General features: G+C 36.9%; 55 protein-coding genes, 1 tRNA gene and 1 other annotated feature (1 of these 57 running past the window's edge). Of the genes, 11 read left to right on the plus strand and 45 right to left on the minus strand.

The features are described from left to right. From GA0061074_RS09070 to GA0061074_RS03880, 8 genes are all read right to left on the minus strand, one after another. Nucleotides 1-746 (minus strand): LysM peptidoglycan-binding domain-containing protein (locus GA0061074_RS09070; RefSeq protein WP_143699430.1); only part of this gene is annotated, 746 nt, incomplete at its 3' end. Nucleotides 747-1,015: 269 nt separating this feature from the next. After that, entirely contained in the window at nucleotides 1,016-3,097 is a 2,082-nt protein-coding gene (locus GA0061074_RS03850) for an ATP-dependent Clp protease ATP-binding subunit (RefSeq protein ID WP_174855266.1), read from the minus strand. Nucleotides 3,098-3,310: 213 nt separating this feature from the next. After that, entirely contained in the window at nucleotides 3,311-4,318 is a 1,008-nt protein-coding gene (locus GA0061074_RS03855) for a zinc-binding alcohol dehydrogenase family protein (RefSeq protein ID WP_092462034.1), read from the minus strand. A gap of 114 nt (nucleotides 4,319-4,432) precedes the next feature. Then, nucleotides 4,433-5,149, minus strand: a complete 717-nt coding sequence (budA, locus tag GA0061074_RS03860) for an acetolactate decarboxylase (RefSeq protein ID WP_042491704.1) — start codon at nucleotides 5,147-5,149, stop codon at nucleotides 4,433-4,435. 57 nt (nucleotides 5,150-5,206) lie between these two features. Next, on the minus strand, nucleotides 5,207-6,892 hold the full coding sequence (alsS, locus tag GA0061074_RS03865) for an acetolactate synthase AlsS (protein WP_092462036.1): 1,686 nt from the start codon (nucleotides 6,890-6,892) through the stop codon (nucleotides 5,207-5,209). Nucleotides 6,893-7,134: 242 nt separating this feature from the next. Further along, nucleotides 7,135-7,206, minus strand: a tRNA-Gln gene (locus GA0061074_RS03870). Nucleotides 7,207-7,308: 102 nt separating this feature from the next. Beyond that, nucleotides 7,309-7,737, minus strand: coding sequence for a MarR family winged helix-turn-helix transcriptional regulator (locus GA0061074_RS03875; protein ID WP_092462038.1), 429 nt, complete (start codon nucleotides 7,735-7,737; stop codon nucleotides 7,309-7,311). 113 nt (nucleotides 7,738-7,850) lie between these two features. After that, nucleotides 7,851-8,288 carry a universal stress protein gene (locus GA0061074_RS03880; RefSeq protein ID WP_092462039.1) on the minus strand — a complete coding sequence of 146 codons (438 nt, stop codon included), beginning with the start codon at nucleotides 8,286-8,288 and terminating at the stop codon, nucleotides 7,851-7,853. 381 nt (nucleotides 8,289-8,669) lie between these two features. Here GA0061074_RS03880 and rpmF point away from each other — a divergent pair, with 381 nt between their 5' ends. Beyond that, a complete protein-coding gene (gene rpmF, locus GA0061074_RS03885; protein ID WP_092462040.1) occupies nucleotides 8,670-8,843 on the plus strand; it encodes a 50S ribosomal protein L32 in 174 nt (57 codons plus the stop codon). Between the two features lie 156 nt (nucleotides 8,844-8,999). Here the strand turns inward: rpmF and GA0061074_RS03890 are convergent, their stop codons facing one another. The 8 genes from GA0061074_RS03890 to uvrA all read right to left on the minus strand — a co-directional run bounded on the left by GA0061074_RS03890 (nucleotide 9,000) and on the right by uvrA (nucleotide 18,375). Beyond that, entirely contained in the window at nucleotides 9,000-10,148 is a 1,149-nt protein-coding gene (locus GA0061074_RS03890) for a PTS sugar transporter subunit IIC (RefSeq protein WP_092462041.1), read from the minus strand. 91 nt (nucleotides 10,149-10,239) lie between these two features. Beyond that, complete coding sequence (locus GA0061074_RS03895; RefSeq protein ID WP_092462043.1) at nucleotides 10,240-11,235, minus strand: D-2-hydroxyacid dehydrogenase; 996 nt, start codon at nucleotides 11,233-11,235, stop codon at nucleotides 10,240-10,242. Nucleotides 11,236-11,605: 370 nt separating this feature from the next. Further along, the gene (locus tag GA0061074_RS03900) at nucleotides 11,606-12,199 is read right to left on the minus strand and encodes an ATP-dependent Clp protease proteolytic subunit (RefSeq protein ID WP_074426887.1); all 594 of its coding nucleotides are present in this window, start codon (nucleotides 12,197-12,199) and stop codon (nucleotides 11,606-11,608) included. Nucleotides 12,200-12,288: 89 nt separating this feature from the next. Continuing rightward, nucleotides 12,289-13,251 carry a DNA-binding protein WhiA gene (gene whiA, locus GA0061074_RS03905; RefSeq protein WP_092462045.1) on the minus strand — a complete coding sequence of 321 codons (963 nt, stop codon included), beginning with the start codon at nucleotides 13,249-13,251 and terminating at the stop codon, nucleotides 12,289-12,291. Between the two features lie 27 nt (nucleotides 13,252-13,278). Then, entirely contained in the window at nucleotides 13,279-14,277 is a 999-nt protein-coding gene (locus GA0061074_RS03910; RefSeq protein ID WP_092462047.1) for a gluconeogenesis factor YvcK family protein, read from the minus strand. Then, nucleotides 14,274-15,167 carry an RNase adapter RapZ gene (rapZ, locus tag GA0061074_RS03915; RefSeq protein ID WP_092462049.1) on the minus strand — a complete coding sequence of 298 codons (894 nt, stop codon included), beginning with the start codon at nucleotides 15,165-15,167 and terminating at the stop codon, nucleotides 14,274-14,276. Before rapZ ends, GA0061074_RS03910 begins: the two co-directional genes overlap by 4 nt. Nucleotides 15,168-15,331: 164 nt before the next feature. Continuing rightward, entirely contained in the window at nucleotides 15,332-15,451 is a 120-nt protein-coding gene (locus GA0061074_RS03920) for a putative metal homeostasis protein (RefSeq protein ID WP_092462050.1), read from the minus strand. A gap of 77 nt (nucleotides 15,452-15,528) precedes the next feature. Then, nucleotides 15,529-18,375 (minus strand): excinuclease ABC subunit UvrA, encoded by a 2,847-nt coding sequence (gene uvrA / locus GA0061074_RS03925; RefSeq protein ID WP_092462052.1) that lies wholly within the window; start codon nucleotides 18,373-18,375, stop codon nucleotides 15,529-15,531. A 206-nt stretch (nucleotides 18,376-18,581) separates the two neighbouring features. Here uvrA and GA0061074_RS03930 point away from each other — a divergent pair, with 206 nt between their 5' ends. Beyond that, nucleotides 18,582-18,875, plus strand: a complete 294-nt coding sequence (locus GA0061074_RS03930; RefSeq protein ID WP_092462054.1) for a hypothetical protein — start codon at nucleotides 18,582-18,584, stop codon at nucleotides 18,873-18,875. 171 nt (nucleotides 18,876-19,046) lie between these two features. Here GA0061074_RS03930 and GA0061074_RS03935 read toward each other — a convergent pair whose 3' ends face one another. Further along, complete coding sequence (locus tag GA0061074_RS03935; RefSeq protein ID WP_092462056.1) at nucleotides 19,047-20,234, minus strand: ATP-binding protein; 1,188 nt, start codon at nucleotides 20,232-20,234, stop codon at nucleotides 19,047-19,049. A 21-nt stretch (nucleotides 20,235-20,255) separates the two neighbouring features. Then, nucleotides 20,256-20,498 (minus strand): hypothetical protein, encoded by a 243-nt coding sequence (locus tag GA0061074_RS03940; protein ID WP_092462058.1) that lies wholly within the window; start codon nucleotides 20,496-20,498, stop codon nucleotides 20,256-20,258. A 130-nt stretch (nucleotides 20,499-20,628) separates the two neighbouring features. On the opposite strand from GA0061074_RS03940, the gene GA0061074_RS03945 reads away from it, so the two are divergent. Then, on the plus strand, nucleotides 20,629-21,468 hold the full coding sequence (locus tag GA0061074_RS03945; RefSeq protein WP_092462060.1) for an aldo/keto reductase: 840 nt from the start codon (nucleotides 20,629-20,631) through the stop codon (nucleotides 21,466-21,468). 348 nt (nucleotides 21,469-21,816) lie between these two features. Here the strand turns inward: GA0061074_RS03945 and GA0061074_RS03955 are convergent, their stop codons facing one another. After that, the gene (locus GA0061074_RS03955; protein ID WP_092462064.1) at nucleotides 21,817-22,398 is read right to left on the minus strand and encodes a uracil-DNA glycosylase family protein; all 582 of its coding nucleotides are present in this window, start codon (nucleotides 22,396-22,398) and stop codon (nucleotides 21,817-21,819) included. A 1-nt stretch (nucleotide 22,399) separates the two neighbouring features. Next, nucleotides 22,400-24,091 (minus strand): alpha-glucosidase, encoded by a 1,692-nt coding sequence (locus GA0061074_RS03960; protein ID WP_092462066.1) that lies wholly within the window; start codon nucleotides 24,089-24,091, stop codon nucleotides 22,400-22,402. A 211-nt stretch (nucleotides 24,092-24,302) separates the two neighbouring features. Between GA0061074_RS03960 and GA0061074_RS03965 the strand changes: the two genes are divergently transcribed. The 6 genes from GA0061074_RS03965 to trpA all read left to right on the plus strand — a co-directional run bounded on the left by GA0061074_RS03965 (nucleotide 24,303) and on the right by trpA (nucleotide 29,853). Further along, nucleotides 24,303-24,800 (plus strand): cupin domain-containing protein, encoded by a 498-nt coding sequence (locus GA0061074_RS03965; protein ID WP_092462068.1) that lies wholly within the window; start codon nucleotides 24,303-24,305, stop codon nucleotides 24,798-24,800. Nucleotides 24,801-25,062: 262 nt separating this feature from the next. Continuing rightward, nucleotides 25,063-25,339, plus strand: a binding site (T-box leader). Between the two features lie 140 nt (nucleotides 25,340-25,479). Beyond that, complete coding sequence (gene trpD / locus GA0061074_RS03970; protein ID WP_092462070.1) at nucleotides 25,480-26,505, plus strand: anthranilate phosphoribosyltransferase; 1,026 nt, start codon at nucleotides 25,480-25,482, stop codon at nucleotides 26,503-26,505. Beyond that, nucleotides 26,502-27,287: an indole-3-glycerol phosphate synthase TrpC gene (gene trpC / locus GA0061074_RS03975; protein WP_092462072.1), complete on the plus strand. Its 786-nt coding sequence runs from the start codon at nucleotides 26,502-26,504 to the stop codon at nucleotides 27,285-27,287. The genes trpD and trpC overlap by 4 nt, the downstream gene beginning before the upstream one ends. Beyond that, nucleotides 27,284-27,886 (plus strand): phosphoribosylanthranilate isomerase, encoded by a 603-nt coding sequence (locus GA0061074_RS03980; RefSeq protein ID WP_092462074.1) that lies wholly within the window; start codon nucleotides 27,284-27,286, stop codon nucleotides 27,884-27,886. Before trpC ends, GA0061074_RS03980 begins: the two co-directional genes overlap by 4 nt. Then, complete coding sequence (gene trpB, locus GA0061074_RS03985) at nucleotides 27,867-29,078, plus strand: tryptophan synthase subunit beta (RefSeq protein ID WP_167550163.1); 1,212 nt, start codon at nucleotides 27,867-27,869, stop codon at nucleotides 29,076-29,078. The genes GA0061074_RS03980 and trpB overlap by 20 nt, the downstream gene beginning before the upstream one ends. Then, the gene (gene trpA / locus GA0061074_RS03990; protein WP_092462247.1) at nucleotides 29,071-29,853 is read left to right on the plus strand and encodes a tryptophan synthase subunit alpha; all 783 of its coding nucleotides are present in this window, start codon (nucleotides 29,071-29,073) and stop codon (nucleotides 29,851-29,853) included. The genes trpB and trpA overlap by 8 nt, the downstream gene beginning before the upstream one ends. 100 nt (nucleotides 29,854-29,953) lie before the next feature. On the opposite strand, the gene GA0061074_RS03995 is transcribed toward trpA, so the two are convergent. From GA0061074_RS03995 to GA0061074_RS04015, 5 genes are read right to left on the minus strand one after another with little or no spacing between them, the layout of a single operon-like run. Continuing rightward, nucleotides 29,954-30,241, minus strand: a complete 288-nt coding sequence (locus GA0061074_RS03995; protein WP_092462078.1) for a PTS sugar transporter subunit IIB — start codon at nucleotides 30,239-30,241, stop codon at nucleotides 29,954-29,956. Nucleotides 30,242-30,279: 38 nt separating this feature from the next. Next, nucleotides 30,280-31,617, minus strand: a complete 1,338-nt coding sequence (locus GA0061074_RS04000) for a PTS galactitol transporter subunit IIC (protein ID WP_092462080.1) — start codon at nucleotides 31,615-31,617, stop codon at nucleotides 30,280-30,282. Between the two features lie 13 nt (nucleotides 31,618-31,630). Then, the gene (locus GA0061074_RS04005) at nucleotides 31,631-32,080 is read right to left on the minus strand and encodes a PTS sugar transporter subunit IIA (RefSeq protein ID WP_092462082.1); all 450 of its coding nucleotides are present in this window, start codon (nucleotides 32,078-32,080) and stop codon (nucleotides 31,631-31,633) included. After that, complete coding sequence (locus GA0061074_RS04010) at nucleotides 32,067-32,456, minus strand: PTS sugar transporter subunit IIA (RefSeq protein ID WP_159426650.1); 390 nt, start codon at nucleotides 32,454-32,456, stop codon at nucleotides 32,067-32,069. The genes GA0061074_RS04005 and GA0061074_RS04010 overlap by 14 nt, the downstream gene beginning before the upstream one ends. Continuing rightward, nucleotides 32,449-33,843, minus strand: coding sequence for a BglG family transcription antiterminator (locus GA0061074_RS04015; protein WP_092462086.1), 1,395 nt, complete (start codon nucleotides 33,841-33,843; stop codon nucleotides 32,449-32,451). Before GA0061074_RS04015 ends, GA0061074_RS04010 begins: the two co-directional genes overlap by 8 nt. Nucleotides 33,844-34,010: 167 nt before the next feature. On the opposite strand from GA0061074_RS04015, the gene GA0061074_RS04020 reads away from it, so the two are divergent. Then, the gene (locus tag GA0061074_RS04020) at nucleotides 34,011-34,469 is read left to right on the plus strand and encodes a PASTA domain-containing protein (RefSeq protein WP_092462088.1); all 459 of its coding nucleotides are present in this window, start codon (nucleotides 34,011-34,013) and stop codon (nucleotides 34,467-34,469) included. 93 nt (nucleotides 34,470-34,562) lie between these two features. Here the strand turns inward: GA0061074_RS04020 and GA0061074_RS04025 are convergent, their stop codons facing one another. The 6 genes from GA0061074_RS04025 to GA0061074_RS04050 all read right to left on the minus strand — a co-directional run bounded on the left by GA0061074_RS04025 (nucleotide 34,563) and on the right by GA0061074_RS04050 (nucleotide 38,974). Further along, on the minus strand, nucleotides 34,563-35,453 hold the full coding sequence (locus GA0061074_RS04025; RefSeq protein ID WP_092462090.1) for an aldo/keto reductase: 891 nt from the start codon (nucleotides 35,451-35,453) through the stop codon (nucleotides 34,563-34,565). A 102-nt stretch (nucleotides 35,454-35,555) separates the two neighbouring features. Further along, complete coding sequence (locus tag GA0061074_RS04030) at nucleotides 35,556-36,059, minus strand: methylated-DNA--[protein]-cysteine S-methyltransferase (RefSeq protein WP_092462092.1); 504 nt, start codon at nucleotides 36,057-36,059, stop codon at nucleotides 35,556-35,558. 23 nt (nucleotides 36,060-36,082) lie between these two features. Next, on the minus strand, nucleotides 36,083-36,790 hold the full coding sequence (locus tag GA0061074_RS04035; protein ID WP_092462094.1) for a competence protein ComK: 708 nt from the start codon (nucleotides 36,788-36,790) through the stop codon (nucleotides 36,083-36,085). A 23-nt stretch (nucleotides 36,791-36,813) separates the two neighbouring features. Then, nucleotides 36,814-37,311, minus strand: coding sequence for a hypothetical protein (locus GA0061074_RS04040; protein ID WP_092462096.1), 498 nt, complete (start codon nucleotides 37,309-37,311; stop codon nucleotides 36,814-36,816). 231 nt (nucleotides 37,312-37,542) lie between these two features. Continuing rightward, nucleotides 37,543-37,971 carry an OsmC family protein gene (locus GA0061074_RS04045; protein ID WP_092462098.1) on the minus strand — a complete coding sequence of 143 codons (429 nt, stop codon included), beginning with the start codon at nucleotides 37,969-37,971 and terminating at the stop codon, nucleotides 37,543-37,545. A gap of 130 nt (nucleotides 37,972-38,101) precedes the next feature. Next, complete coding sequence (locus GA0061074_RS04050) at nucleotides 38,102-38,974, minus strand: phosphate ABC transporter substrate-binding protein PstS family protein (protein ID WP_092462100.1); 873 nt, start codon at nucleotides 38,972-38,974, stop codon at nucleotides 38,102-38,104. A gap of 268 nt (nucleotides 38,975-39,242) precedes the next feature. Here GA0061074_RS04050 and GA0061074_RS04055 point away from each other — a divergent pair, with 268 nt between their 5' ends. Then, nucleotides 39,243-39,785 (plus strand): nucleoside 2-deoxyribosyltransferase, encoded by a 543-nt coding sequence (locus tag GA0061074_RS04055; RefSeq protein ID WP_092462102.1) that lies wholly within the window; start codon nucleotides 39,243-39,245, stop codon nucleotides 39,783-39,785. Nucleotides 39,786-39,828: 43 nt separating this feature from the next. On the opposite strand, the gene GA0061074_RS04060 is transcribed toward GA0061074_RS04055, so the two are convergent. The 14 genes from GA0061074_RS04060 to GA0061074_RS04125 all read right to left on the minus strand — a co-directional run. Further along, nucleotides 39,829-40,563: a GntR family transcriptional regulator gene (locus GA0061074_RS04060; protein WP_092462104.1), complete on the minus strand. Its 735-nt coding sequence runs from the start codon at nucleotides 40,561-40,563 to the stop codon at nucleotides 39,829-39,831. 85 nt (nucleotides 40,564-40,648) lie between these two features. Then, on the minus strand, nucleotides 40,649-42,082 hold the full coding sequence (locus tag GA0061074_RS04065) for a 6-phospho-beta-glucosidase (protein WP_092462106.1): 1,434 nt from the start codon (nucleotides 42,080-42,082) through the stop codon (nucleotides 40,649-40,651). A 19-nt stretch (nucleotides 42,083-42,101) separates the two neighbouring features. Continuing rightward, the gene (gene celB / locus GA0061074_RS04070) at nucleotides 42,102-43,454 is read right to left on the minus strand and encodes a PTS cellobiose transporter subunit IIC (protein WP_092462108.1); all 1,353 of its coding nucleotides are present in this window, start codon (nucleotides 43,452-43,454) and stop codon (nucleotides 42,102-42,104) included. 18 nt (nucleotides 43,455-43,472) lie between these two features. Further along, on the minus strand, nucleotides 43,473-43,964 hold the full coding sequence (locus GA0061074_RS04075; RefSeq protein ID WP_092462110.1) for a hypothetical protein: 492 nt from the start codon (nucleotides 43,962-43,964) through the stop codon (nucleotides 43,473-43,475). Between the two features lie 276 nt (nucleotides 43,965-44,240). Continuing rightward, nucleotides 44,241-45,578: a glycoside-pentoside-hexuronide (GPH):cation symporter gene (locus GA0061074_RS04080; protein ID WP_092462112.1), complete on the minus strand. Its 1,338-nt coding sequence runs from the start codon at nucleotides 45,576-45,578 to the stop codon at nucleotides 44,241-44,243. A gap of 24 nt (nucleotides 45,579-45,602) precedes the next feature. Next, on the minus strand, nucleotides 45,603-46,466 hold the full coding sequence (locus GA0061074_RS04085) for an AraC family transcriptional regulator (RefSeq protein ID WP_092462114.1): 864 nt from the start codon (nucleotides 46,464-46,466) through the stop codon (nucleotides 45,603-45,605). A gap of 35 nt (nucleotides 46,467-46,501) precedes the next feature. Continuing rightward, nucleotides 46,502-48,859, minus strand: coding sequence for a hypothetical protein (locus GA0061074_RS04090; RefSeq protein ID WP_092462116.1), 2,358 nt, complete (start codon nucleotides 48,857-48,859; stop codon nucleotides 46,502-46,504). A gap of 190 nt (nucleotides 48,860-49,049) precedes the next feature. Then, nucleotides 49,050-49,742 (minus strand): MIP/aquaporin family protein, encoded by a 693-nt coding sequence (locus GA0061074_RS04095; RefSeq protein ID WP_092462118.1) that lies wholly within the window; start codon nucleotides 49,740-49,742, stop codon nucleotides 49,050-49,052. 11 nt (nucleotides 49,743-49,753) lie between these two features. Beyond that, on the minus strand, nucleotides 49,754-50,521 hold the full coding sequence (tpiA, locus tag GA0061074_RS04100) for a triose-phosphate isomerase (RefSeq protein ID WP_092462120.1): 768 nt from the start codon (nucleotides 50,519-50,521) through the stop codon (nucleotides 49,754-49,756). Next, nucleotides 50,521-52,335, minus strand: coding sequence for an FAD-dependent oxidoreductase (locus GA0061074_RS04105; RefSeq protein ID WP_092462122.1), 1,815 nt, complete (start codon nucleotides 52,333-52,335; stop codon nucleotides 50,521-50,523). The genes tpiA and GA0061074_RS04105 overlap by 1 nt, the downstream gene beginning before the upstream one ends. Beyond that, nucleotides 52,335-53,849 carry a glycerol kinase GlpK gene (gene glpK, locus GA0061074_RS04110; RefSeq protein WP_167550164.1) on the minus strand — a complete coding sequence of 505 codons (1,515 nt, stop codon included), beginning with the start codon at nucleotides 53,847-53,849 and terminating at the stop codon, nucleotides 52,335-52,337. The genes GA0061074_RS04105 and glpK overlap by 1 nt, the downstream gene beginning before the upstream one ends. Before the next feature lie 550 nt (nucleotides 53,850-54,399). Continuing rightward, nucleotides 54,400-55,827 (minus strand): aldehyde dehydrogenase, encoded by a 1,428-nt coding sequence (gene aldA, locus GA0061074_RS04115; RefSeq protein ID WP_092462128.1) that lies wholly within the window; start codon nucleotides 55,825-55,827, stop codon nucleotides 54,400-54,402. Between the two features lie 485 nt (nucleotides 55,828-56,312). Beyond that, nucleotides 56,313-56,957: a YczE/YyaS/YitT family protein gene (locus GA0061074_RS04120; protein WP_092462130.1), complete on the minus strand. Its 645-nt coding sequence runs from the start codon at nucleotides 56,955-56,957 to the stop codon at nucleotides 56,313-56,315. A gap of 133 nt (nucleotides 56,958-57,090) precedes the next feature. After that, on the minus strand, nucleotides 57,091-57,671 hold the 3' portion of the coding sequence (locus GA0061074_RS04125; RefSeq protein ID WP_092462132.1) for a M42 family metallopeptidase. The gene runs 499 nt beyond the window's last position; the window shows 581 of its 1,080 coding nt (coding positions 500-1,080); its start codon lies off the right edge, out of view — the gene reads right to left on this strand; it ends in the stop codon at nucleotides 57,091-57,093.

Here is a 57,671-nt window from a genome sequence, read left to right on the forward strand (position 1 = left end):
TTAGCGTTTGCTTCTGATGTTGCTGCTGATTGTGCGGCTGCTGATTGTGCAGCGGCCTTAGCGTTTGCTTCTGACGTTGCTGCTGATTGTGCGGCAACAGTCTTAGCATTTTCTGCTGCAACAGCAGCTGATGATGCGGCTACGGCCTTAGCATTTGCTTCTGATGTTGCTGCTGATTGTGCAGCGGCTGCCTTAGCGTTTGCTTCTGATGCAGCTGCTGATGATGCAGCTGCTGATGATGCGGCTGCTGATTGTGCTACTGTAGTATCAGCTTGTGATGCTGCAGGCTTAACCGTAGCAGTTGACTTAACAGCTGACTTTGAAAGGTTAACTTGAGAACCAACATAGATAATTGATGATGCTTGCAAATCAGGGTTAGCATCCAATAGCTCAGACAAAGTCATACCATTTGCGTTAGCAATTGCCCATAATGAATCTCCTGCCTTAACAGTGTATGAACCGTTGTTTGAAACTTGCTTAGTTTCTTGCTTTGCAGGTGCAGCTGATTGTGCGGCTGATGAACCTGACAATTCAATTTTTTGACCAACATGAATCAAATTAGCGTCAGCAATTTTATTAGCTGATACTAGATCATCAACAGATACGTGGTTGGCTGCTGCCAAAGCATATAGTGTATCACCCGACTTAACAGTAATTGAATCAGCTGAAGCTACAACTGAGCTCCCTGCCAATGCTGCAGCCGCCCCAGCAGTTGCTAATAACGTATTTTTTACAGATGCGTGCATATTTTTACCCCTTAAATCCAAAATTAGTTACTTAAAATTATTTTAAATAAAAAACATCTAAACTGATATTTCTTAAGATTTTCTTGATTTTTACTACAAGCTACATTGTACGGTAGAGACTTTTCAAAAGAGTTCAAAAAACATTTCATTTGTGTTACATTCATCAAACATTTGATTCAGTACGGTTATACCCCATAAAAATCTTTTCCTTTAAATCATGGACACAAAAAAAACGGTGACATAAGCCACCGTTCCCTTAAGCATTTCTATTAATTAGTTTGCTTCTCAGAACTCTTTTGTTCTGCTATAACAATATTGCCATCAACCATTTCTGCCAACAAATCCTTAACATCTGGATTATCAAGATAGAAATCAGCAATTTGATCTTCTAGATGTTCTTGGATAACTCGACGCAATGGACGTGCACCCATTTCCGGGTTATATCCTAAGTTAACAATTTCTTGCTTAACATCATCTGTCATAGCAAGATGTAGACCCTTTTCAGATATAGCATCATTCATCTCACCAAGCATTAAATCTACAATATGCAACAAGTTTTCCTTTGATAGTGCATTAAATTCAATAATCCCATCAAAACGATTCAAAAATTCTGGCTTAAAGTATGGTGCTAATCGTTCAAGCAACTTTGAAGTTGTTTGTTCATCGTCTGGATCAAAGCCAACCTTTGTGTCCTTAACACCTGTACCAGCATTTGAAGTCATGATAATAATCGTGTCCTTGAATGAAACGACATGACCTTGCGCATCAGTCAAACGACCATCATCCAAAATTTGTAAGAACATATTCATTACATCTGGATGAGCCTTCTCAACCTCATCTAACAAAATCAATGAGTATGGATGACGACGGACTGCCTCAGTTAGTTGACCAGCCTCTTCATATCCAACATAACCTGCTGGCGCACCAATCAACTTTGAAACAGAATGCTTCTCCATATACTCTGACATATCAAATCGAATCATGCTATCTGTTGTACCAAACAACTCTTTAGCAAGCTGTTTTGCAGTCTCAGTCTTTCCAACTCCAGTTGGACCAACAAACAAGAAACTTCCAATTGGACGTCCCGTTTTATTGAATCCAACACGATTACGACGGATTGCTCGTGCAATTTTTTGTGTTGCTTCATCTTGACCAATAACATGTTCAGCCAAATTATCACCTAGATGACGTAATTGGTCTTGTTCAGATGCTGCCAACTCACCAACAGGAATACCTGTCTTTTCTTCAACAATCTTTTGAATATCCGCAACTGTTACAGTTTGTGCTGCCTCATTTTGCGGTGCTTGTTGCTTAACAGCTTCTAATTGTAATTCTAAGTTGTTGACCTGATCACGTAAGTGGCTAGCCTTTTCGTAATCTTCACGTTCAATAGCTGATTGCTTTTGAGCTTCAGTTGAATGTATCTTATTTTCCAATTCCTTAGGATCAGCAATTTTAACTGACAGATTCTTCTTTGAACCAGCCTCGTCAATTAAATCAATTGCCTTGTCTGGTAAGAAACGATCAGCAATGTAACGGTTTGATAAGTTAACAGCTGCGGCTAAAGCATCATCAGAATACTTTACCTTATGATAATCTTCATAACGTGAACGAATTCCTTGAATGATTTGCAAAGCTTCTTCAGTAGTTGGTTCATCTACCTGGACCGTCTGGAAACGACGAGCAATCGCAGCATCCTTCTCAATCTGACGGTACTCATTTAGTGTTGTTGCACCAATCAATTGGAATTCACCACGTGCCAAAGCAGGTTTCAAGATATTACCTGCATCCATTGAACCTTCACCAGCAGTTCCGGCACCCATGATTTCATGAATCTCATCAATGAACAAAATAACATCATCACGCTTTGAAACTTCATCCATTAACTTTTGCATTCGCTCTTCGAATTGACCACGAACCCCAGTACCTTGCACTAAGGATACAACGTCCAAACGAATAACTTCTTTACCTTGTAACTTACCTGGCACCTTTGCATTAACAATTGCTTGTGCCAATCCTTCAACAACCGCTGTTTTTCCAACTCCAGCTTCACCAATTAAAACTGGATTGTTCTTAGTACGACGGTTAAGAACCTCTATTACACGTGCGATTTCATCATCACGCCCAATAACTGGGTCAAACTTACCTTGTCGTGCTAGTTCAGTTAAATTAATACCATATTGATCAAGTAATCCGTTACCTTGACCATTATCACCACCACCGCGGCTCATTTGTGCGCGTTGTGCTTGTTGCGCACGTTGTTGTGCTTGCTGTGAACGTGCAACACTATCATTATTCATCATGCGAAAAATATCATCAAAACTTGAAAAACCAAATGGATCTTGTACCATAATACGGCCTCCTTATATTCATTTTTATATTCATTACTCCCCATAGAGATCAACGTCATTCATTTATTTGACCTTCATTGACCTTATCTACATTTTCTATATTAGCACTCTCCACCATAGAGTGCAAGTGAAAATATTTATTTTTTTACAACAAAAAAAGATTGATTAATCACTTTGGTAATAAATCAATCTTTTTTAAAAATTCAATTTAAATTAGTACTTAATTACTAACTTACCAAGCATGCTTCCTTGGCTAACTTCTTTTTGCGCATCAGCAATTGTCTGAGCAGATAAACCATCTACCGTTTGTGTCACTGTCGATTTTACAAAACCGTCATTAACTAGTCCTGTCAACAATTCTAGTGCCGTTCCCTGACTAGCAATGTTTTGTCCTGCATTAGTTTTAGCAAACATAAACTCCCAATCTAGTGAGGCTGCCTGATTTTTAATCAATCCTACTGGTAATGGATTCATAGATTGTACTATCGCCCCAATATGACCAAACGTACCAATCAAAGCCGCTGCTGATTCAAAATGTTGTTCCAATGAATGTAGCACTGCAATATAAGGCACCTCGTCATAACCTAGACTTTTAATAGCTTCAACATAATTTTCTCGATGATTAACAACTTCATCTGCACCCATGTCGTTAACCCATGCAATCGTTTCGTCACGGGAAGCTGTTGCAATTACTGTCATACCTAACCACTTTGCTAGTTGAATCATAATTGATCCTACTCCACCAGCACCATTTATGATTAACAACGTCTTTCCTTTAGCGCCATCAGCTACCATCTGAATACCAAACTTATCAGCCAGCATTTCATAGGCTGTTAAAAATGTTAACGGCAACGCAGCGGCTTCGATATCAGATAACGTAGTTGGTGCTTTGGCAATCAACGCCTCATTGACTGCTTCAAACTCTGCATTAGAACCAGTACGTCCTAACTCACCAGCAAAAAATACACGATCACCAATTTGATAATCAGTAACATCAGCACCAATTGCTACGATTTCACCAACTGCGTCAAATCCTAAAACACGCTCCTGTTGTGTTGCTTGCGCCACCTCTAATTGTTTAACATCAACCGGGTTCATTGAGGATGCAGCTATCTTCACCAATACATCATGACCATTCACTTCAGGTCGTGCAATTTCCTTATCAATTAACGGTGTTTGTTTATCAGTTGTTGTCACAACTGCTTTCATTAAATTTCCCATTTTTTATTCCTCTATATACTAAGTAAAAAAGTTATCTTTCAAGTACATCATACTATGGTGATAAAAAAATAGCGATTACAACCTATTAAATAGTAGTAATCGCTATTTGTTCAATTAATCTTGTGAACCTTCAGCCGCCGCAACGCCTTCTTTTAGTCCATCCATATCAACATGGTGCTCACGGAATTCTTTATCATGAATTGGTAAATGTAATTCATAATTATCAAAAATAGTTAAATCCCCTGTTAATTCATTAGCATCAAAGCCCAATACATGACCACCAAAAGTACGATCATCACTCAAAAAGTGAACGTGCCAACCGGCAGCAACTGTTCCTTGATACAATTCTGGAGAATAGTAACCAATCAACACACCATCAACATCATCTTTTTCAAATTCACGTTGCGTATGCGTGATTTCTGATAATGAAGGAAATGGACGCTCAGACTTAGGAGCTGAACGAACTTTCATATGATTAAAGCTACCACGCAAAACTACACCTGAAAAAGTATTTTCTAATTGACGATCACTAATTAGGGAAACCATTTCTTTCATATTACCAGCACTAAAAGAAACCTTTTGTTTCTCATCACTAGTATGATGAACTGTTGCAAATGGTACTGTCTTCTCCATATCTGTTACATGATGAATTTGACCTTCACCATCCATATAGTAGACTTCACCATCCACCATAATCATTTCACCATCTAAACCGTCAAACGTTCCAATACCAGCATCCCCATGTTGCTTTAATTCAGCCAAGGTTGCCGAACCGCCTAAAACTTTTCCCATCAAAGCGGCTAAGGTACTGTGTTGATATACTGTTGCCATATTTATACACTCCTTTAATTTGATAAAAAGCGCCCAGAAACCTGGACGCTTTTCTATTTATTCTGCATCAATCAATTGAGACATCAATTCATAGTTGTGTGAGTAATCTACTGGGATTTCGACAACAACTGGACCTTCAGTTGCAAATGCTTCATCCAAGACCGCATCCAATTGGTCTGGTGAATCAACACGCAATCCCTTAGCCCCTGTTGATTCAGCATACTTTACAATGTCAATCTTTGAGAAGTTAACTCCGGCTGATTCACCATTGTACTTAACTTCTTCTTGGAACTTAACCATATCGTAATGGTAATTATCTTGCCATACAATGTGAACAGTATTCAAGTTAAGTTGCACTGCTGTTGCTAGTTCCATTCCTGAGAAGAAGAATCCACCATCACCAGAAACAGAAACTGCCTTAGAATTAGGACGAACCAAAGCAGCTGCCATCGCCCAAGGTAGACCAACTCCCAAAGTTTGCATACCATTTGAGAACAACAAGTGACGAGGAACGTATGACTTAAAGTAACGTCCAAGCCATAGGTAATGTGAACCAATATCAGAAGTCAAAGTCATATCATCAGTCATATGTGCTTGTAATGACTTAATAATGCTCAAAGGATGATTCAAGTTCTCTTGTGCCGGCGTAAAGGTTGGCTTTGCAGCTTCCTTCAAAGCCTCCTTGAACTCAGCTAACTTAGCTTGTGATGCTGCTGGTAATTCATATCCTGCAATTTGTGACTTCAAATCGATCAACGTATCAGCCAAAGTTCCCACAAGCTGACGTGCTGGTGTAAAGTTGTTATCAATTTGAACAGCTTGTGTGTCAATTGCAACAATGTGTAAGTCAGCATTCTTATTCCAATTACGTGGCTCATATTCGATAGCGTCATAACCAACCGTAATAACCAAATCTGATTGTGCCAATAATTGGTCACCAACTTGATTACGGAAGAAACCAACACGACCAAAGAAGGTTGATTCTTCTAATTCGCGAGAAATAACACCTGCACCTTGGTATGTCTCAACAACCGGCAAAGTAGTTTGCTCTAACAAAGCATGCAAAGCGGCGGTTGTATCATCATCAGAACCACGTGCACCCACTAGCAATACAGGCAACTTAGCTGCCTTAATTTGCTCAGCAAGCCAAGCAGTGTCTTCTGCGGCTGCTGCACCATAGCGAGCAGGCTTAACTGCAGGCAAAGCACTTGTGGTAACTTCTGCTTCATCAACATCTTGTGGTAATGAAACAAATGCTGCACCCGGCTTAGGGCCATTAGCAGCTGCAATAGCATTAGAGATTAGTTCTGAAATGTTATTTGGATCTTGAATTTCAACTGAGTAATTAGTGATTGGGGCAAACAATGTTGCAGATGGTGTGCTTTGATGTGTCAAACGGTACAAATCCTTACGTTGTACTTGACCACCAATTGCCAAAACTGGATCATTTTCAGCCGTTGCTGTCATTAAGCCTGAAGCCAAGTTTCCAACACCTGGTCCTGACGTTACAACAACAACTCCAGTTTTACCAGTGATACGTGCAAATGCTTGCGCCATAAATACAGCATTTTGTTCATGGCGTGTCACAATCAACTTAGGTGCTTTTTCACCTGCTTTAGGATGATCTAACTTTTCAAACAAACGGTCGATTTTAGCCCCTGGAATACCAAAAGCTAAATCAACACCGTGATTGTTCAAACTGTCGACAACTAAGTCAGCACCTGTTTTCTTCTCTTCAGACATGTACTTCTACCTCTTTAAAATATATTATATTTCCAATAAGCGTCATTAGTTACATTGTAGCGCTTTATAACAATATTTTGTAGCCATACACACTACCTATTCACAAAATCTTCTAACTCTAATTTTCTTAAAAGCGTTAGCTGAAAACCTTTATAACGCTTACAAAAAATATTTTAATTTTATGTATTTTACCAAAACAAAAAGCGCTAGTCATACGACTAACGCTTCCCGCATCTGTAAAACTGGGCATACTGGATTCGAACCAGTGCATGATGGCACCAGAAACCATTGCCTTACCGCTTGGCTAATGCCCAAAAACAACTATTCAATCATACAACATACACCAAATAAATTCAAGTCTATAAATATAAAAAGTATGATTAAGATACAGTTAGCATCATAAACAACAATTACTGTTAACCATTCGTTTGAATTTTATCATCAAAACGTGTCATAAATTGCAAAACATCAACAGAACGTTCTTCGCCAAGTGCCGCCAGCCAACCTTCAAAACGCATTTCAATGCGACTAGTTAATAGCGTTTCTATTTGTTGCCCATGCTGAGTTAAATGTAATAACTGGCGACGGCGGTCCATTGCATCTGGTTCTTGCCATATATATTGTTTACGCAACAACATTTTTATCTGTCGTGAAACAGCTGCTCGTGTTACTTGACGCTTAGCAACAATATCCGTTAACGTTAGTCCGTCATGTTGCGCTACACTATGCATAATTAAATATTGTTCAAAAGATAGATCATACGTTGCTGCCGGTTCAGCTACCGTATCGTTCAAATATTTCAGTGTCGATAGATAGGCATTAATATATTTTTTTACCAGTGTCATTGATTTTCTCCACGAGTTTTTATAATAATTATTCTATCCAAAAAACGCTTACTTGATAAACAAATTTTTTAAAAAAAGAGAGACTAGTTCGTTAACCAGTCTCTCTTTATATTTTATCGTACAATCATCACTGTTACAGGCGCATGGTTAGCAATATAACTTGATTGAGAACCAAAGTACTTCTCAGTTCCTTTTTGTGAATTTGAGCCAATCACAACCATATCAGGTTGCACTGCAGGGATAACATCTTTAACAATGACTTCCCCTGGTTCACCTTCAGCAATACGGATATCTACATCAGTTAAACCGTTTTCCAAAGCCATTTGGCGATAACGATCTAATGCGCGGCGTACATCATCCTCAGCCGCTGTTGTCTTTTCTTTTGAGAAGAAATCAAAAACACTTAATTGACCTTTCTCAAAAATCGACACGATTGTTAACTTAGCTTCATCTTCACGCGCTTGATGAATAGCATTAACTAATGCCATCTGTCCTAAGTATGAATCATCCACTGCCACCAAAATGTGCTTAAACTGCTTTCCTATTTCCATATACCGTAGTCTCCTCTTGTAATCAAGCATACTTACTGTCATTACTTTTAACGATAGGTTCCCTCTATAGTCATGCTTGCCCCAATAGTTAATTATAAAAACCGCAAAACTCGGACCATCACCCATATAGCAACGGATCCTTTACTGATAAAAATAACATCAGTAAATATGCCTCCTTATTTTTTGGTACACCTAATTATCTAACTAGTCACGATAAAAGTAAAGTTACCGTTTGCTTTTAATCTTTCGACTATATCCCATTATAGATAGGTTGTCACTTGACAAACTGCCAAAAATAATGTAATTTAGAACAGTTGAAAAAATTAGATTATTAACACTGCCTTCTTTCTAACACGGCGGTGTGTAAGGGAGGATATAACTATGGCAGTTCCTGCACGTAAAGTTTCAAAGCACGCAAAGCGTACTCGTCGCGGTGGTCAAGGCGGCTTGAAGACAGCAGCTATTCACATGAACGAAAATGGTGTTTACGTACGTAACCACCACGTTGCCGCTGATGGCACTTACAATGGTAAGCAAGTTGTTTCACCTAAGTAAGCTCATTATTTATTAGTCTATATTATAAATATAGTATTAAATAAACGATTATTAAAACAGGGAATGGTTAAATCCATTCCCTGTTTTTTTATATCATTTATGTAATACCGTAAAAAAAAAAGGCTGATGGTTTTATCCATCGCCTCTTTTAATTTATTACATTTCTTGTTCAAAATCTTCTGGCTTATACAACTTAAGCACCTTGGTAAACAATAAGTCGACCACAATTCCAGCAACTACTGGAATAATAACCCAAATAAGGATAGCCGGTACAACACCAATCATATTTGTTTGGAATACCTTGTCAGCTGCATCACGAACAACTGATTGAATTGGTGAAACAAATCCGATCCAACCGAATCCGGCTGATGTTGGTGTACCTTGCACATTCATCATGCTAATTGGCAATGCAGAAATTGCCGCTGCTACCATAAATGACAACAACATAATTGGCTTCTTAAATACAGATGGCATCATACCCTTCATTGCACCTAGGAAGATAGCGATTGATGTACCCTTCTTATTAACCTTAATTGAATTGATTAGCAATATAACTGTCGTTGCAACAATTCCAACTCCAGCTGCGGCTGAACCTAAACCAGACAACGTAATTGCCAATGCGATTCCAACAGTTGAAACAGGTGTAACAATGATAACCGCAAAGGCCATTGCAATGATAATAGTCATTGGTAATGGTTGTAAGTCTGTTGCCAATTGAACCATCTTACCAATCCAAGTTGTGATTTCACCGACATAAGGTGCAATTTCCTTACCAATTAAACCAACACCACCACCAACAACAATTGGGCTTAAAATAATTGCTAGTGATCCAAAACCACCTAGATACTTCGCAATTAACCAAATTACCAAAACACCTATTGCAGAGACAATCATCGCATTGATAACATCCCCCGCACCGGAAGCGATATAAACAGTACTTGGAACTGTTGTTTTCACTTGCGTAATTGGGTTTTCAAACCCAGCTGGTACTGAGGCCCATTTGATTGAACCACAAGCAGCACCAACTGCAATTGCCATAACACCAACATCTAGAGCTTTCATGTTAAATTGCATGGCAATTGCCAAACCAATTAACAATGGAATGAATGATGAGAATAGTGTCAAAATAGCACTTAAATCAACCGCCCATCCCATACCGCTTTGAACAAACGGACGAATAACATACTTTAGCACTGCTGAAGGTAAAACACCTATCAAAATACCTTGAGCAGACCCACTCAAAACCTTAAAGAAAAAATCTTTAAACTTTAGTTCATATGAACCATCAAAAACTGCGCTAGCCATAATCTTAGATTACCTTTCTAAGGTGACCATGTCACCTAGTGAACGTAATGAAATCCCACAATCATTACAACGTAACTAACTACTTATTTAATTAATACTTTACTTCATTTGCAGTTTCATCACCCTTAATAAAGGCTAATGAAGCATCCATTGATTGCGTTACCATCTCGTAAACAGCCTTCGTTGTGTAGAAAGCTGTATGTGGTGTAACCAATACATTTTCACGAGCAATTAAATCTGCAATCTTTTCATCTGGGAATGTTTCATGTGACCAGTCTTTATTAAACAGACCAACCTCCTTCTCGTAAACATCCATTGCTAGACCAAAAATCTTACCTGAATCTAGGCCGTCGATTACAGCATCAATATCCATCAAATCACCACGTGAAACATTGATTAACACAACATCATCCTTCATCTTAGCGATGGTCTCTTTATTAATCATGTGGTAATTTTCTGGCAAACTTGGTACATGCAATGAAATAACATCAGATTGTGCATACAATTCATCTAATGTATCAACATAGATACCTTCTGCTTCTAATTCTGGATTACGATAAACATCATAACCGATTACTTTAGCACCAAACCCTTGTAAGATATCAATCAATACATGTCCAATATGACCTGTACCAATAATACCGAAGGTTTGCATACGAACTTCACGCCCAATTGTTGGTGCCCAACGTAGATCATGATTTTCAATCTTACGATCTAATGGCTTCGTTTGACGTAATACACGAGCGCCTTGAATTGCTGCATGTTCAGCAATAGCATTTGGGGAATAAACGGCAACGTTTGAAATTGAAAAGTCGTAACGACGTGCTGTTTCAAAATCAATGTTATCTGTTCCAACGTTACGTAATGACATCTTGTTGATACCTAGTTCATGCAAGGCAGTCAAAGTTTCAGGGGTGTATGCCAATTGTTGATAAACATCAACTGCATCTGCACCTGCTGCTAATTGGGCTGTTTGTGGATCTAATAATTTATCTGTATAATCAACTTCCACTTCTGGATGATTCGTCATCCATTCGTTTAATGCATTTTGCTCATCTTCTCGAATACCATACGCAAAAATTTTCATTGTTTTAATTCCTCCAAAACATTTCTTAACACTCTTAATTATAAATAGAATTGTGAAAGGTTCAACATGCTAAACTAACTCAAACGTTTCAATATGGGACAAAGTACATGAATAATAACAATCTAATTTAACTGTTTTTTAGATAAAAGCGCTTACATAAAAGTTCATATATTCACAATGCGCTCATGCTTTTATTAAAAAACGGTCATTGTTACACCTAATATTATCCATATAATTGTTGTTATATCAACTAATAAGGCCTTTTTTTAGTGTACAAAAAAAAGATGTATTTTTGCACATTTTCCAATGAACAAAAACACATCTTTGTCAATATCATTTTTTTACTCTACTGGTAAAAAAAATGACAAATTTATTCTTTTTCTTTAGCACTAGTCATGATTTTATCAACTAGACCATAAGCAAGTGATTCTTCCGCATCCAACCAGTGGTCACGTTCAGTATCTTTTTGTACTTCCTCAAATGGCTTGCCAGTATTATTTGCCAAAATTTGATTCAACTTCTTACGAGTCTTCAAAATTTCTTGTGCGGCAATTTCAATTTCAGTTTGTTGACCTTGAGCACCACCTGATGGTTGGTGAATCATAAACTGTGAGTTAGGCAAAATAAAGCGCTTGCCCTTAGCACCTGAAGATGCAAGAACTGAGGCCATTGATGCAGCCAACCCAATAGTAATTGTTTGCACATCGGCACTAATGAAATTCATCGTGTCATAAATTGCCATTCCGGCATTTACTTCACCACCTGGTGAATTGATGTACATGTAAATATCCTTATCTGGATCTTGTGCATCTAAGAATAGCAATTGCGCAATAATTGCGGTTGCCATTTGTGACTCAATTTCACCATTAACCATAATAATACGGTCAATTAACAAACGTGAAAAAATATCATATGAACGTTCACCATGAGATGATTGCTCAATAACATATGGAACTGGTGTCATTTATACTTCCTCCTCTTATTTCAAAGTCAAAACATATTACCATTCTATCATTTCGTCAAGAATGGTCAAACTTTATTTGACTAATTAAGTTATCTTCTTTGTAATTCTTTAGGTAATTGCCCGCTATCTCTAATTTCATCGGCCATTTTCGTTAATTTTCGTAATCGATGATTAACGCCTGATTTTGAAATTTCACCAGACGGAACATACTGTCCCAAAGCGGATAAAGGTTCCTCACGATGCGCTAGTCGAATTTCAGCAATTTCTTTTAGCTTTTCTGGTAGCCGTCCTAAACCAATCTCTTCGTCCAAGAACAAGATATCATCAATTTGTTTTTGACTAGCATTGACCGTTTTATCCAAATTAGCATTTTCTGCATTAACCAAACGATTAACCGAATTACGCATATCACGAATAATCCGAACGTCTTCCATACGAAACATGGCATTAGTTGCGCCAATTACTTTCATCATATCGCCAATTTTTTCTGCTTCTTTTAAATAGACAATATATCCAGAACGTCGTTCAACAACTTTAGCGTTTAAATCAAATCGATTCATTAAACTTGCTAATTGTACAGCTTGTTCTTCATATAATGAATAGATTTCCAAATGGTAACGACTTGTTTCTGGATTATTAACTGAACCAGCTGCTAAAAATGCACCCCGAAGATACGAACGTGCCTTACCTTCTGATGATAACCATTCATCAGGCACCGTAGGTAAAAGCTCCGCACCTTCAAAAATATGCAAATCATCTAACAACTTGCCGACCCCTTGCGTAATTCGAACAACATACAAATTATTCTTTTTTAATTTCATTTGACGTCGCACTGAAATTTCGGAAGGTAGTCGATAAAATTGTTGCAATAATCCTAAAATACGTCGCGCAGTAGCTGCATTCTCAGTCTGTACATTCAACGTAAAATGTTGATTGGTTAAACCAAGCGAACCATTCATTCGTAGTAACGCTGATAATTCAGCTTTCGCATTATCAGGATTACTAATTTCTAAGGTGGTTAATTCTTTTTTAACATCACTCGCAAATGACATTAGCGCCACCTCCTACTTCATTTTACTTTATTGATCATTAACAATTTGCATTATTAATTGTGCAACGGAATCACCATCATGAAAGGCACCATCATCCCGCAGCGCTAACAAATCACCTAGTACCGGTTCGGCACCTTGCGCTTTAACCGCCTCAGGATCAGAATCAACCTGCAATGAAATTTCATTCCAACGTTGCCAATCAATATAATCATCTGGAACTTTACCAGTATTCATAATAACAGTATCTACTACACGTTCACCAACATGCTCATTAATCGCCTGTACATGGTCTGCATCAGTAAAATTATCCGTTTCACCTTTTTGCGTCATAATATTAGCAATATAAACAATTTTTGCACGTGTTGCGCGCAATGCTTCAGCAACATTAGGCACCATCAAGTTCGGCAAAATACTAGTAAATAAACTACCCGGACCAAGCACTACAACATCGGCTTCCAAAATAGCATTAACAACTTGCTTTGATGACTGAACATCATGCGTTGCCGGTTCAGACTGTGGCGTCACCCAAATATGATCAATCACTTTATGAGCAGCTGTAATTTCAGCTTCTCCAGCCAAATGTGTACCATCCGCAAAGGCTGCGTGCAATACAAGTGGTTCATTAGCAACGGGGTACACATGTCCCTTAACTTGCATAATTCTAGCTAATAACTGCACACCATCAAAAATACCGTGCTCTTTTTCAGCCATTGCTGCAATAATCAAGTTGCCCAACGAATGATGTGCAAACATCTCATCTTCTGGTTTGAAACGATACTGAAAGATATCGATCAAACTTTCAGGTAGTTGTGACAACGTCGCCATTACATTACGAATATCTCCAGGTGGTACCATCTGCAAATAATCACGTAGCGTTCCTGATGAACCACCATCATCGGCAACTGTAATAATCGCAGTTAAATCATTTTCATATTTTTTTAAACCATTTAGCACAACTGGTTGTCCAGAACCACCACCAATAACGACAATTTTAGGTGTACGATTTACACTATACTTTTCGGTCATGAGCGGTTCGCACTCTCCTTTCGTCGTTCAATATCGCGATGATGTTCATTCACAACCCACTCATTACCCAAGTCTTGACTCAAGCGATGCGCAAAGGCCGTTGAACGATGTTGTCCGCCCGTGCAGCCAAAAGCAATCGTAAAGTTACTTTTACCTTCTGCTTTATACTTTGGTAGCAACCATTTAATTTGATCACTAATTCGTTGATAAAACTCTTCAGCATCATCGGAATTCCAAACATAATCAGCAACTGCTTTATCTAGGCCAGTTTGATTTCTTAACGTCACTTCATAGTAAGGGTTGGTTAAAAAACGAACATCTAATATCATATCAGCATCCAATGGTATCCCATACTTAAAGCCAAAGCTCATTACTTGAACCGTAAAAGTATTCGCTTGATCATCCTTTGAACCAAAATGTTGCTGAATATAATTGCGTAGCTGACGTGGCGCGAAATCATCAGTATGGATAACGCCGCTTGCTAAATCACGAATGCCACTTAATTTTTGTCTTTCTAATTGAATACCATAAAGCGTACCACCCTCGCCAGAAAGTGGATGTGATCGACGGGTTTCTTTATAACGTGCAACTAATTCTTCATCAGATGCATCAATATAGACAATCTTCATGTCATACTTATCATGACTATTTTCTCGTAACTTATAAATTTCATCATCCAAATCATCAAAAAAACTTTGTGATCGTAAATCAATCATCACGGCAGCCCGTTGAATATTTTCTTCATCCGAAATCATTTGCCAAAATTTAGGCAACATTGCCGGTGGTAAATTTTGGACTGTAAAGTAACCAAGGTCTTCAAAAGCCTGAATTGCGACAGTTTTTCCTGCACCACTCATACCAGTGACAATAATTAATTCTTTTTTGCCCATTTAAGCACCCTCCCCTCATTTAGTCTAATCCATTGTAACATTTTAAGACACACCCGGATATGTTTTCTACTACTATTAAAAATAGGCTGAAACAAAAAAACTGTTTCAACCCACTTCTCTAATATTTCAAAAACAAAGCGCTTGGTTTTGACAATATTAATTATTTACTTTTTCGTTGTTTGACGGTTTGCTTCATGCAATGCCTTCAATGCACGTTTCCGCGTCTTAATATTAGGGCTCTTAATTTTACGACGAGCTGATGCTGTATCCATTTTTTCTGCCATGATAGTCACCTCTCAAGTCAATTTAACTTATAAAATATAAGTATAATCAGTTAGCTTATAAAATGCAAGGATTTACTCTATCCTTGAGCTGCTCGTTTACGATCACGGTCCATAATTGGCCCTAGATATTGTCCTGTATAAGATTCTGGTGTTGCTGCAATTTGCTCCGGCGTACCGGCTGCTATAACATAGCCACCACCTTCACCACCTTCAGGACCCATATCAATCAACCAGTCTGCTGTTTTAATAACGTCTAAGTTGTGCTCAATAATCAAAACCGTATTTCCCCCGTCAACCAGACGCTGTAACACTTCTAATAGACGTGAAATATCAGCAACATGCAACCCAGTTGTTGGCTCATCAAGAATATAAACCGTCTTCCCCGTTGACTTACGTTGCAACTCAGATGCCAACTTCATACGTTGTGCTTCTCCACCTGACAACGTCGTAGCTGCCTGTCCAAGTTTAACGTAACCCAGACCGACATCGACCATTGTTTGCAATTTACGGCGAATTTTTGGAATTGCTGTAAAGAAATCAACGGCTTGTTCAGCAGTTAAATTTAATACATCTGCAATTGTTTTACCACGATAAGTAACTTCCAAAGTTTCAGAATTATAGCGCGTACCACCACAAACCTCACAGGTAACGTAAACATCAGGCAAAAAGTTCATTTCAATCTTAATTACCCCATCACCCTTACATGCTTCACAACGTCCACCTTTGGTATTAAATGAAAAACGACCTTTTTTATAACCACGTAACTTAGCTTCATTGGTTTGCGCAAACAAGTCACGGATGTCATCAAACACGCCTGTATAAGTGGCAGGGTTTGATCTAGGTGTTCGTCCAATCGGACTTTGATCAATATCAACAATTTTATCGATATTCTCATAACCCGTTAATTTGCGATACTTCCCGGGCTTCTCAGAATTACGATTAATTTCCATTTTTAAAGCACGCTTCAAAATTGTGTTCACTAACGTTGATTTTCCGGAACCCGAAACACCAGTAATAACTGTTAACTTTCCCAATGGAAAATCAACTTTGATATTTTTCAAGTTGTTTTCAGCAGCGCCCGTCACCGTAAGTTTTTGACCATTACCTGCACGTCGTTTTGTAGGTACGGGAATAAATTGTTTTCCTGACAAATATTGTCCCGTTAATGACTTTTCATTCGCTTCAATTTCATCAGGCGTTCCAACAGCCATAATTTGACCACCGTGTTCGCCAGCGCCAGGGCCAACATCAATAATGTAGTCAGCGGCTCGCATTGTATCTTCATCATGTTCTACAACAACTAGCGTATTACCTAGGTCACGCATCTGCTGTAGTGATTGAATTAACCGAGCATTATCACGTTGGTGTAACCCAATTGATGGTTCATCCAAAACATACATAACCCCTGACAAATTAGAACCAATTTGGGTTGCCAATCGAATTCTTTGCGCCTCACCACCAGATAAGGTTCGTGCCGAACGTGATAATGTCAAATAATCTAAACCAACATTTTTCAAAAAACGTAGCCGATCAATAATTTCTTTTACAATCGGTGCAGCCACTTCTTGGTCTTGTTGACCAAATGACAATTGCTCAAAATAATCAAGTTCTTTAGCAACTGATTGCTCTGAAATTTCACCAATGTTCAACGAACCGACTTTAACTGAAAGCGCCCCTTCGTTCAAACGGTAACCATGACATGCTGTACATGTTAATTCATTCATATAACTACGCATTTGTTCACGTGTAAAATCAGAATTTGACTCTCGATAGCGACGACTAATGTTGTTCATGACGCCTTCAAACTCAACATCAACATCTCGTACACCACCAAAATCATTTTCGTAATGGAAATGGAACGTATTTTCCTCATCCCCATACAAAATTAAGTTACGCTGCTCATCCGTTAACTCTTCGAATGGCACGTCCATCGGTATATTAACTGAGTCTGCAAATTGACGTAACATCTCTGGATAATAAGATGAAGAAATTGGATTCCAAGCTGCAATCGCACCTTCTGCCAATGTCTTACTCTGATCAGGGACTACCAAATCAATATCTACTTCCAGTGTTATACCTAACCCACCACACACTGGACAAGCTCCCAACGGTGCATTAAATGAAAATAGTTGTGGCTCTAATTTTCCCACCGCAAATTTTTTCAAAGGACCTGTATAGTGATCAGAATAAGTTAATTGCTCACCACGAATGACATCAACCGTAACTAGTCCATCAGCTAATCGCATTGCCGATTCAAAAGATTCAAACAAACGTGCGCGTGAATTATCTCGTAAAATAATACGATCAACGACAATTGCAATATCGTGATACTTATTTTTATTTAATTCAATTTCATCAGTCACTTCATGCATTTCGCCATCGACTATAAAGCGAACGAATCCTTCTTTTTGAATTCTCTCAAAAGCAGTTGCATGTGATCCCCTCTTATGTCGAATAATTGGTGCTAAAATCTGCATACGACTACCCTCAGGTAACCGTTCTGACAAATCATTCAACATTTGATCAATTGATTTTTTAACAATAATACCATCAGCCGTCGCATCTGGTTTACCAACCCTGGCAAACAGTAGACGATAGTAATCATTAATTTCTGTAACAGTACCTACGGTTGACCGTGGATTCTTAGACGTCGTTTTTTGATCAATTGAAATTGCTGGACTCAAACCATCAATTGCATCAACATCCGGTTTATCCATTTGTCCTAAAAATTGTCGAGCATACGATGACAAACTTTCAACGTAACGACGTTGTCCTTCTGCATATAGCGTGTCGAATGCCAACGAACTTTTTCCTGAACCAGATAGTCCGGTCATAACAACAAACTTGTCTCTAGGAATCGCAACATCTACATTTTTTAAGTTATGTGCTCGAGCACCATGAATCTTTATCCAATCATTGACCATAAAACGTCTCCTTTGCTCCACTATATTACATTCATTATAACGCTTTTAGCAACCGTTTTGTTAGTTAAAACTTAACGAAATATCATTGCCATTAATTTTAACAAAACATTATCTGATTTTTGTTAATTTTTTTAATAAATTTCAACCACCAATTGCAATTTCACGTATAATAGACTGTAATATTACTTAACGGAGGTCGTCAACTCATGAATCATAAGGCTGCCAAAGCATGGTCTTTGCGCTGGATTGCACAACATCTTGCGTCATTTGTTTTGTTAATTGGTGCTGTGTTAGCTGCCGCAATTGCTTTAACAGCATTAGTTATCGGAGTTGAGGAAGTTATTGCACTTATCTTTGCCCAGCGACTCATCAACACCTATACTAATATCTATGGCAATGCTTGGTCGACTATTTTCTGGCATTTTACAATCGTCTTTTCACTGGTTACATTTTGGTCAGCGGTTGATACCTTCATTCCAGAAAAAAATAATAATAAATAATAAGAGGTTGGAACAAAAGAAATTGTTCCAACCTTTTTAGTTCAAAATGCATTAATTATAAACCTGTAAGTTTTATAACATAAACGCGTTTCAAAAGTCTGAAGCCTCAATATTGCTGCAATCACGTTACACACCGGCTTCAAAACGACTTTTGGAACGCTCTCTTTTCTATTATCTTAAAAAAAACTTAGGTGTTGCTGTTTGATGATTCATTTCAGGTACCATCTGTATATTTATCAATTGCGGTGTCGCAAAATTATTACCGGCTAACAATGCTTGACCAATAGTTTCATGAACGATTTGCTGCTCATATGATTGTAATACTGGTAATTGCGCCAATTCACTAGCCGTGTTCAATTGATGTACAAGATAATGACCAAATTGTCCTAATAACTTTGGGTCAATATCTAAAGGACTCTGCGTTGTTAACATTAGAAACAACCCCAATTTACGTCCTTCACGCGCAATTCTAAAAATGCCCGTCGTCTCTAGATTATCGGCCATTAAATATCGATGTGCTTCATCAATTAATAAAGTTACTGGAACACTACGCCTTAATTGCTGCTTTTCTCGTAAAAGCGCCATCGTTAGCAAAGATACCAGAACCTTCCCTATAGCTAGGTTATCAGCAAACAAGGAGCAATCAATCACTAAAATTTTATGATCACTTTGATGGCTTGCAAACAAACGCAACAAATACATAACATCCGTCTGCATATCCGTCGTTTCAATTTTAGAATCTGACGTCATCGGCATATGAAATAGTTGTTGAAAACGGTTTTGACTTGTTAATCGTTTAATTCGTCGAATTAATGGTAAACATTTTCTAAATCCTACTTCATCAATTTCTTGACCAATTAAATCAAAATTGTCCACCGGGACTGCAAATTCTTGGCGTAATTGTTCAGGTAATAGTGACAGATCAACTGGTTGTGGATATTGATACAATCGTTGCATATCATGTTCGAAATCTTGCCATGTCCGATTTAGCTTAGCATATATACCAGGTTGACCAATGATATTTTTTTGTAGCTTTAAACTCGTCAAAGCATCGGTCAACTTTTCTTGCATATCCGTATCAGTCACACCAAACAGTAAATTAAGATCATCCCCCGTTAGTTGTTCATAATCAATGTAGGCATTATAACCAAGCTTTGCAACTACTGCATTTGGTAAATGTTCATACTCACCTGTTGGGTCAATAATCATCGTCGTTTGATTAGCCTCCATCAACCCATGTAATATCGTCATCGCACTTGTTGACTTACCGCTACCCGTTGCCCCTAAAATCAATAAATGTTGCTGTAACAAATCATCAGCCGAGACCGTTAACTGATCTGATAATGGTATCGAAATCATATTTTCACCTTCTTCGATTAGTTAGATTAAACGGATAATATCCCAAATCACATTTAAAAGCCAAATTCCTGACGTTGCAATAAACAACCACTTTATTTTATCTCGTGTACCAAAAATTGCTAATGCAAATAAAAGCATAAGAATCAAATGATACCAAATTACGTGTGGGGTAAAAACGTCAAACAATGAATAAATCCCTAAAAGAATCATCATCACACCAACTAATATCAATACCCCATTACTAAAAATGCGTTTCTTTTTCAAGTTGCTTACTCCTCATATAAAATCATTAGTTATATGTTACCTTTTGTTAGCATATAATGCGATAGAAATCGCTTGCAAATTTACAGTTTAAATGCGAAAGTAGTGTTAGATTATTAAGGAGGATGTATTTATGTCAATTCCAGAAGTCACATTAAATGATGGTCACAAATTACCTAGCTTAGGTTTAGGAACTTATCAATTAAAAGGTGGTTCAGGACTACAACAAGTTCTAGCTGCTATTAAGAGCGGTTACCGTCTAATTGATTCTGCTACCAATTACGACAACGAAGGAATCGTTGGTAAAGCTATTCGCATGTCTGGCGTACCTCGTGCAGAGTTCTTTGTAACATCTAAGTTACCTGGTAAGTATCATGATTACGAAAGCGCTCGTGATGCTATTCAAGAGTCACTAGCTCGTATGGGACTGGATTATTTTGATCTATTCATCATTCACTGGCCATTGCCAAAGCGTGGTCTATACGTTGAAGCATGGCAAGCCTTAGTTGATGCACAAAAGCAAGGTTTGATTCGTTCAATTGGTGTTTCAAACTTTGAGCCTGAGCATCTAGATCGTATTATTGAAAAAACTGGGGTTACACCTGCCGTTAACCAAATCGAGGTTCACCCATACTGGGTCCAAGAAGAAAACCTTTTGGAAAACTTGCGTCGTGGTATCAAAGTTGAAGCATGGAGTCCTCTAGGCCGTGGTAGCTCTGCATTAAAGGAACCTGTTGTACAAGAAATTGCTGACAAGTACGGTAAGTCAACAAGCCAAATTATCACCCGTTGGCACCTTGACCGTGGTATTATTCCTGTTTTGCGTTCATCAAATCCAGCTCACCAACGTGAAAACCTTGATGTGTTTGATTTTGAACTAACAAACAGCGAAATTGCCGCTATCAATGAACTAAACCGTGAAGACGGTCGTATTGATGGTCAAGACCCAAACGAGTATGAGGAATTTGAGTAAAAACAGAGCGGATATAATTTTCGTTTTGACAGGTGATATAAGACATAAACATGGTGTATTCGCCGTAGCGACTGCGAAGGCATTGCACCGTGTTTGTGGCTTATATTACCTGGATTGAAAATTTATCGCGTTTAAACAGAGCGTTGCCAATCTGCGGGTTACATTCCGGTATAAGGCCTGTTTTGTGCCCTGACACTGCAAGTGTCTGGGTCAAAATTGGACTTATATAAGGAATGTTGTTGATTGGTGCGCGTTTACTCAGAGCGGATATAACTACCGTTTTGCAGTCTAAAATAAAAGCCAATGGCGAGATGCTTATCACATCTTCCATTGGCTTTTTTCTTACCATTAATCCATCATTAATTCACGAACACGTGCCTGTAACTTTGGCACAATCTCATCTTCAAACCATGGATTTTTACGTAACCAAATATTGTTACGTGGGGATGGGTGGACAATTGGTAGATACTTAGGACCAAAAGTCTCATATTGTTTAATTACCGCTGTCATTGTTTCTGACTTTTTAATTGGTAAATAATAATGTTGTGCATAGGCACCAACTAAAATAATCAGCGCCACTTTGGGCATTTCAGCTAGCATCCTTGGATGCCATTTTTCTGCAAACCCTTTACGTGGCGGTAAATCACCACTCTTACCTTTACCTGGAAAATAAAAATCTAATGGTAAATTACCTATCTTACCACTATGATAAAATTCATCAGCAGTAATCCCCATCCAGTCACGCAACCGATCACCACTTTTATCATTAAATGGTATCCCTGTTTGCTCAACCTTTGCACCAGGTGCCTGACCAATAATCAAAATACGAACATCTGGACCCACTTGATAAACCGGTCCAATACCACGTTCCGTATAAGCACTATTTTGTTCATCAGCCATAATTTCTTGCCTGATATCAGACTCACTCATTTTAACCTTCTTCTGGCATAACACCTAAAACAATCGCACTATAAGGACTCATTTTAACACGCTTACCACTAACTTGAACATCACCGGCTTGTTGCAATGTTTGACCGGTCTGCACCAAATTAACACGGGCTGCTTTTGTTCCTAAGTTGACCAATACCGTTAATACTTGTTGACCTAAACGACGTTGATACCCAACCACTGTATCTGATAATGAACGCATTGGTTGGAAATCACCATTAATAATAACAGGCTCCCAATCTGAATCATGACGTAGAGCACCTAACTCTTGATAATACTTCAAAACAGACTGATCATCTTGTTGTTCAGCATTAACATTAATACCTTCTCGATCATTTCCCATCGCTAACCATGGTTGTACATCAGAGAAACCACCATATTCACTGTCATCCCATTGCATTGGTGTACGAGCATTATCACGTGATTTATGGTTAACCGCATCTAACGCATCCGCTGCCGTATAACCATCCTGCAAAGCCGTATTATAGTTATTAATTGATGAAACATCATTGAACTCTTCGATGCTTTGGCGTTCAAAGTTCTTCATACCAATTTCTTGTCCCTGATAAATAAATGGCACTCCTGGTAAGAAATAGTACATTGTTCCTAAAGCTTTCGCAGCTTGAGGTGTTTGATATTGCTTATCTGGTACTAGCTTTGACAAAACACGTGGTTGATCATGATTTTCCAAAACATTTGCTAAATAACCTTGTGCGTTAGCAGTCGTTTCTTGCGCATCAAAGAACGCATTTCTCAAGTCCACTGGTGTCCAATCAGCACGACCTCGATACCACTCGTCACCATTTTTAACATCAATATTCATATATGAAAAATCAAAGACCATTGAGAAATAACCAGCTGGTCCCACAAATGCTGGTAACTCCTTATCAGCTAAACCATAGGCCTCCCCAACTGTAATAGCATCATATTTATCAAAAGTTTCTTGTTTTAGTTCAGTTAATAAATCACCAATTCCTGGTCGGTTACGTCCCTTTTTAACAACTGACGCTAAACCATCTACATCGTCAGCTGGAATACTTAACCAATCCAAATCCTTCTTAATATGCGTAATCGCATCAACACGGAAACCAGCTACGCCCATTTCAAGCCACCAGTTAATCATGTCATAAATCGCACGCCTTAATTTGGGATTCTCCCAATTTAAATCAGGCTGTTGCTTAGCAAAGGTATGGAAATAATACGTGTCTGGTTCACCAGGAACTGGCTCCCAAGTTGAACCGCCAAAAATACTACGCCAATTATTAGGGGCTTCACCATTGCTGGTCTTTTTAAAAATATAGTAATCACGATATGGACTTTCAGGATCAGCTAAAGCAGCTTTAAACCATTCGTGCTGATCTGAAGTATGATTTACAACTAAATCCATAATAATTTTAATATCACGCTTGTTTGCTTCAGCTAGCAATTCTTTAAAATTATCTAATGTTCCAAATTGTGGATCAATTGCTTGATAATCTGAAATATCATAACCCATATCAACCATTGGTGATTGATAGATTGGTGAAACCCAGATCATCGTTACACCAAGACTTTTAATATAATCTAAATGACTGATAATACCTGGAATATCACCAATACCATCATGGTTGCTATCTTGAAATGATCTTGGGTAAACTTGATAAACGACTTCATTTTTCCACCATTGCGTTGCCATATTTTTAATACCTCCATTAATTAATGTCATCTCATATTTCAATTTATTATTCTATTTGGTGCCATATTAACAGTTATCGTAAACGTTTACAATAGCTATGTACAAGCATTTTGGTATATTTTAAATTTTACATTTTAGATATCCATTTTCACTTCATTAAACCATGAATTTGCTATAATAAACATAAATTAATGGATTGGAGATTATTACTTTGAATAAAAATATTGATTACTGGATTAAAAATCTAAATTTAGCACCACACCCTGAAGGTGGTTACTTTATTGAAACAACTAAAAGTGATCACACAATCGATTTACCACAAGGAACGCGTGCACTTTACACGTCAATTATATTTCTACTAACGGCAAACAATCCATCCCACTTTCACCGACTAACTTCTGATGAAACATGGTTCTATCATGCAGGTGACCCACTAACCGTTCACTGCATTTTCCCAGATGGTCACTACGAAGCAATCAAAATTGGTCCTAATATTGACCAGGGTGAACAATTATCATACACAGTCCCTAAAAACACCATCTTCGGATCAAGTGTAACAAGCGGTTTTAGTATCGTTAGTTGTGTCGTATCCCCTGGATTTGACTATCGTGACTTTGAATTATTCACACAACAAGATTTACTCTCACAATATCCACAACATGCCGAAGTTATTAAAGCATTAGCTTATCAAGAAATTCCAAATAACTAAAAAATATCAATTTAACTAAAAATACCAACTAATTACACATCAAAACTTTGCGTAGTTAGTTGGTATTTTCTATTTATTGTTGTCGAGGCAAGGCTAATAAATCATGTGATAAATCAACCGTTTGTGCATAAATTCGTTAAATAGCATTTTTATTTATTTAAAAATTGATTGAATACGCTCTTTTATTCTAAATTAAAAAGATTAAAACTATTGACATTTTTATTAAAACATTTTAATATTCACTACAACAATTAAATTTCGTCCCAAACCGTTGAAGTGGAGGTCAAGATTATCGTGCACGCAAAGAGAGTTGCAGTTGGTGGAAGTGCAACCGAACGCAGATAATTAAATGGACCACTGAGGGCTTTTCTGAAAGACTTTTTTATTAAGAAGAGACGTGATGGCATACGTAAGTTGTCGGGAGGATGTTAGTCCTTCGCTAAGCGTAATTAGTTGTCCTATTAATTTGAATGACATAAGTTTATTTATCTGGGCAATTAATTAAATTAAGGTGGCACCACGGAAAATCCGTCCTTAACTGTTTACTGTTTTGGACGGATTTTTTGTGCACTTGGAGGTTTTTATGATATCAAAAATGACATGCAAACGATGGCAAATTAACAAATAACTTTTTTAAAAATCAACAATAAGCATTATAGCTCACAGAAAGGAATTTATTATGATTAAAGAAAGCACGCAAAAATTAGTTAACCAAAAAGATTTAACTATTTCAGAAATACAATTTGTTTTTGATGAAATTATGAATGGTAATACTTCGGAAATTGAAACAGCCGGTTTCTTAACTGCATTAGCAGCGAAAAAACCAACTATTGAAGAAATTACCGGCGCAGCAACATATATGCAAAAACATGCAGAAGCATTTCCAAAAGTAGATGATGTTTTAGAAATCGTTGGTACTGGTGGTGACCATGCTAATACCTTTAATATCTCAACAATAAGTGTCATTGTTGCAGCAGGAACTGGTACAAAAGTAGTAAAACATGGTAATCGTGCTGCTTCCTCTAAAAGTGGTGCTGCAGATTTGATTGAAGGATTAGGCTTAATCCTTAATACTAGTCCCGCTAAAAGCTTTGAATGCCTGCACAAAAATAATATGGCCTTCTTGTTTGCTCAAGAATATCATAAGTCTATGAAAAACGTGGCCAATGTTAGAAAGCAACTCGGCTTTCGCACAATTTTTAACATTCTCGGACCCTTACTTAACCCAGCTCACCCAGCCTTTCAATTGCTAGGTGTATATGATGAAACTTTACTAGAACCCCTCGCAAACGTTCTTTTAAATCTTGGTGTAGAAAATGCCATGGTCGTCCATGGGCATGATGGACTGGATGAAATTTCAACTACTGGTGAAACATCAGTTATCGAACTCCATGATAAACAATTATCACAATACATTTTGACGCCTGAACAATTTAATTTACACCGTAGTCAACCAAGTGATTTAGTTGGTGGTACACCAGAACAAAACGTTCAAATTACCTATGATATTTTAAATGGCACCCAAGGGCCCCAGCGTGATATTGTTCTTTTAAATACTGGTGCCGCCTTACATCTAGCTCATCCAGAATTAAGTATTCAAGATGGTATCAACCTTGCAGCACAAACAATCGATGATGGTAAGGCTCGTAATGAACTTGATAAACTCATTGCATTTGCAAATAGTGAAGGAGGCGTAGTCGCATGATTTTAAATGATTTGGTATCTGCTACACAAAAAAGACTAGCTCAACATCAAGCACACTTATCTTTAAATGACTTAAAGCAAATCGTTGCCAAAATGCCTCACAATACGCGGCCTGATTTTCTTGCCATTCTAAAAGAACCAGGCTTACATATCATTGCCGAAGTCAAGCAAGCGTCGCCTTCAAAAGGAGTAATTGTCAATGACTTTCCCTATTTAGACATTGCAAAATCCTACGAAAAAGCTGATGCTGATGCAATTTCAATTTTGACTGAACCAACTTACTTTAAAGGACACCTTAGTTATTTAAAGGATATTAGCGAGGCTGTATCAACACCTATTCTTCGTAAAGATTTTACAATTGATCCTTATATGATATATGAAACCAAAGCAAATGGTGCCAATATTATTTTGTTAATTGTCGCTATTTTAGATAATGATCAGTTAAAAACATATCGAAATTTAGCTGAATCACTTGGCATGCAGGCAATTGTTGAAGCTCATACAGCAAGTGAAGTTTCACGTGCCTTGGCATCTGGGGCTAAAATTATTGGCATTAATAATCGGAATTTAAAAAATTTCCATGTTAATTTTAATAATAGTTTACGTTTGCGAGCTATGATACCTGCTGATATTCCTGTTGTTGCTGAAAGTGGCATTCATAGTAAAGAAGACGTCGCAATGTTAGCCAATGCTAATTTTAATGCTGTTTTGATAGGTGAATCATTGATGCGTTCAAAGCAAAAAGCAACGCTCATTCAGGATTTTAAGGAGGTTTCATTATAGTACAAGTTAAAATTTGCGGTTTGATGACACCAAATGATGCCTTAATTGTCAATGCTGCCCATGCAGATTTTGCCGGTTTTGTCTTTGCACCAAGTCGTCATCAAATTTCGCCAGCAACTGCACTACTTTTAAAACAGATTTTATTACCAGAAATCTCAACTGTTGGCGTATTCGTAAACGAATCGATTGATGAAATTTTAAACATTTTTAAAATGGGGCTGATTGATGTTGTCCAGCTTCATAGAAAAAGTAACGTTACTGAAATTGCAACATTACAAAAAATGGGACTTAAAGTTATTCAGGGAGTGGATGAGCAATCGACAACCTTTAATACAAATGCTGATTATATTCTATTTGATAGAAGTCGTGGTAGTGGTAAAAAAATTGATTTAACTTACCTGCCTCACCCCAATCAACCGTTCATGTTAGCTGGCGGATTAACACCGGACAATGTTTATCAAATTGTTAAAACTATGTCCCCAACAATTGTTGACGTGTCTAGTGGCGTCGAAACAAATCAGATTAAAAATAAACAAAAAATATGTCAATTTATAAAAAATGCAAAAGGAGCCACTTACAATGAACAATTCATCCAATGAAACAAAACAATCTGGTCGCTATGGTACTGGTTTTGGTGGCCAATATATTCCTGAAACTCTAATGGCTGAGCTGGATAAGGTGACCCAAAAATTCAATGAACTTAAAAACAATCAACAATTCTTAACTGAATTTCACGATTTACTTAATAATTATGCTAACCGCCCATCTTTACTCTACTACGCTAAAAACATGACTAAAGATCTAGGAGGTGCCAAAATTTATCTAAAACGTGAAGATTTGAATCATACGGGTGCTCATAAAATCAATAATGTCATCGGACAAGCACTTGTTGCTAAATATCTAGGAAAAAAGCGATTAATTGCTGAAACAGGTGCTGGTCAACATGGTGTCGCAACCGCAACAATTGCTGCTTTGTTAGGCATGTCTTGTGAAATCTTTATGGGAAAGGAAGATACTGATCGCCAAAAATTAAATGTTTACCGTATGGAACTATTAGGGGCAAAAGTCCACGCTGTGACCAGTGGCTCACAAGTACTAAAAGATGCCGTGAACGCAACGTTACAAGAATGGGCTAGTCGGTGTGAAGACACTTTCTATGTGATGGGATCAGCAGTTGGTCCTGCACCTTTTCCTGAAATGGTTAAATATTTCCAAAGTGTTATTTCACAAGAATCTAAGCAGCAACTACAAGAACAAGAACACAAACTACCTGACATGGTTGTTGCCTGTGTTGGTGGTGGTAGTAATGCTATCGGTAGTTTTGCTAATTATATTGATAATCCAAGCGTTAAATTAGTAGGCGTTGAGGCAGCTGGTAAAGGTATTGATACTGACTTAACTGCCGCTACGGTTGAACGTGGTTCAGTTGGTATTTTTCATGGTATGAAATCATTATTTATGCAAAATAGTGATGGCCAAATTGATCCGGTTTATTCAATTTCAGCTGGTCTTGATTATCCTGGTATCGGTCCTGAACACGCTGCTTTAGCAGAAGCAAATCGTGCTGAATATGTTGGTATTACAGATGATGAATCAGTCCAAGCTTTTGAGTACATTGCAAAACAAGAAGGAATTATTGCAGCTATTGAAAGTTGTCATGCGATTGCCTATATTGAAAAAATTGCCCCCAAAATGGCTAAAGATCAAATTATTATTTGTACACTATCTGGCCGAGGGGATAAAGATGTTGCAAGTATTGCAAAATACAAAGGAGTTAATATCTATGAATAAATTAAGTCATATTTTTAAAAACCATAAAGTTTTCATTCCATTCGTTGTTGCGAATGATCCTGACTTTGATACCACCGTTGCTAATATACTTGCTCTTGCTAATGGGGGTGCTGACATTGTAGAAATTGGTATTCCTTTTTCTGATCCAGTTGCTGATGGTCCAGTTATCCAAGCAGCTAACTTACGCGCTTTTAAAGCAGATGTTCACACAAAAACTGTTTTTGATATTGTCACGGCTGCCCGTAAAGAAACCAATGTTCCTATCGTATTACTAACCTATTTAAATATTCCGTTTAAATATGGCTATGAGGCATTTTTAAAAAAATGTGCCGAACTTAAAATTGATGGTTTGGTAATTCCTGATTTACCATATGAAAGTCGCGATGAAATTGTTCCAACTGCCACAAAACATAATGTCGCTATTATTCCACTAATCACGCCGACATCAGATAAACGGATTGAAAAAATAGCCAAAAGTGCTACTGGTTTTATCTACGTTGTATCATCACTTGGCATTACTGGTAAGCGTGATACTTTTTATCAAGGCCTAGAAGAATTAATAACAACTATTCGTCAATACACAACTGTTCCTACTGCAATCGGCTTTGGTATTCACACCCCACAGCAAGCGCATGAATTTGCCAAAATAGCTGATGGTATTATTATTGGTAGTGCCATTGTTGACATTGTGGCAGAAAAACAACAAGATGCACCTGGAGCAATTGAAAGTTTTACAAAATCTGTCAATCAAGCACTCCATGCAACAACTGCTTAACTTAACTAGTCAAGTAAATTATTATAATATTGCAATTAAAAAGAACAGCTAATAAAAATTTTTCTTAGCTGTTCTTTTATTTATATAAATAATTAGTTTTTTATAATTGTGCTTCAATTTCATCAAATACTTTCTGAACACCAACGCCAGTTAACAAGGCAACCCCGTTGATAACCTTATCTTTAATTGCACTTGGTACCATCGTCGTTGAAACAACAATATCATAATCCCCATTTTCGATTGCACTAACTTCATCAGCAATCTTTGATTGCAAGAACTTTACTTGATCAGTCTTACCTACTGATTCTAGATAATCTTTAATCTTTCCTGTTGCAACAGTTGATGTTGCGATTCCAGTTCCACATACTACCATTAATGACTTTACCATGATTTATATCTCCCTCTTTTTTATAGATAAACGACAATTTACTCTGATACTGACTCATCTGACTTCTTAAACTTGTTTAGCCAAATCATTAGTCCTAACACAATGACAAATACAATTGCCATACCAGTCCAAGACATCAACTTTCCCATACCAACAATTAGTAGGGTTGTCCAAGCACCACCGTCTGACAAGACAGAAATTGATGTTGCACCGTTCATTGCAAAATGAGCTGACTTGGCAGCACTAGTTAGCAAAGGTGCAATCCATGATGCAAGGTACAACGATACTGCCAAGTCAATAATACCACCGACAACGATTCGGAACACGTTACCACCAAAGACAGCAGCCATAACGGCTAGCATAAATGGAATAGTTGCCAAATCACCGAATGGCAAAACACGGTTACCTGGTAAGATAACAGCGATCAATAGTGATACTGGTACCAAAATCAATGATGCTGACAAAACAGCTTCTTGACCAACAGCCAACGCTGAATCCATTCCAATGTATAAGTTACGACCAGGGAATTTCTTTTGAACCATTGTATTAGCTGCTTCAGATATTGGTGACAATCCTTCCATCAAGATTGCAACCATTCGTGGCATCAAAATCAAAACGGCCGAAGTTGTAATTCCTAAATTCAAAATCTTTGTCAAATCATACTGTGCTAAAGCACCAATCACAATTCCAATAATTAATCCCATCACGGCTGAATCACCAAAGACACCCAGCTTCTTTTGAATTGTTTCAGGCGTCCAATGGATATTTTTCACACCTGGAATACGATCTAATACCCAATTAATTGGTAAAGCTAACACGAATCCCGGCGCTGAAGCTCCTTGTGGGAATGAAATACCTTCCAACCCGTAATGCTTTTGAATCGTTGGTGCAGCAAGATCAGCCAAGAAATAAATCCACATCGCATGGACAATCATCGTAAACAAACCTAACCCAAAATTATTAGTTGCTGCATAAACCAATGACCCTGAAAAAGCAATATGCCAATAGTTCCATAAGTCGACATCCAATGTCTTTGTTAAACCAATAACCAACAAGATAACGTTTAAGGCTACCCCAATTGGAATCGCTAAACTACCCAGCGTAGTACCATACGAAATAGCTGACGCTGCAGGCCAACCGACATCAATTGAATTTAATGACAAACCAAAGTTTTTGACCATTGCTTGCGCAGCCGGTCCCAAATTGTCAGTTAGTAATCCAATAATTAGATTTAATCCCGTAAATCCAATTCCAACCATCAGTGCGGCTTTAAATGCCTTACCGGGTTTAATACGTAAAGCTAATCCAAAAATAAATAGTAGTAGTGGCAAAAATACTGTCGGACCAGCATCTAATAACCAATTAATTACTGCCATGATTTTATCCCCTTTATTCTATTCCTGCATCTTTTAAAATTTGAACAATATTATCTTCATCCGTTGCTACTAATAATTGCTGAATTTTATTCTCATCTTGAATTAAAGTAACCAATGTTTGTAACATATCTAACTGCGAATGAGCTTCCTTCAAGGCCAACATAAAAATAAATTTGACTTGAATCTTCACCCCATCACCCATTTGTAAAAATGATACCGGCTCACGCAAGCGCATAAACGCAATTTGATCATAATTAACATGTTCGGCGTCAGTGTGAGGCATTGCAATACCGATATTCTCAGTTGCTAATCCGGTAGGAAAATCAACCTCTCGTTGCAACAACGCAGGTTTATAAGATTCTTTAACTGCACCACTTTTTAATAAATGTTCCGCCATTATCCCCAAAGCCTCTTGATCACTATCTGCTGGTTCATCAAGTAAAATAACTTTATCCGATAGCATAATTTTTCACCTCCCCTATAAGTTTTTCAAAATCTTGTTGTGATGAAGCTTTTCGTAATTTTTCTAACGATTGTTCCACAAGCAGTCCCTTTAAAATCGCAATTAATTGTTCATCTGGTTGGTTACTATCAATAACTAAAACCAACATAAACGATTGCTTATTTGTAATTAAAAATAAACCTTGTTTTATAATATTTGGCATTTCAACATGCGGCATACTAATATCCGGTGCAATCATCGTGCTACCTAGATTTTCACGATTAAGAATGTTTTGCTGTACCTGTATTACATTTAACTGAAAACGCTCTGCTATTAATTGTGACAATGTCTGCGTGTCAGGAATTTTAGATACCGATAAAAATTCTAATTTAACCATATAATAATTCCTCAACACGACGCCGATCTCCTTCATTAAACAATGCACTCACCTGAATGACTGGGGATGCAGGTTGAAAATGGATGGCAACCGTTGAAATAACTAAATCAACTTGTTCAAATTGCTTTAAATTCATCTCGTATTCACGTGATGAAATGGTGCCAACAATTTCAAAATCTGGAAAAGCGCGTCGTACCCGTGTTTGTAATAATTGTGCTGTTCCAACACCTGTTGAACACATTAACAATACACGTTTTCGAATACTAGCCTCTTCTAAGGCGCGTACAACATATAATGTTAAAAATCCAACTTCATCGTCTGAAACATTATAAATTGTGGTAGCTAATATTGTTTTTATCTGCGTAAATGTTTCTTCATAACTGAATTGGATATCATTCAACAACGGATTAACAATCAGCATATCCTCTTTCAGACGATGAATCATTGGGCGCACATGGCCAATCAAAGCGTTTTTCAAATTTTCAATATTAACATGTTTCGGTAATGATAATTCATCAACCAAATAAGTTACTAACCTGTGTGCTTCTCCTTCCTGACTGTCATCCAATGTTCGATCATAACGTAATCCAACTAAGTATAAGACAAGATTATTCACTTCCTCCGGATTAATAACAGCATGCGTATATTCGCTAATATTATTAATTACCTGACGAGCAACACGTAATAATAATTCGTCATAATGAACGTTTGTCTTTGTCGTTACAATTGACTCGCTATTATGTTGGCGCACTCTATCTAACATAATGTAGAGATGTGAAAAAATGTTAACAGTATATGGATCTAATATCTCAACGTCCAATTCCTTTTCAATCAACGTCATTTGTGAACTAATAAAAGTCTGATCTTTTTTAGTTATATCTGGAAAAATCCCTGCCAAGCCTTCTACAACTTGTTGTGTAACTGTATTTTCTAACAAAAAATAGTTCAATGCTTTACGCACTTGTGCTTCTGTTCCAACCACTTTTGCATTACCAGCAGATCGATCAATACTGATATGAAATGGTATAAAAAATTCATTTAACGCACTTAAATCACGATGTAAAGTCGACTCAGAAATATACAATTTTTCTAACAAACGCCACCGATTTAATCCGTGAGGAAATGAATGAAGTAAATTAATTGCTAAATCAATTTGACGTTGCTCATCTTGTTCCGTGGTTGACGTTGATATTTTATTATCTATCAAACGATAACCCCGACCTCTTTGTGATTCAACAAGCATATCATCTTTATTAAGCTTATTAATTGCTCGATAAACTGTCTTTTTTGACACACCAAAAGTCCGTGAAATGGTCAAAGCATCTACAAAATCAACTTGTTGGCCTAAAAACATCAATATTTTATTATCTAAATTATTGTTGCTCATACTTTCACTTCCTTTCTACATTTATTATTATATCGCTAAAATTTGTAAGCGCTTTCCAATAAAGTGACCATTGCTATGGACAAGTGTCCATACGAACCTTTATCTATCATCTTTCTATTTAATGTTGTAAAATATGGCTAGTCATAGACATATAAAAGGGGTTTAATATGGGAAAGATACAACTTATTGGGAAGGCTGTTAAAATTGCAGCCCCCTTTGTTATCAAAGCTGCACCGGCAGTTATGGAACAAGTTAATAAAATTACTGAACAACAAAAAGAAAAAAAGAAAGACTACATTAAAATACCTGATGTTCTATCACTTCCTGTTGATGAAGCAACTGAAGTATTAACAAAATATCATTTCAACTATTCGCTAATTAAGTTGCCAGCCGATCAAAAGCTTGCTTCAAGGGCTGCTAATACTGTATTAAAAATCACGCCTAAAAGTGGTAGCAATGTTGATCCTAATACATTCGTCAAACTATATTATGCTGATGAAGTAATTGTAAACGAAAGTATTCAAAAACAACATGATATGCTAGCTAAAAAAAGTATGGCAAAGGACAAACGTAAAAAACAGATTAAACATGTTGTTGACAAAGCAAAATCATTTTCAAAACATTAATTACAAAAAAGCTCTCTAGATAAAATTCTAGAGAGCTTTTTTATATAAAAAACGGACTAATACGCCCGTATCAGTCCGTTTAAACTTTAAATTCTAAGCTTTAAATGCTTCATCAATTGCCTTAAATTCCTCATCTGACAACTTAACATCCAATGATTTAGCCAAATCCTTAGCTTGTTCAGCATTACGTGCACCAGGGATAACCAAACCAATGCTTGGATGTGACATGTACCATGCTAAAACAACATGCGTCATTGAAGCATCATGCGTTGCTGCAATTTCTTTTACAACATCAAGACCCTTGATAATTTGATCAAACTTCGCATCATCCAAACGATCAAACTTTTCGCGATCATCAGCACCATAACGACCAGTTAATAGACCTGATTCCAATGGGAAATATGGTACGAACTTAATGTTGTTTTCATCTAAGTAAGCAAAACGTTCTACTTCCTCATCACGATGAGCCAAGCTGTAGTAATCTTCATCAAAATCAACCTTACCAGTAGCATTAGCTTCCTTCAATTGATCAAAGCTAAAGTTTGATACACCAATTGCACGAATCTTACCTGCTTGCTTTAGTTCATCTAATGCTTCAACAGCGGCTAGCTTATCTGAATCATCATCTGGGAAGTGGATAAAGAAGATATCAATATAATCAGTCTTTAAACGCTTCAATGAATCTTCAACTGTTTTAACCAAAAATTCTGGGCTATTGTCAGGTTCCAAATCCTTATCAGGGTTCTGAGCTCCCTTAGTTGCAATAATGATTTTGCTGCGATCGTAATCTTGGATAACATCCCCAATGATTTCCTCTGAACGACCAACACCGTAGATGAATGCCGTATCAATAACGTTGATACCTGCGTCCAATGCGGCACGAACCAAATCATAACCATCTTGCTCATCTAAATTATCAAACAGATTATGTCCACCAACCTTGTTGGTTCCTAACCCTAACTTATTTGCAAATTCTAAAGTCATTTGAATACCCCTCTATTTTTATATTTTTTGTATGAAGCTAATGCCTCATTTCATGTTTATGATAACATACTTTCCTTAAGTTAGTAAAAATTTCTATTTATGTTAAAACGTTGCTTTCTCCAAAGTCAGTAGTGCTCGTTTTCGTTCAAGGCCGGCAGCATAACCAGTTAATGAACCATCACTACCAAGCACACGATGACAAGGAATAAATACAACAAATGTATTTTTACCAACCGCATTTCCCACTGCTCGTGATAATTTATTAGCTTGCGCCTCATCACTAGTAATCATATGACAGATTTGTTTATAAGTTACCGTTTCTCCATATGGTACTTGTTGTAATGCTCGTAATACTTTTTCTTGAAACGCCGTACCATTAAAAAGCATATGCAATTCATCATCATCTGGTTGTTCACCGGCAAAATATGCCGACAACCATTTTTTAGATTTTTGTAATACTGGCGTATCTGCAACAGTTGCTGATGATAAATCATATTTACCACCAAAATGCTTCTGACCATCAAACCAACTTCCCAATAAAAATTGATCATCACTCAACAAGGTCATTTGTCCTAACGGCGTATTAACAGTCTGAACATACTGCATCCTTTACCTATCCCCATTTCTCTTCAGTGTTCCATTAAACGAATGACATAATTAATTTTTTTAATATTAGTCTCCGTCGCTTTAATCATCAAGTCTTCTAAACTTGTCACAACTAACAAATATTGCAATCGCTCTCGATTCAACTGATAAGTAACCCGTGCAGGCCAGTTAACAAACGGTAATAAAATTTTATCAAAATGATCGCCATAACCAAATGCATATTGCGTCATCCATAAACTAACGATCTTGGTTGCTACCAACTGCTTCATAAACTTATCTTTATGTTTGCTTATATTTAAACTAGATCCGTCTTTCATCACAATAGTGGTATGCATCCCCCGTGTCTGGACATCGCTAATATATCTCGCATTAACCCAAGTTGTCGGGCCACTTTTGTAACTAGTAACGGGAATAAAAGCATAGTTTTGCATAATCCAGCTACGCATTTGCCCTACTAAATCCGGTGGTAATAATCGATAATATGCTTCAACTTGTTGTCTTCGCTTAAAAGCGGTTCTTTCTTCCAATTGTGCCAATAGATAGTTTGTTGATACGTTGACGTCCGCAACCATCCCATCAATATAATAAAGTCGTGAAACAGAACGTTGGTAACGATCATGTGCTGCAACTACCATTAATGTCGTTTGTGGACAAATATCCCCCGTCTCAGTAACGGACTGCAGCACCTCTGAGCAATAACCTTTTTCTGATACTGTGACTGTATATGCCATTTTTCTTATTCCTCTATTCAAAATTACGCACAATGATTTTCTTTAATCACCTGCTGTAATAATTTTAAACGGCGGTAATAAGTCATGCGATGAATTTTCAAACGCAGACACCGTTTGGCAACAATATCATCTGGATACATAACAAAATCAGTCATCAACTGCTTTAAGGATTGTCCTTGATCAGCAAGTAACTTATCAAACGTCATTAACAGTTCTAGTTGCGCAAAATTTTGTTCATCACCAATCTCTTCTGGTAGCTCGTTTGTAAACAGATGTTTCGTTTCATAGCGCTTAGCACCACGTTGTAAGTCACGTAATCGCCACAATAACCACTTAAACAAAGCTGGGTTGTCGCGCGTTTGCAACTCTTCGCCAGCTAATAACCGTTTTAACACTAATAATCGTAGTTCTTGTAAATAGTCTTCAAAATTAATGCTGCGCCGATACACACCACCAGCTTTTAAAACACCATAAATCATTAATTCATATTGTTGTAGTTTTGCTGCTAATTCTTTAGTCATTGCAAACTCCTTCGGTCATATTTTTTGTTACCATAACACCAGAATTTGTTTGCATAACCATAGAAATACGTATAACTACCAGAAAGCAAGATTCACCACGTATTACTGCACCATTTCATAAATTTGAATGACCATAATTTTCATTCGTTTTTATTATAAAAAGGGGTAGACAACCAAAACCGTCTTAAACTAGCATGCACATTAAACATAAAATGTCGTTAGCTTTAGCATTTATTCCCAATCCAAAACGGCTTCAATACTGTAGTTATCACTACCACTTAATAGCTGTGAAACACAGCAACGATTCTCTACTTCACTAACTAACGCCCGAGTTTGTGGTAAAGTCTGTCCTGGTACACATACTTGTGCATGAACCAAAAATTCATAGCGTCCCTTCCCCTTTACGTATGAAATTTTTGCATGCGCCTTCGCCTGCTCATTAATATGATGCTCTTTTAAAATCACTTCCATAGTACCAACTAGACAAGTACACAACGACATTCCCAATAGTTGTTCCGGATTTGTACCTGGTTCGTCACTTAAAGGACTGCTTGTTTCTACAGAAATGCCATTTTCAGCATAAGCATGTCCGTTTAATCCTTCTACATTGTAGGTATCAGTCGTATACATCGCTTTATCCCATCGAATATCATTTTTCATCATCATTCCCCCCTGTTTTCATATAAACCATTTGTAACCGCTTTCCATGAATAAAACACGCACCAACACTAACAAAAAAGTGTCATACATTAATTGCATGACACCTAATAAATTTATCTACCAAGTAGGATTACTTTTTAGTAACATCACCATCAGCATTTTTCTTAACTTGCATGTCGCTCATTGGGATATAACCTAATTTTTTAACCGTACTTTTCATCGCATTCGACTTCATAAATTTAATATATTTTGTTGTATTTTTATCTGTTTTCTTTGTGGTATACATATGTTCGTATGCCCAAATTGACCATTTATTTTTTTGAACATTCTTTTCCGTTGGGTGTACTTTATCAATTGAGACAGGTTTTAAGTTTTTAGCCTGACTACCTGACGTATATGAAAATGCTAAGTATGAAATTGCACCAGGTGTGGTCGAGACGATTTTTTGCACAGCACCATTATCATCTTGTTCTTGTGATGTTTTAGCAGTTTTACCATCTAACACTTCTTGTTCAAATGTAAATCGTGTCCCTGATCCTTGTGCACGATTAATCACTGAAATCTTTTGATCTTGACCACCGACTTCTTGCCAATTAGTAATCTTACCTGTGAAAATATCACGCAGTTGATCCATTGATAAATTGGCTACTTTAACATCTGCGTTAACAACTGGTGTGATACCGACAACAGCTACTTTATGATCCTTTAATTTTTTAGCATTAATACCGTCTTTTTGTTCAGCAAAAATATCTGAATTACCAATTGTCACGTTACCTTTACCAACTTGACTTAGTCCGGCACCTGAACCACCACCTTGAACGTTAACCGTTACGCCAGAATTACGATTACTAAATTCTTCAGCAACTTGAGCAGCTAAAGGCTGTAATGCAGTTGACCCAACCGCCGTTACCTGTTTTGTTGAGGCAGCATGAACAGTAGTTCCCACGAACCCACCAGCAGCAATAATACTTGCTGTTCCTACTAACAATAACCCTTTTTTCATCACAAACTCCTTCTATGGTAGTTCTAACATAAAAAACGATAAACAGAATTAACATTGTCCTCAATTAAGACACTTTTATTCTATTAAACATTTGTCATGGTTTAATAGGGAGTTCATGTTAGTTTGGTGTTATTTGTGTAAACATTTGCCTTACAAACTTTTTATTTTGTAAATTTACCAAAAATATCCTAAATTTTTATTTTTCAGCCCCTTTCACGCCACTTGCATGTCATAATAGTATGTATAAATAAATTTTTGGGAGATCTATATGCTTAGTATGAATGAATTGATTCAACAACTACAAGACATCAAAGAGGCTTCATCAGAAGTCACTAAAGTTCCTGGTGCCAAGACAATTTACTTAGGTGCTGGTTGGTTTTCAGAACAACAAATTGATACCTTAATTGCTTCATATAAAGCATTAAATAACAATCCAACAATCAGCTACGTTCACGTACCTTTGCTTAACCAATTTGAAGGTCAAGCCTTTGACGAAAATGGTGATTTTGAACCTGACTTTAAATGGGCTGTTGCAACATACAATGCTGATATCACTGCAATTCAAAATTCCGACGTTACATTAGGTGTTATTACTGCTGGTAATGAAGATAGTGGTACTGCCTTTGAGTTAGGTTACGCCAATGCTCTTGGCCGCCCAACAGTTGCATTTTATGATGGTGACTGGGTTGCAAACCCAATTAACTTGATGCCAGCAATCGGTCCATCATCATATGTTCGTTCAACTGATGAACTAGCTACTTTTGATTTCATGAGTATTGCAACACGTATTTATGACGGTAAGATTATTTAATCAAAAAGAGGACATCGCAATATATATTGCGATATCCTCTTTTTTAAAGCTTTTTAAACATAAATAACTTCGTTAAATTAGCATCATAACTCAACTTCGAAAAAGCAATAAGCTGTCCTGCACTTAAATACGTTTCATCATAAACATTCAATACTGGTGAAGATACATCTTTTTTAAAGAATTCTGCCATTTCATCATTCATTAAATCGGCTTCAATTGTTGAATCTTGAAATCCTAATTTTAAATGATCATCATTTTCTATAAAATTAAATAATGAGCCGTATAAAGCTTTATCGGGTATTTCCGACACATAGTCACGCAAATAATAAGACTGTTCGTAAAGGAATGGTTCATCGTCTGCGTACCGTAAACGTTTAACACTCCACAGTGAAGTTTTTCCATCTAATTTTGTACCTAATGGTAAAAATTCAGCTTGATTCACCGTTAACTCATTAATACTTGCTTTTAACGTTTTTAATTGTCGCCCCTGTCTAGCAATTTCATCCGTCATACCGACAATATTCTGTAATGAAATAGCTTGCCTATCTAACCTCGGTCTTACAAAAGTACCTAATCCATGAGCTTGAAATGTGTAACCCATGTTACTTATTTTTTTTAATGCCTGTCTAAGTGTGTACCTTGTAACCTGATACCTTGCCATTAACTCTGGTTCAGGTGGTAATTTATTGGCTGCGTCCCCAATCGTATTAGCCTGAATTTCGGCAATAATTTTTTTCACTAGCATATCAATGGCTAACGAGCTTGATCTTTGTACCATAATAATTTACCTCTTCTATAAATTAATGATACCAGCCGAACTCTAACGCAAATATCCGTTAATCTTTAGTAAGCCCCTTAATTTATTACGCTAAGTCATCCCCATTTGAACTAATAACTTTTTTGAACCAAGTAAATGAGTCTTTTTTCAAACGTCTCAACGAACCTTCACCAGCATCATTCTTATCAACATAAATCATACCATATCGTTTATCCATTTGACCTGTTCCAGCTGAAACTAAATCAATAACCCCCCATGGTGTATATCCCATTAAATTAACACCATCGATATTAACAGCCTTAGCCATTTGTTCAATATGATCTTTTAAATATGAAATTCGATAATCATCATGAATTTGTCCATTTTCTATCTCATCAAACGCACCCAATCCATTTTCAACAACAAACAAAGGTAAATCATAACGTTCCGTTAACCAATTTAATACATAACGCAATCCAACTGGATCAATCATCCATCCCCAATCCGAAGCTTCCAGAGTAGGGTTAGGTATTTCCGTTTCATCATCACGCGTTGTAAAGTCAGCTGCTTCATTCGTCACTGCCTGAACCACATGGGATGCATAGTATGAAAATCCAATATAATCAACAGTCCCAGCTTTCAGGACATCTAAATCAGCTAATGTAATATCCAAATCATATTGTTGCCGTTCAAAATATTTACGTAACCAAGCAGGATACTTTCCTTTACACTGAACATCTGCATACCAAGTATTAACCTGCATCGAACGTAGTGCTTTCATCATATCATTTGGATTTGGTGATGCTGGATAGGCCGGACCTAAAGCGAACATACCACCAATTTGAAACTTTGCATTAATTTGATGACCAATTTGAACTGCTAAAGCACTGGCAACTACTTCATAGTGACTTGCTTGGTACATGCTACGTTCAATGTTTTCATCCGGTTGTGCCACCAAACCAGAGTTAGTAAACAACGACCAATCATTCAACATTGCTGATTGATTGTTAATCTCATTAAATGTCATCCAATACTTTACTTTATCTTTATAACGTTTAAAAACAACCGTTGCAAATTTTGTAAAGAAATCAATCATCTTACGATTACGCCAACCACCATATTCTGTAACCAAATAATAAGGCATCTCAAAATGTGATAAGGTTACAACTGGCTCAATCCCATATTTCAACAACTCATCAAACAAATCATCATAAAATTGTAATCCTGCTTCATTTGGTTCGTCTTCGTCACCCTTAGGAAAAATACGTGTCCAGGCAATACTTGTCCGAAATGCTTTTAAGCCTAACTCAGCAAATAGCTTAACATCATCTTTATAATGATGATAAAAATCTATTGCATCATGATTTGGATAATTTTCCTCCGGTAGTACTCCATCCGTAATTTTACGGTTGGTTTTATTATTACCAGATGTCATAACATCCGCTATGCTAATACCCTTTCCATCTTCTTGCCAACCACCTTCAAATTGATGTGCTGCAACAGCACCACCCCATAAAAAATCTTTTGAAAATGTACTCATTAATAATTCCTCCAACAATTTAAGAAGCAGATACTGTTTGTTCATCACGAACTAATTTTGCATCATAGAATTTTATAAATGGATACCAAATTACGAATGCAACCAACGCACACACAATTGCTAATACAGCTGCACGCCAATCACCACCTGAACCAACGAAGCCTGACAAGCCCCCAGGTGTTGGCCAAGCAACTTGTGCAATTGGTGGATTAACCATATGCCACTTAATTGAAAAGTAGGCTACAGACATTGAAGCCATTGGTGCTAAGAAAAATGGAATTGCAGTATACGGATTATAAACAATCGGCATACCAAACAAAATTGGTTCGTTAATATTAAAAATTGCTGGTACAACAGCTGCTTTTCCTAGTGCACCTAACTGTGCTGATCGAGCAAAAAAGGCAATGAAAATAACCATTCCTAAAGTGGCACCCGATCCACCAATCGTCACGAATGAATTATTAAATTCACCCGCAAACGGTAGGTTAGCGCCAGTCTGATTAGCAGCCATGTTTGATAACACAATTGGTGTTAAGAACGACGTTACGATAGTTGCACCATGGATACCAACAATCCATAAAGCATGCATTATGAAGTACACTACCAATAAGCCTAACCAAGTATTGGTTAGATTTGTAACGAATGAGAACGGAACAGCAACAATTTTAAAAATATCTGTATTTAGAAATACTAAAATACCATTCACAACAATAACTGTAAGAGCGATTAATGCTGTGGGAATTAAAGCGATAAAAGAATTAATAACACCTACTGGGACAGTTTCAGGCATTTTAATCGTCCAATTCTTCTTAACACAATAAGTGTATATTTTAACCGCTACAATACCCATAATGATTGCAGTAAAAATTCCCGTTGTTCCTAAACGTGTAACACCACCACTCATTTCCCAACCATCAATGATTTTTTGGTCTTTTGAAACAATGTTTATTAATCCCATCGTCCCATCTTTAAATAATAGTTCTGGTACACACATAAAGAAAGCCATCATTGATAGTAATGCACCATTCAATGGATTAACATTTACCTTTTCTTCTTGTGCCTGAATACGTGTATATTCGTATCCAAAAACAATACAAAAATATAGCGCTAAAATTCCCATTGTTGCTGTATTAGCTAACATATATAAATTTGTTATCTTATCGAATGAAACAGACCAAATTCCAGCCAACGCAGGGAAACTCTGTGGTATAACACTAACAATCAAAAACATTGATCCCACAATGGTAAATGGAATTGAGGCCATTCCTGCTGCCATGACACCACGTACAATTCGCATTTGCGCTAATTTACCCATTGGTCCCATCAAATACTTACTTAGAAACTGAAACATCTTGTTATCAGTATTGTCCATAATAAAGTCTCTTTTCTATTATTGTAAACTTGCTTTAAAAGCCTTTAACTGTTGTAGGTAACGATCCTTATCATGACTAATTAGCCATACTCTTCTGTGGATGAACAAGCAAACCATAATGCCAACAAATAATGTTATTAAAATCACCTGTGTACTTTGTTCATTAATAAATGGATAAAACGGATGACTAACCCCCGCCAATGTTGCACCCATTAGAATAACGTTACATAGTAACTGCACCCAATATCCAATACTTGTAATCGACAATGAATTATCAGGATGCCAATATTTACGTGTCTGTTCAATACTAATAATGGTATCTATAACAAGTAAACTTGCTGGTAGCAACCAGTACCAACCTGGTGCACCCATTAGCAAGATAGCCCAATATAAATTAGTAAAAAAGAAACCCGCTGTTACATATCGAAATAATAAAAATCGATTAAAAGACATACTTTGTAAACTTAATTCTTTTTGTCTTTGTTTTCTTTTACTTTGTTCACCTGACATCGTCATCCCCCTCTGAATAAATCAATATCATACTTTCAGAACACGGTGCTCGTGTTAATACCATTAACATAAATTCATCCCTCATACTCTCTAAACTCATTCGAACGAGTAAATTATAACACTACATTCTGTTTTGTGAAAGCGCTTTCTTTTCCAATAAAAAAATAACCAAACAAAGGCTAAAAAACTGAAGTGCCCCATAATCGTTAGATTGTATGTCTAACAATTATGGGGCACTTCATATACGAGAATCATTTTAATCATTACTATATATTTTTAGCTAGCACGATTCAACAAATCTTGCTTAATTTGTTCTTCTCTTCTTTCAAATTTTGGATACATTAGCATAATTGCAGCTCCAATCATGAAACAAATAGCTGGTAACCAGATAAATGAAAACTTAATACCAACTAAGGCAGAAGCCGTTTGATGATGATGCGCTACATAGCCAGAAGCTGCCATAATCTTAGAAGGCAAGAAACCACCCAATCCTGATCCCATCTTAATACAGAAAGCACTACCAATTGCAGTTAGGAATCCAGCGGAACGAATACCTGTTTTCCATTCTCCGTAATCCACCGTATCAGATAACATAGCAAACGGCATAGAAACAGCTATTCCGGTTCCAATAGACGTAAATATCCATGCGGCGGCAATCAACGTAAAACTATTACCAACAAATCCCATCAAAATCTGACCGATTGATGCAATTGAAAAGCCAATAATTAATGTTTGTCCCTTCGAAAACTTTCGAACCATAAATGGAATTAAAATATTTCCAACCACTTGGAATAATACTAAACCATTTAATAATGAAGCATAATTTTGATGTCCTAAATTATACTGTGCATAATAAATAACTGTTGAAGTACGCACTGTATTTCCTAACCAGTACATAACATTAGCCAACACAACAATAATCCAAGGCCAATTTCCCATCATTGCTTTGAAACTATCCTTAATTGGAATACTCTGAACTTCTACGGGACCAGAATTTACCTCTTGTGTCTTAGCAAATGCAAATATAAACATTAGAATACCAATAACAGAGTAAATTACTGCTGTTATCGCAAATCCTTTTTGGTCATTACCCCCACCAAAAAAAGCAACAAGTGGCAAGGTAAACGAGGCAGTTACAAAATAACCAATGTTACCACCGACCATACGGTATGAATTTAGTTTCACACGTTCATTTGAGTCATTACTTAAGTTTGGCAAAATAGACGTAATCGGTGTTGAAATACCTGTATAAATTATTCCCGTAACAAGGTATGTTATTAACGCATAAATTCCTTTTTGTGTAGTTGAAAGGTCTGGTGACAAAAATGATAACGTTAAAAATATACCAAATGGTGCAGCTAACCACAAAAACCATGGTCTACTTTGACCGTATTTTGAATGCGTATGATCGATAATTAATCCCCAAATAGGTGCATCTAACGAATCAATAACACGCGCAACTAATAAAATAGTTCCAGCTGCCCCAACAGATATTCCAAAAACATCAGTATAAAAATATAAAATAAAACTTGTCAACGTACAATATAACAAATTTCCAGCCGTATCAGTACTAGCATAAGCCAAAATATTTGTCATGCTCAGTTTCTTTTGCATCTTTTTTCTCCCCAATTTTCATAATCATTTTTTGTAAGTTACCCTGTATGCTTTCGGCGACATACCTGTTAACTTTTTAAATCTACTTGTAAATGAAACATATGTCTCAAATCCCACCAATTCTGCAATATTTTTTATTAATTTGTTAGTGTGTATTAAATATTGCTTAGCTGTTTCAATACGCATTTCTTCTAACAACTCCATAGCTGTTTTGCCATAAACATTCGTCATAACTCGAGCAATATAATTTACATGCAAATGAAACTCATTAGAAAGGATTTTATTATCAATATGTTCTTCTAAATGCTCTTCCAAATACAGATGTACCTTTTCTGCTAATAATGTCGTACGATCTTTCAAAATTCCACGATTATCAATGTATTTTAAAAATTTTAAAAACAATTCTTCTGTGTACCAAATACTATCAATACGAACATTATCTGTACTTTTTTGTATTTCATTCAATAGGTTAAAAATTAAATCTGGTTCCGTAATCTTACCCAATTTTGGCAACTGTAACGTGTACGATTTTTGATGAAAATGTAACTCTGGAATGGGTAATTCCGAAACAAATCTCACTGGAAAATCACTTTGTTGCCAACGTGAAGTTGTATATATGTGCATCCAGAAAAAACTTGTTGTCTCTTCGCATGGTTTCCAAGAAAAATGTTCAGCGTCTGGTAAAAGAATAAACATTTCATTCGCATGTACGGTGTACTTTTGAGTGTTTTCTTGCAAAAATAGCGTTCCTTTTTTCACAAAAATTAAATCAAAAAAGCCAATATTATGTCTGTGCACGTGCATTTCACCTGAAGAAAAAGTTGTATAATTTCCCTCGATAAAACTCGGAAATGGGGGCATAGAAATCGAAATAGTCTGTTTATCCATTACTTTTCTCCCTTTAATTACCAAATCTTAGAACATTATCCATTAATACTAAATAGATATGATTCATCATTAATTAAATCTGTTAATTTCTTTGTACCTTTTTGTGAAATTAACCAAAATTCTTTTTCGTATGGGGCAAAACTAATGACTCGTATTTGATCGCCAATCTTTTCATACGTACCATTAATTACAGATACCTCTGCACCATCCATGATTAAATATGTTTTCTGTGCAATCCCGTCAAGGTACGCTACCAATTCTTCACCCATATCCCAATCAGGTGTTTCATTGGCACTATTAAACAATTTTGCAAAAATACCACCGTCTGAATAAAAGGTCGACTGACCAAAACGATTTCGTGACAGATCAGGCCGGTTAAGATGTGGACCTGCAACTGCATATGTTGATGCTGCCATCCCCTCTCTCAACGGTTCAGTGGTTACCGAATTCGTATCGTAGCAATACATAATAGCCGCAGTTGAACGATAGCTTGCTCTTAAATAATCAATATCCTGCAAAGCTTCATAAACTTTAAATGTCGATGCTGCAGTGACCCCACCCCATAGTGAGTGAATCATGTATGTCAATGCTTCCCACCAGCGGTCCGGATTCTGTGATCTAAAATCATTTGAATAACCTATATTAGCTAATAATAGTTGACCGTATGATGAAGCTCCCTCCATAAAGCCAGCTTCACTTAATGCACCTGCAGTTGGACCAAAGCCAGCATTATCATAATAATGTTCCGTAATTGCGGCTTGATAACTGTTGCGTTCTTCATTTAACTTTTGTGTCACTTGTTTCCATAACTGATTAATTTTTTTATAATAATCTTTCATATTATGTTGCGACAGTTTTTCAAGTAACCTCTGAATATATAGGAAGTAGACCCCTAACATTTGAGCTTCTTCTTTACCACGACTAGTTTTATGTAAATCAGGATTAATACGTAGCATAAATACATCAGCCGCCCACTTTAAATAAGTTTCTGATGTATTCAGTTGTAATGTTTGATCATCAAACTCAGATAACAACAGGAATAAATGTGCTATATATTCAAAATCCATACAACGATAAAAATCACCATAAAGATTATTCGGGCATGTAAAATCTCCCTGATTAAACCATTTTGGACGTACATAATAAACAGCGCTCTCTTCAACCTGTTGTACTTGTTTAATAGATAGTGTTCCCATTAAATTTTTCTTCAATACTAAATTAAGCTTTCCCAAAGATTCCCCTTGATTAGAAATCGGAGTAAAAGCGTAAGGAACTTCCCCATTTTCACCTTGATATAATTCCTTAGAAATATAATCAACCCGTTTATCAATAACTTCATTCAAACGGCTCATCACATTTAAAACAATCATATCTTGAGTACCATCTGAAAATTCAAAAGTTATTTTATGCTCACCTAGATAATTAGGTTTAAACATTATATGGTATTTTTGCGGTTCACTATTACTTTCTTGCCAGTCCAACAATGTTATTTTTTTACCATCTTTACCGGTTTGCGCCGAAACTTTTTTTAAAGAATGATTATTACCGTTTACTACTATATGACTTGGCTGATGAATAATATTTAACGGATCAAAGTCAACCAGCGGGTGTCCAATATTTTTAGCAGTCTCATAAAAATCACTTTTTGATTTATTCGGTTGAATCACATATTGCCACGCACTATTTTCCCCTGCTTTTAGCGTTAAACTTTTCTTACTATAAATCCAGTCATTATTTTTAAAGTTTTTATCATAACCCCCAGCCAAAATTAATTGATGAAAAAGCATTCCATCTAGTGAAGGTGACACATTTTCAAAAAATAAATTATTATACGCTGCATAGGTCCCAACAGACAAAGTTTGACCATTTAATTGATAAATGCCTAAATTACCGGTCTCGTTATCCCTGCGAACTGCATTTATCTTAGTAAAATCTTTTGATATTGATGAATAAACTGCAGCAGATTCATGAATATTTTTTTTAACATTCTTATCACGAAACATAACATATGATAGTGAGAGCCAAACTCCTAAATTATCAATAATTATATTGTCACTGCTTAAATTTTCTAGTTTTATTTCCCAAATTAGCTGATTTTCTATGGATAAATCATATATATATGTTAATTTTACTTGTTGCAGAACATTGTAAATCACATTTATTTTTGTTTCAGATTCTTGTAAAATTTCAGGAATCAGTGATGAACTGTCAATTTTTTTACCATTAATGGTAATTGTAAATTCACCAAATAACTTATCAGATTCCTCATAACCATTTTCACGTAAATACTGTTTATCAATGACCCAGTTCATTTTATACGGATCGTCCTTAATAACCAGCTCATCAACATAACCGGATGGATGAATATTTAATCGTAATTTATTATTTTCCATTTGCCACTCCTATACTGACTTTTCCCATGCTTCACCAGTAGTATAGCATCTAGTTGATAACGCTTACATTGCCTATATGCAACCATTTGTTATAGAATTTAACACAACCCTAGTATTAAGAATACTATACATAAAAGCAAAAAAATAACCAAACAAAGGCTAACAAACCTTCATTTGGTTATTGATAATTTTACTTTTCTGTCAAAATATAACGGTGAATCAAGGCTCCAATAATTGAACCAACAAATGGTGCTGTTAGATATACCCAGATATCTTGCATAGCTAGACCACCAGCAAAGATTGCAGGGAATAATGAACGAACAGGGTTCATTGATGCACCAGTTAAGTTACCAGCGGCGAAAACCAATAGCGCAATTGTCAAACCAACAGCGATTGGTGCTTGTAGGTTGTAAGTCTTAGTCTTAGGATCATTTAATACCAAGATGACAACTAACAATACCGTCGTCAATATAACTTCAATGAAGAAAGCCATTCCAGCTGAGATATTAGGGAACACTGTTGCATTCAAGTGATTCTTAGCAACCTCTGTTGACCATTTTAGACCAGCACCGTTGACGTAAGCTTGGTAGGTAAATTTCAAAACAAACCCACCAATCAAACCACCAACAAGTTGTGAAACAATATAAATGATTGTTTCAGTACCCTTCATCTCTTTGTTCAAGAAATTCATAAACGTTACAGCTGGATTGAAATGTGCACCAGATAGTGGACCAAAAGCATAAACCAGTACAGCTAGCAAAACTCCCCATCCAATAGATGGTCCTAATAGGTCATTATAACCACCACCCATAATTACTAAAGCTGGTCCAAAGAAGACTAATAGTGCACTTCCAAAAACTTCCCCAAAGATTTTCTTTTTCATTTTACTTACCCCTAAATAGCATCATTAACCATGCTTAAGAATGCAGCTGGTTCTAGCGATGCGCGACCAATTAACAACCCATCAATATCTTCTAAGCCTAAAATTTCCTTTGAATTTTCTGGCGTCGCTGAACCACCATATTGAATGCGAATCTTATCAGCTACTTCTTGCGTAAACAAGATGGCTAATGACTTACGAATTACTTTTCCTGCGTGTTCAATAATTTCTAATGAAGGTGCTTCACTAGCGCCAATTGCCCAAGCCGGTTCATATGCAATGACAATATTTTCAGCCTTTGCCTTATCAACACCAGCCAAACCAACGGCAATTTCTGTCAAAGGTGCCATATCTTCGTCATCAGGATTATAGTGTGTTGCATCTTCAGCAATTGCGACGATTGGTACCAAACCATTACGAAGAGTTGCCGTTACTTTCAATCCAACTGATCCATTGGTTTCTTTAAACATCTTACGACGTTCGTAGTGACCAACAATTGATCCTGAAACATCAATATCAGCTAACGCAGCTGGTGAAGTTTCACCAGTATAAGAACCCTCATCAGCCCAGTGTACATTTTCAGCAAATACACTAACTGGAATATCTAGTTCCTTACTGCGCTTAACCATTTCGTGCAAGTAAATATCTTGAGCTGCAATACCAACTTCTACCTTTTTAGGATCAGGTAATTTACCTTGAATCTCTTGTAAGAAATCGTAAACCTCAGCTACTTTTTTGTTTGTTTTCCAATTTCCTATAACTAAAGGAACTCTCTCTGACATTACTTTGCCTCCTCTTTTAGCGCCTTCAATTGCGCTTCATCACGTAAACGAGTGTACTCTTCTGTCATTGCTTGTTTTGTATCATCGGACCATTCAAGAATCTTAGCCATCTCATCAATAACTGGTGTTTCAAGACGTTCTAAGTCTTCTGACTTAAACAATAGATAGTTTGTACGACGCAAGAAGTAATCAATTGGACGCAAGACAAATTCTTTATCAATTGCATAGTGCAACATGCTAGTTTCAGCTACTGACAATTTAGGTGCTGAAACACCTGTTTTGATGTATTCAATTATTTCAGGCGTGTTAGATCCATATAGGTTAGCAATTTCTTTAGCCTTAACTTCGTTAACCTCATACTTCTCCAACTCTTCAGCATACTTTTCAAGTTCAGCATCAACATCATTTGGATTGAAGTGACCACCTGATACTTGATACTTTGTTGAATCAATAGGCGTAACCTTAGTAGCAAATTTATCAGCGAAAATGCCTACTAATTTTTCTAATGTCTCAGAAGCCATCAAACGATAGTCTGTCAATTTACCACCTGATACGTTGACAATACCGTTTTCTGCTTTAATTTGGAAACCACGCGAGACACTTGAAGCACTCTTATCACCACTACTTGTTAAGTCACTTAATTGTTCATCAACTTCGTGACGATCAATTTCGTTATTAAAGTATTGATCAAGCTTAGTATTTAATTCATGCAAACTCTCATCAGATGCCGTTTTCTTAGTTGTATTACCGTTATAATCACCTGCACCACCAATTAATGGTCGTAGCCCTGCCCAACTAGATTGCACATCGTCAATGGTAATATGTGCGTTAGGAAAATGACTATTAATAGTTGCCAACAGATAATCGACATCAGCTTGTTCAACCTTAGGATGCAAATAATCACCTGAATAATCTGTATCTGTTGTTCCAAAATACGTCTTATTAGCACGTGGAATAACGAAAATCATACGACCATCATGGAATCCAGAATCAAAGTAAACAGTATTTGGTACTGGCAAACGATCTTGATTAATAACTAAATGTACACCCTTAGTAGGACGAATTGTATCCTTAGTTGTCTCATCAGCAATTTTAGTAATTGTATCGTGCCATGGACCAGCTGCATTAACAACAACCTTACCCTTAATATCGAATACTTCTTTAGTAAAAGTATCTTCAACACTAATCTTCTTACCGTCACCATCAGCAGTAACGGCCGTTGCCTTCAAATGACTAACTGCGACAGCCCCATCACTAACAGCTTGTTTAATGTTTTCAATTGTTAAACGCGCATCATTGTTTTGGTAATCTAAGTAAATCGCCAATCCAACCAATCCTTGATGGTCCAACATTGGTAGATAATCATGCGATTCTTCAGCCGTTAACAAACGATGAACATATGGACTATCTGCAGGTACTTCGGCCAATTTGTCATAAATTTCCATGGCAATTTCAGCACTCATGGGTGTGAAAGTTGCTTCAGAATCATCATAAAGTGGCATTAACATGTGTGATGGACGTGGAATATGGGGGGCAACTTGTTGTACCCGCGCACGTTCACCTACGGTATCAGCGACAACATCTACGTCAAATGTCTTTAAGTAACGAATACCACCATGGACTAACTTTGTTGAACGACTACTTGTTCCTTCGGCAAAGTCTTGCATGTCAATAATGGCTGTCCGCAAGCCAGAAGCTGCTGTTTGAAGCGCAATACCGGCCCCAGTGATTCCAGCACCAATAATAACAACATCAAAATCATTTTCTTTTAAGTTTTCAATTGCTGCTATACGCTGACTACTCTTAAATCGCATTATTTAGTCCCCCGCTTCTTTGGCTTGAAGACACGTGTTGCCTCAACAGCCTGTTGCCATCCTTCATATAATTCATCTGCATGATCTTCTGACATTTCTGGCTTAAACTCAGTGGCTTGTTGTGTCATTGTCTTCAACTCATCAACATCCTTCCAGAATCCAACAGCTAGACCGGCTAAGTAAGCTGATCCAAGGGCTGTCGTTTCAACGTTAGCTGGACGTGATACTTCTGTGTTTAATAAATCTGATTGGAATTGCATCAAGTAGTTATTCAAAGATGCCCCACCATCGACGTGCAACTTGGCAATATCCAAACCGGTATCTTGGCGCATTGCATCAACGACATCACGGCTTTGGTAAGCTAGTGATTGCAACGTAGCCTTAACGAAGTCTTCACGAGTTGTTCCACGTGTCAATCCAAAGACTGCCCCACGTGCTTCTGAATCCCAGTATGGTGCACCCAATCCAGTAAAGCCAGGTACAACATAAACTTCGTCTTCGTCGGTAGAAGCGTTAGCCATATCTTCACTTTCTGGGCTTTGCTTGATGACACGCATACCATCACGCAACCATTGCAAGGCTGATCCAGCAACGAAAACAGAACCTTCAAGAGCGTACGTTACCTTGCCATCAATTCCATAAGCAATCGTTGTCAACAAACCGTTATCTGAAATTTTGGCTTCATCACCAGTATTCATGACAACGAAAGCTCCAGTTCCGTACGTATTCTTAACATCACCCTTGTTAAGCGCTAATTGACCAAACAATGATGCTTGTTGGTCTCCAGCGATACCAGCAATTGGTACTTCAGCACCGAAGAAGTGAACAGGAATAGCTGTTCCATAAACTTCTGATGATTGGTGAACTTCAGGCAACATCTTTGCCGGAATATTCAATAATTCCAAAAGTTCTTGATCCCACTTCAAATTCTTAATATCAAACATCATGGTACGAGAAGCATTTGTGTAATCTGTAATGTGAACTTGACCACCGGTCAACTTCCATACCAACCATGTATCAATTGTTCCAAATAGTAACTCGCCATTTTCAGCACGGCGTTGTGCCCCACTAACTTGATCTAGAATGAAACGAATTTTAGTAGCTGAGAAGTAAGCATCAGGAATCAAGCCAGTCTTTTGTTGAATCATGTCTTGATAACCATCCGCAATTAATTTTTCAGCAATTGGCGCCGTTTGACGTGATTGCCAGACAACAGCATTATAAATTGGTAATCCTGTTTGCTTGTCCCAGACAATCGTTGTCTCACGTTGATTAGTAATACCAACCCCTTCAATATCAGTAGGTTGGATTCCTGATTGAATCAAAGCCGTTGCGATAACAGCTTGAACAGCAATCCAAATTTCATTAGCATCTTGTTCAACCCAACCTGGTTGTGGATAGAACATCGTGATCTCACGTTGTGCAGAAGCAATTACCTTACCATGCTTATCGTAAATCACGGCACGTGTGCTAGTTGTTCCCTCATCAATTGATAGTACATACTTTGGCATAATAATATTCCTCCATTGAATAACCTAAAACTCTTATTAACTATTCATACTATATTCAAAAACGTTTAAAATGTAAGCGTTTTCTTTCAACACATAAAGCTTACAACGGATTAAAAAAATTCACAATGTTTAATTTTTCTTCAAATAAGCTCATTAAAAGCTTCACAAAAAAGTCTTATTTATATCGGTCAACACTTAGTTTTAATAGTGTAATTATTCAAAACTTGTCCCATCGCATGCCGAGAAACATTAATTATACTAACGTGTGAAATTAATTTACATTTTATATTGGCTTCATTTTCATCAAATGCAATTATTTAACAAATCCGAATAAAGTTTTTTCAAAAAAACTTTTTTTCACAAGCCTTTTTTCTAACAAAACAAGACAGATATTTTCAAAATTGGATTCATAAAATTTAAATTACACACTGTTTTTATAAAATCAATCAAAAATCATACTGAGATTTTAATTAAAAATCGTGTCGTATTTTACAAATTAGGCCACAAAAAAACCACCGAATCCTCAATGAGAATTCAGTGGTTAAACTAACTTTTATTCATAACGGAAGTAAGTTACCGTTGTGTTCAAGTATTCTTCAAATCCACGGGTACCATCTGCACCACCAAGACCTGATTGGCGCCAACCGGCATGGTAACCAGTTGTTGCTTCTTCAGCTTCACAGTTAATGTAAACTTCACCAATGTTCAAACGTTCGCTAAATGTCATAGCTTCCTTCAAATCTTCAGTAAAGGCATATGAAGACAAACCATAAACTGAGTTATTAGCCTTTTCGATAGCTTCATCAATGGTATCAAACTTTGCAATTGGCAAAACTGGTCCAAAGACTTCATCAGTCATAATGCTTGATTCGTCATCAACATCGACAACAACTGTTGGTTCGTAATAGTTACCTGTTGTATCTGGTACGATGTGACCACCAGTCAAAACCTTAGCACCATTTTCTACAGCATGTTGTACCTTTTCATCAATTGAATCCAATTGCTTCTTATTAATGATTGGACCAAAATCAGTCTTATCATCAGTTGGATCGCCAGTTACTAAGTTACTCATAGCAGTTGTCACTTTTTCAACAAAGTCATCATATACCCCTGATTGGACGTAAAGACGTTCTGGACAAGTACATACTTGACCACTGTTCTTAATACGTGCTTCTACAATGTACTTAACTGCCTTATCAAGATCAGCTTTATTAGTAACAATAGCTGGTGCTTTACCACCAAGCTCTAAGTTTACCTTTTTAACATTGGCTGATGATTCAGACATAACTGCCTTACCAGCACCGGTACTACCAGTCAATGAAATCAAATCAATGTCTTCATTCTTTGACATCATGCTTCCAATACCAGAACCAGTTCCTGTAACGATTTGTACAAGTCCGTTTGGAATATCAGTTTGTTGAATTAATTCAGCAATTTTGAACGTACCGAATGGTGTTTCCTCACTTGGCTTAACGACGATTGAGCATCCTGTTACCAAGGCTGGAATCATCTTACGCATCAAAATAAAGATTGGTGCGTTCCATGGAATAATACCAGCAGTCACACCAATTGGCTTTTTAACAATCATTACCAATTCATTATCAACTTGGTTCTGCAAAACTTCACCCTTAGCAGATTGTCCCAAGCCAGCCATATATTTAATATAGTCAACTGATCCTTCTACTTCGCCAAGTGCATCAGCATAAACCTTACCTTGCTCTTCTTGATAAATCTTAGCAATTTCTTCCTTATGTTCGTCCATCAAATCGGCTAACTCTAATACGATTTCAGCACGCTTAACACGATTTACACTTGCCCATGCTTTTTGTGCTTCTTTAGCACCAGCAACGGCAACCTTTAAATCTTGTTCATCCCCTTCGGCAACCTCTCCAATTACTTCGTTCGTAGCTGGATTCAAAACTTGAATGGTGTTTGTTGCATGACTATCAACAAATTCACCATTAATAAACTGTTTTACCATTCTAAAATGCCTCCTGAGTTTTATATACATTTTGTAAGTTACTACGATTACCATGGTGCATGAATATTATATATATGTCAAATAAAAGACTTTATAGATATTTGTATTAAAATTAAATTAGTTAACTAGTAATTTATATGTTTGAATTTTGTGAAAGCCCTTTAAATGTTTTGATATCAATTCTCATGAGATGACAAGGATTACCATCCCCAAAAAATAATTGCATATCATTAACAAACTAAAACTAATTATTCAAGAATATAAGCTTTACTATCAGTAATCAAAAGTAAAGTTCTTACTAATGCCACCAATATCGGCACCCACGTAATTAAAACAACTTAATCCCATCGATTGACTCACATAAGAATACATTTAACTTTTAACACACAAAAAACGGCAAGTTATCACCTAGAAGGCGACGACTTACCGTTTTTTTATTTAGGTAATATACTCCAATTACTTTAACTGGTTATATCTTTATTATTCTAAACTTTATCAGCAAACCACCGCTTAAATAGAGCAACAACATGTCCAACTAATAAAGCTGACAACACCGTTCCTTCTCGAATTCCTGTTAAACTATGGAAAACGACTAATGCTAGTATGAGGGCGACCATTACCATACTGCTATCTACCCAAATTTTAGCTTTCGCAAATGGTTTATTCATTGCAATTGAAATTGCTTTCGCTACCCCCTCACCAGGCAAAATAATTGAATGAGATGCCACTTCCAAGTAAACACCAAATGCTAATACTACGATACTGATAACGGTCAAACCTAACTTTTGCCAATATGTAGTAACCTGAATAAATGAAAAGATACTCAAAAAAACATTTATTAGCATACCAAAAATACTACCTGGGATAATTTGTAATAAGTTAGCCATTGAAAATTTTTTCTTTAAAAAAATAATTTCTACACCGACGCAGACTATCATGAAAATAATAGTTAAAGAACCAATTGACAATGGCATCATATAGCTTAAGACATTTGGAATACTAGCGATTGGAGATGTTCCTAGTCCAGCTATCCGCGATAATGATACACCAGCAGCCATAAACATTAGACCCATCATTAAGGTAACAATATTCTTCAAACGAAACGCTTCTTTTAAATGATTTTCCATCATTAGCTCCTTCCTTAGACTTTACCTACTAGTATACTCACTTTTAATATGGTCAGCCGAAAGTATTACTAATTAAACATAAATGGCCCGTGAGCTGATATTATGTCAAACTCACGAGCCATTTAATATTTATATATTAACCAAAGAAACTAGCAATCTTGTCTGCATCTAAGTCCTTTAAGATTTCGACAGTCAACTCAACTGCATGTTGGAAATCATCTAATGATGCCCAGTTATAAGCAGTATGCTCATAACGTACAGGGATACCAATAACAATCGTTGGGGCACCATTCCAGTATTGAATAGGTGCACCGTTAACACCCCCACCAGTTCTAACTGAACGTGTATAAGGAATATTATGCTCATCTGCAATCTTAGCAGCATATTCTTCAAATAGTGGATTAGCGATAAATGACGTATCCATATCACGTAACATTGGACCACGCTTCAAGCCAGTTTGAATTAGCCAATCTTCTTCAAAAGTATCATCACATGGACAACCTTCAAACACGATAGCAAGATCAGGTGAGATTTTATTCGCCGTTACCTTTGCACCACGTGTACCGACCTCTTCCTGTGTTGAAAGTGCAACAGCAACGTCAACGTCTAGGTCTTGTTCATGTACTTGATCCAACACGTCGACTAGAGCTGCTGACCCGACACGATTATCAAAGTCCTTACCAAAGAACAAACGGGTTGATGGGTAGTATTCGCATT

The organism is Weissella bombi, assembly GCF_900094835.1.
GTDB lineage: Bacteria > Bacillota > Bacilli > Lactobacillales > Lactobacillaceae > Weissella > Weissella bombi.

Excerpts from the sequence above, each read along its gene's own strand:
- GA0061074_RS03850 (WP_174855266.1), bottom strand. The coding sequence starts at position 3,097 with ATGGTACAAGATCCATTTGGTTTTTCAAGTTTTGATGATATTTTTCGC.
- GA0061074_RS03855 (WP_092462034.1), bottom strand. The coding sequence starts at position 4,318 with ATGGGAAATTTAATGAAAGCAGTTGTGACAACAACTGATAAACAAACA.
- budA (WP_042491704.1), bottom strand. The coding sequence starts at position 5,149 with ATGGCAACAGTATATCAACACAGTACCTTAGCCGCTTTGATGGGAAAA.
- alsS (WP_092462036.1), bottom strand. The coding sequence starts at position 6,892 with ATGTCTGAAGAGAAGAAAACAGGTGCTGACTTAGTTGTCGACAGTTTG.
- GA0061074_RS03875 (WP_092462038.1), bottom strand. The coding sequence starts at position 7,737 with ATGACACTGGTAAAAAAATATATTAATGCCTATCTATCGACACTGAAA.
- GA0061074_RS03880 (WP_092462039.1), bottom strand. The coding sequence starts at position 8,288 with ATGGAAATAGGAAAGCAGTTTAAGCACATTTTGGTGGCAGTGGATGAT.
- rpmF (WP_092462040.1), top strand. The coding sequence starts at position 8,670 with ATGGCAGTTCCTGCACGTAAAGTTTCAAAGCACGCAAAGCGTACTCGT.
- GA0061074_RS03890 (WP_092462041.1), bottom strand. The coding sequence starts at position 10,148 with ATGGCTAGCGCAGTTTTTGATGGTTCATATGAACTAAAGTTTAAAGAT.
- GA0061074_RS03895 (WP_092462043.1), bottom strand. The coding sequence starts at position 11,235 with ATGAAAATTTTTGCGTATGGTATTCGAGAAGATGAGCAAAATGCATTA.
- GA0061074_RS03900 (WP_074426887.1), bottom strand. The coding sequence starts at position 12,199 with ATGACACCAGTTCCATATGTTATTGAGCAATCATCTCATGGTGAACGT.
- whiA (WP_092462045.1), bottom strand. The coding sequence starts at position 13,251 with ATGTCATTTGCGAGTGATGTTAAAAAAGAATTAACCACCTTAGAAATT.
- GA0061074_RS03910 (WP_092462047.1), bottom strand. The coding sequence starts at position 14,277 with ATGACCGAAAAGTATAGTGTAAATCGTACACCTAAAATTGTCGTTATT.
- rapZ (WP_092462049.1), bottom strand. The coding sequence starts at position 15,167 with ATGGGCAAAAAAGAATTAATTATTGTCACTGGTATGAGTGGTGCAGGA.
- GA0061074_RS03920 (WP_092462050.1), bottom strand. The coding sequence starts at position 15,451 with ATGGCAGAAAAAATGGATACAGCATCAGCTCGTCGTAAAATTAAGAGC.
- uvrA (WP_092462052.1), bottom strand. The coding sequence starts at position 18,375 with ATGGTCAATGATTGGATAAAGATTCATGGTGCTCGAGCACATAACTTA.
- GA0061074_RS03930 (WP_092462054.1), top strand. The coding sequence starts at position 18,582 with ATGAATCATAAGGCTGCCAAAGCATGGTCTTTGCGCTGGATTGCACAA.
- GA0061074_RS03935 (WP_092462056.1), bottom strand. The coding sequence starts at position 20,234 with ATGATTTCGATACCATTATCAGATCAGTTAACGGTCTCGGCTGATGAT.
- GA0061074_RS03945 (WP_092462060.1), top strand. The coding sequence starts at position 20,629 with ATGTCAATTCCAGAAGTCACATTAAATGATGGTCACAAATTACCTAGC.
- GA0061074_RS03955 (WP_092462064.1), bottom strand. The coding sequence starts at position 22,398 with ATGAGTGAGTCTGATATCAGGCAAGAAATTATGGCTGATGAACAAAAT.
- GA0061074_RS03960 (WP_092462066.1), bottom strand. The coding sequence starts at position 24,091 with ATGGCAACGCAATGGTGGAAAAATGAAGTCGTTTATCAAGTTTACCCA.
- trpD (WP_092462070.1), top strand. The coding sequence starts at position 25,480 with ATGATTAAAGAAAGCACGCAAAAATTAGTTAACCAAAAAGATTTAACT.
- trpC (WP_092462072.1), top strand. The coding sequence starts at position 26,502 with ATGATTTTAAATGATTTGGTATCTGCTACACAAAAAAGACTAGCTCAA.
- trpB (WP_167550163.1), top strand. The coding sequence starts at position 27,867 with ATGAACAATTCATCCAATGAAACAAAACAATCTGGTCGCTATGGTACT.
- trpA (WP_092462247.1), top strand. The coding sequence starts at position 29,071 with ATGAATAAATTAAGTCATATTTTTAAAAACCATAAAGTTTTCATTCCA.
- GA0061074_RS03995 (WP_092462078.1), bottom strand. The coding sequence starts at position 30,241 with ATGGTAAAGTCATTAATGGTAGTATGTGGAACTGGAATCGCAACATCA.
- GA0061074_RS04000 (WP_092462080.1), bottom strand. The coding sequence starts at position 31,617 with ATGGCAGTAATTAATTGGTTATTAGATGCTGGTCCGACAGTATTTTTG.
- GA0061074_RS04005 (WP_092462082.1), bottom strand. The coding sequence starts at position 32,080 with ATGCTATCGGATAAAGTTATTTTACTTGATGAACCAGCAGATAGTGAT.
- GA0061074_RS04010 (WP_159426650.1), bottom strand. The coding sequence starts at position 32,456 with ATGGTTAAATTAGAATTTTTATCGGTATCTAAAATTCCTGACACGCAG.
- GA0061074_RS04015 (WP_092462086.1), bottom strand. The coding sequence starts at position 33,843 with ATGAGCAACAATAATTTAGATAATAAAATATTGATGTTTTTAGGCCAA.
- GA0061074_RS04020 (WP_092462088.1), top strand. The coding sequence starts at position 34,011 with ATGGGAAAGATACAACTTATTGGGAAGGCTGTTAAAATTGCAGCCCCC.
- GA0061074_RS04025 (WP_092462090.1), bottom strand. The coding sequence starts at position 35,453 with ATGACTTTAGAATTTGCAAATAAGTTAGGGTTAGGAACCAACAAGGTT.
- GA0061074_RS04030 (WP_092462092.1), bottom strand. The coding sequence starts at position 36,059 with ATGCAGTATGTTCAGACTGTTAATACGCCGTTAGGACAAATGACCTTG.
- GA0061074_RS04035 (WP_092462094.1), bottom strand. The coding sequence starts at position 36,790 with ATGGCATATACAGTCACAGTATCAGAAAAAGGTTATTGCTCAGAGGTG.
- GA0061074_RS04040 (WP_092462096.1), bottom strand. The coding sequence starts at position 37,311 with ATGACTAAAGAATTAGCAGCAAAACTACAACAATATGAATTAATGATT.
- GA0061074_RS04045 (WP_092462098.1), bottom strand. The coding sequence starts at position 37,971 with ATGAAAAATGATATTCGATGGGATAAAGCGATGTATACGACTGATACC.
- GA0061074_RS04050 (WP_092462100.1), bottom strand. The coding sequence starts at position 38,974 with ATGAAAAAAGGGTTATTGTTAGTAGGAACAGCAAGTATTATTGCTGCT.
- GA0061074_RS04055 (WP_092462102.1), top strand. The coding sequence starts at position 39,243 with ATGCTTAGTATGAATGAATTGATTCAACAACTACAAGACATCAAAGAG.
- GA0061074_RS04060 (WP_092462104.1), bottom strand. The coding sequence starts at position 40,563 with ATGGTACAAAGATCAAGCTCGTTAGCCATTGATATGCTAGTGAAAAAA.
- GA0061074_RS04065 (WP_092462106.1), bottom strand. The coding sequence starts at position 42,082 with ATGAGTACATTTTCAAAAGATTTTTTATGGGGTGGTGCTGTTGCAGCA.
- celB (WP_092462108.1), bottom strand. The coding sequence starts at position 43,454 with ATGGACAATACTGATAACAAGATGTTTCAGTTTCTAAGTAAGTATTTG.
- GA0061074_RS04075 (WP_092462110.1), bottom strand. The coding sequence starts at position 43,964 with ATGTCAGGTGAACAAAGTAAAAGAAAACAAAGACAAAAAGAATTAAGT.
- GA0061074_RS04080 (WP_092462112.1), bottom strand. The coding sequence starts at position 45,578 with ATGCAAAAGAAACTGAGCATGACAAATATTTTGGCTTATGCTAGTACT.
- GA0061074_RS04085 (WP_092462114.1), bottom strand. The coding sequence starts at position 46,466 with ATGGATAAACAGACTATTTCGATTTCTATGCCCCCATTTCCGAGTTTT.
- GA0061074_RS04090 (WP_092462116.1), bottom strand. The coding sequence starts at position 48,859 with ATGGAAAATAATAAATTACGATTAAATATTCATCCATCCGGTTATGTT.
- GA0061074_RS04095 (WP_092462118.1), bottom strand. The coding sequence starts at position 49,742 with ATGAAAAAGAAAATCTTTGGGGAAGTTTTTGGAAGTGCACTATTAGTC.
- tpiA (WP_092462120.1), bottom strand. The coding sequence starts at position 50,521 with ATGTCAGAGAGAGTTCCTTTAGTTATAGGAAATTGGAAAACAAACAAA.
- GA0061074_RS04105 (WP_092462122.1), bottom strand. The coding sequence starts at position 52,335 with ATGCGATTTAAGAGTAGTCAGCGTATAGCAGCAATTGAAAACTTAAAA.
- aldA (WP_092462128.1), bottom strand. The coding sequence starts at position 55,827 with ATGGTAAAACAGTTTATTAATGGTGAATTTGTTGATAGTCATGCAACA.
- GA0061074_RS04120 (WP_092462130.1), bottom strand. The coding sequence starts at position 56,957 with ATGATGGAAAATCATTTAAAAGAAGCGTTTCGTTTGAAGAATATTGTT.